The organism is Streptosporangium vulgare (genome assembly GCF_042428775.1).
GTDB classification, from domain to species: domain Bacteria; phylum Actinomycetota; class Actinomycetes; order Streptosporangiales; family Streptosporangiaceae; genus Streptosporangium; species Streptosporangium vulgare.
The window spans coordinates 1-43,695 of sequence record NZ_JBHMBS010000045.1 but is presented as its reverse complement, the minus strand read 5'-3'; the positions used below and the strand labels follow the sequence as shown (position 1 = coordinate 43,695).

Annotated in this window: 39 protein-coding genes and 1 pseudogene; 22 read left to right on the top strand and 18 right to left on the bottom strand. The window is 72.2% G+C overall.

All coding sequences use genetic code 11. From position 1 onward, the window contains the following. Positions 1-313, bottom strand: a pseudogene (locus tag ACFFRH_RS42110) (histidine kinase); the annotation flags it as partial. Positions 314-633: 320 nt separating this feature from the next. Here ACFFRH_RS42110 and trpB point away from each other — a divergent pair. The 4 genes from trpB to ACFFRH_RS42090 all read left to right on the top strand — a co-directional run bounded on the left by trpB (position 634) and on the right by ACFFRH_RS42090 (position 4,291). Beyond that, a complete protein-coding gene (gene trpB, locus ACFFRH_RS42105) occupies positions 634-1,851 on the top strand; it encodes a tryptophan synthase subunit beta (protein WP_386163663.1) in 1,218 nt (405 codons plus the stop codon). Next, positions 1,848-2,633 (top strand): tryptophan synthase subunit alpha, encoded by a 786-nt coding sequence (gene trpA, locus ACFFRH_RS42100; protein ID WP_386163661.1) that lies wholly within the window; start codon positions 1,848-1,850, stop codon positions 2,631-2,633. Before trpB ends, trpA begins: the two co-directional genes overlap by 4 nt. Then, entirely contained in the window at positions 2,630-3,376 is a 747-nt protein-coding gene (locus tag ACFFRH_RS42095; RefSeq protein ID WP_386163659.1) for a GntR family transcriptional regulator, read from the top strand. The genes trpA and ACFFRH_RS42095 overlap by 4 nt, the downstream gene beginning before the upstream one ends. A gap of 147 nt (positions 3,377-3,523) precedes the next feature. Beyond that, positions 3,524-4,291: an ArsR/SmtB family transcription factor gene (locus tag ACFFRH_RS42090; protein WP_386163657.1), complete on the top strand. Its 768-nt coding sequence runs from the start codon at positions 3,524-3,526 to the stop codon at positions 4,289-4,291. A 143-nt stretch (positions 4,292-4,434) separates the two neighbouring features. Here ACFFRH_RS42090 and ACFFRH_RS42085 read toward each other — a convergent pair whose 3' ends face one another. After that, positions 4,435-7,557: an AfsR/SARP family transcriptional regulator gene (locus ACFFRH_RS42085; RefSeq protein ID WP_512701140.1), complete on the bottom strand. Its 3,123-nt coding sequence runs from the start codon at positions 7,555-7,557 to the stop codon at positions 4,435-4,437. A 277-nt stretch (positions 7,558-7,834) separates the two neighbouring features. After that, positions 7,835-8,005, bottom strand: a complete 171-nt coding sequence (locus tag ACFFRH_RS42080; protein WP_386163653.1) for a hypothetical protein — start codon at positions 8,003-8,005, stop codon at positions 7,835-7,837. Positions 8,006-8,102: 97 nt separating this feature from the next. Between ACFFRH_RS42080 and ACFFRH_RS42075 the strand changes: the two genes are divergently transcribed. Next, positions 8,103-9,302 carry a cytochrome P450 gene (locus ACFFRH_RS42075; RefSeq protein WP_386163651.1) on the top strand — a complete coding sequence of 400 codons (1,200 nt, stop codon included), beginning with the start codon at positions 8,103-8,105 and terminating at the stop codon, positions 9,300-9,302. A 146-nt stretch (positions 9,303-9,448) separates the two neighbouring features. Here ACFFRH_RS42075 and ACFFRH_RS42070 read toward each other — a convergent pair whose 3' ends face one another. Next, positions 9,449-9,835 (bottom strand): tautomerase family protein, encoded by a 387-nt coding sequence (locus ACFFRH_RS42070; RefSeq protein WP_386163649.1) that lies wholly within the window; start codon positions 9,833-9,835, stop codon positions 9,449-9,451. A 62-nt stretch (positions 9,836-9,897) separates the two neighbouring features. Here ACFFRH_RS42070 and ACFFRH_RS42065 point away from each other — a divergent pair, with 62 nt between their 5' ends. Further along, positions 9,898-10,365 carry a MarR family winged helix-turn-helix transcriptional regulator gene (locus ACFFRH_RS42065; protein ID WP_386163647.1) on the top strand — a complete coding sequence of 156 codons (468 nt, stop codon included), beginning with the start codon at positions 9,898-9,900 and terminating at the stop codon, positions 10,363-10,365. Between the two features lie 216 nt (positions 10,366-10,581). Here the strand turns inward: ACFFRH_RS42065 and ACFFRH_RS42060 are convergent, their stop codons facing one another. Beyond that, complete coding sequence (locus tag ACFFRH_RS42060) at positions 10,582-11,487, bottom strand: LysR family transcriptional regulator (RefSeq protein ID WP_386163645.1); 906 nt, start codon at positions 11,485-11,487, stop codon at positions 10,582-10,584. Positions 11,488-11,555: 68 nt separating this feature from the next. On the opposite strand from ACFFRH_RS42060, the gene ACFFRH_RS42055 reads away from it, so the two are divergent. Continuing rightward, positions 11,556-12,929, top strand: a complete 1,374-nt coding sequence (locus tag ACFFRH_RS42055) for an aspartate aminotransferase family protein (protein ID WP_386163643.1) — start codon at positions 11,556-11,558, stop codon at positions 12,927-12,929. A gap of 45 nt (positions 12,930-12,974) precedes the next feature. On the opposite strand, the gene ACFFRH_RS42050 is transcribed toward ACFFRH_RS42055, so the two are convergent. Continuing rightward, complete coding sequence (locus tag ACFFRH_RS42050; protein WP_386163641.1) at positions 12,975-13,898, bottom strand: LysR family transcriptional regulator; 924 nt, start codon at positions 13,896-13,898, stop codon at positions 12,975-12,977. A 95-nt stretch (positions 13,899-13,993) separates the two neighbouring features. Here ACFFRH_RS42050 and ACFFRH_RS42045 point away from each other — a divergent pair, with 95 nt between their 5' ends. Genes ACFFRH_RS42045 through ACFFRH_RS42035 form a run of 3 tightly spaced genes read left to right on the top strand, consistent with a single transcriptional unit; the run spans position 13,994 to position 16,679 of the window. After that, complete coding sequence (locus tag ACFFRH_RS42045; protein WP_386163639.1) at positions 13,994-14,914, top strand: EamA family transporter; 921 nt, start codon at positions 13,994-13,996, stop codon at positions 14,912-14,914. A 47-nt stretch (positions 14,915-14,961) separates the two neighbouring features. Further along, complete coding sequence (locus ACFFRH_RS42040; RefSeq protein WP_386163637.1) at positions 14,962-15,669, top strand: alpha/beta fold hydrolase; 708 nt, start codon at positions 14,962-14,964, stop codon at positions 15,667-15,669. Between the two features lie 56 nt (positions 15,670-15,725). Further along, entirely contained in the window at positions 15,726-16,679 is a 954-nt protein-coding gene (locus ACFFRH_RS42035) for a class I SAM-dependent methyltransferase (protein WP_386163635.1), read from the top strand. A gap of 169 nt (positions 16,680-16,848) precedes the next feature. Here ACFFRH_RS42035 and ACFFRH_RS42030 read toward each other — a convergent pair whose 3' ends face one another. Genes ACFFRH_RS42030 through ACFFRH_RS42020 form a run of 3 tightly spaced genes read right to left on the bottom strand, consistent with a single transcriptional unit; the run spans position 16,849 to position 17,856 of the window. Next, positions 16,849-17,175, bottom strand: coding sequence for a DUF1048 domain-containing protein (locus ACFFRH_RS42030; RefSeq protein ID WP_386163633.1), 327 nt, complete (start codon positions 17,173-17,175; stop codon positions 16,849-16,851). 1 nt (position 17,176) lies between these two features. Continuing rightward, the gene (locus tag ACFFRH_RS42025; RefSeq protein ID WP_386163631.1) at positions 17,177-17,533 is read right to left on the bottom strand and encodes a DUF1048 domain-containing protein; all 357 of its coding nucleotides are present in this window, start codon (positions 17,531-17,533) and stop codon (positions 17,177-17,179) included. Then, a complete protein-coding gene (locus ACFFRH_RS42020; RefSeq protein ID WP_386163629.1) occupies positions 17,530-17,856 on the bottom strand; it encodes a PadR family transcriptional regulator in 327 nt (108 codons plus the stop codon). The genes ACFFRH_RS42025 and ACFFRH_RS42020 overlap by 4 nt, the downstream gene beginning before the upstream one ends. 407 nt (positions 17,857-18,263) lie before the next feature. On the opposite strand from ACFFRH_RS42020, the gene ACFFRH_RS42015 reads away from it, so the two are divergent. From ACFFRH_RS42015 to helR, 3 genes are all read left to right on the top strand, one after another. Beyond that, positions 18,264-19,301 (top strand): permease, encoded by a 1,038-nt coding sequence (locus ACFFRH_RS42015; protein WP_386163627.1) that lies wholly within the window; start codon positions 18,264-18,266, stop codon positions 19,299-19,301. 58 nt (positions 19,302-19,359) lie between these two features. Continuing rightward, positions 19,360-20,217, top strand: coding sequence for a TIGR03943 family putative permease subunit (locus tag ACFFRH_RS42010; protein ID WP_386163625.1), 858 nt, complete (start codon positions 19,360-19,362; stop codon positions 20,215-20,217). Between the two features lie 550 nt (positions 20,218-20,767). Beyond that, entirely contained in the window at positions 20,768-22,918 is a 2,151-nt protein-coding gene (gene helR, locus ACFFRH_RS42005; RefSeq protein ID WP_386163623.1) for an RNA polymerase recycling motor ATPase HelR, read from the top strand. Positions 22,919-22,987: 69 nt separating this feature from the next. On the opposite strand, the gene ACFFRH_RS42000 is transcribed toward helR, so the two are convergent. After that, positions 22,988-24,172, bottom strand: coding sequence for a hypothetical protein (locus ACFFRH_RS42000; RefSeq protein WP_386163621.1), 1,185 nt, complete (start codon positions 24,170-24,172; stop codon positions 22,988-22,990). A gap of 243 nt (positions 24,173-24,415) precedes the next feature. Beyond that, positions 24,416-25,012 carry a DivIVA domain-containing protein gene (locus tag ACFFRH_RS41995; RefSeq protein ID WP_386163619.1) on the bottom strand — a complete coding sequence of 199 codons (597 nt, stop codon included), beginning with the start codon at positions 25,010-25,012 and terminating at the stop codon, positions 24,416-24,418. Positions 25,013-25,577: 565 nt separating this feature from the next. Between ACFFRH_RS41995 and ACFFRH_RS41990 the strand changes: the two genes are divergently transcribed. Next, entirely contained in the window at positions 25,578-26,021 is a 444-nt protein-coding gene (locus ACFFRH_RS41990) for an ArsR/SmtB family transcription factor (RefSeq protein ID WP_386163617.1), read from the top strand. A gap of 4 nt (positions 26,022-26,025) precedes the next feature. Next, complete coding sequence (locus ACFFRH_RS41985; RefSeq protein ID WP_386163615.1) at positions 26,026-27,063, top strand: cation diffusion facilitator family transporter; 1,038 nt, start codon at positions 26,026-26,028, stop codon at positions 27,061-27,063. A gap of 253 nt (positions 27,064-27,316) precedes the next feature. Here the strand turns inward: ACFFRH_RS41985 and ACFFRH_RS41980 are convergent, their stop codons facing one another. The 4 genes from ACFFRH_RS41980 to ACFFRH_RS41965 are packed head-to-tail and all read right to left on the bottom strand — an operon-like array spanning position 27,317 to position 31,250. Beyond that, on the bottom strand, positions 27,317-28,090 hold the full coding sequence (locus ACFFRH_RS41980; protein WP_386163613.1) for an ABC transporter ATP-binding protein: 774 nt from the start codon (positions 28,088-28,090) through the stop codon (positions 27,317-27,319). Next, positions 28,087-29,163 (bottom strand): FecCD family ABC transporter permease, encoded by a 1,077-nt coding sequence (locus ACFFRH_RS41975; RefSeq protein ID WP_386163611.1) that lies wholly within the window; start codon positions 29,161-29,163, stop codon positions 28,087-28,089. The genes ACFFRH_RS41980 and ACFFRH_RS41975 overlap by 4 nt, the downstream gene beginning before the upstream one ends. 5 nt (positions 29,164-29,168) lie before the next feature. Then, positions 29,169-30,209 (bottom strand): FecCD family ABC transporter permease, encoded by a 1,041-nt coding sequence (locus ACFFRH_RS41970; RefSeq protein WP_386163609.1) that lies wholly within the window; start codon positions 30,207-30,209, stop codon positions 29,169-29,171. A gap of 9 nt (positions 30,210-30,218) precedes the next feature. Further along, on the bottom strand, positions 30,219-31,250 hold the full coding sequence (locus tag ACFFRH_RS41965; protein WP_386163607.1) for an ABC transporter substrate-binding protein: 1,032 nt from the start codon (positions 31,248-31,250) through the stop codon (positions 30,219-30,221). A gap of 891 nt (positions 31,251-32,141) precedes the next feature. Between ACFFRH_RS41965 and ACFFRH_RS41960 the strand changes: the two genes are divergently transcribed. Continuing rightward, entirely contained in the window at positions 32,142-32,990 is an 849-nt protein-coding gene (locus tag ACFFRH_RS41960; RefSeq protein ID WP_386163605.1) for an SGNH/GDSL hydrolase family protein, read from the top strand. Positions 32,991-33,036: 46 nt separating this feature from the next. On the opposite strand, the gene ACFFRH_RS41955 is transcribed toward ACFFRH_RS41960, so the two are convergent. Then, positions 33,037-35,829 carry an AfsR/SARP family transcriptional regulator gene (locus ACFFRH_RS41955; protein ID WP_386163603.1) on the bottom strand — a complete coding sequence of 931 codons (2,793 nt, stop codon included), beginning with the start codon at positions 35,827-35,829 and terminating at the stop codon, positions 33,037-33,039. Positions 35,830-35,925: 96 nt separating this feature from the next. Here ACFFRH_RS41955 and ACFFRH_RS41950 point away from each other — a divergent pair, with 96 nt between their 5' ends. The 5 genes from ACFFRH_RS41950 (at position 35,926) to ACFFRH_RS41930 (ending at position 40,619) form a co-directional block, all read left to right on the top strand. Continuing rightward, on the top strand, positions 35,926-36,378 hold the full coding sequence (locus ACFFRH_RS41950; RefSeq protein WP_386163601.1) for a carboxymuconolactone decarboxylase family protein: 453 nt from the start codon (positions 35,926-35,928) through the stop codon (positions 36,376-36,378). Positions 36,379-36,421: 43 nt separating this feature from the next. Then, on the top strand, positions 36,422-36,712 hold the full coding sequence (locus ACFFRH_RS41945; RefSeq protein WP_344748444.1) for a hypothetical protein: 291 nt from the start codon (positions 36,422-36,424) through the stop codon (positions 36,710-36,712). A gap of 201 nt (positions 36,713-36,913) precedes the next feature. Further along, positions 36,914-37,438: a PadR family transcriptional regulator gene (locus tag ACFFRH_RS41940; RefSeq protein ID WP_344748445.1), complete on the top strand. Its 525-nt coding sequence runs from the start codon at positions 36,914-36,916 to the stop codon at positions 37,436-37,438. Then, positions 37,435-38,127 (top strand): ABC transporter ATP-binding protein, encoded by a 693-nt coding sequence (locus ACFFRH_RS41935; protein WP_344748446.1) that lies wholly within the window; start codon positions 37,435-37,437, stop codon positions 38,125-38,127. The genes ACFFRH_RS41940 and ACFFRH_RS41935 overlap by 4 nt, the downstream gene beginning before the upstream one ends. After that, complete coding sequence (locus ACFFRH_RS41930) at positions 38,124-40,619, top strand: FtsX-like permease family protein (protein ID WP_386163598.1); 2,496 nt, start codon at positions 38,124-38,126, stop codon at positions 40,617-40,619. The genes ACFFRH_RS41935 and ACFFRH_RS41930 overlap by 4 nt, the downstream gene beginning before the upstream one ends. Positions 40,620-40,624: 5 nt before the next feature. On the opposite strand, the gene ACFFRH_RS41925 is transcribed toward ACFFRH_RS41930, so the two are convergent. Next, entirely contained in the window at positions 40,625-41,365 is a 741-nt protein-coding gene (locus ACFFRH_RS41925) for an NPP1 family protein (RefSeq protein ID WP_344748448.1), read from the bottom strand. A gap of 514 nt (positions 41,366-41,879) precedes the next feature. Here ACFFRH_RS41925 and ACFFRH_RS41920 point away from each other — a divergent pair. Then, positions 41,880-42,527, top strand: coding sequence for an MOSC domain-containing protein (locus tag ACFFRH_RS41920; protein WP_344748449.1), 648 nt, complete (start codon positions 41,880-41,882; stop codon positions 42,525-42,527). Between the two features lie 193 nt (positions 42,528-42,720). Here the strand turns inward: ACFFRH_RS41920 and ACFFRH_RS41915 are convergent, their stop codons facing one another. Next, entirely contained in the window at positions 42,721-43,524 is an 804-nt protein-coding gene (locus ACFFRH_RS41915; RefSeq protein ID WP_344748450.1) for a dihydrofolate reductase family protein, read from the bottom strand. Positions 43,525-43,695 lie beyond the last annotated feature (171 nt).

Sequence of the window (43,695 nt, the reverse complement as noted above, 5' to 3'; positions counted from 1 at the left end):
CGTGCGGCCAGTGCTCGATCCGCGCGATCTCCTCCTCACTCAACCCCACCGGGACGAACTGGACGAGCGTGCTGTGCTCCCCGGCCACGCCCAGCGCACCGTAGGTGGCGTCGACCAGCCGGGTCGCGGTCTCCACGATCCTGCGCAGCACGGTCTCCAGGTCCAGGTCGCTGCCCACCGCGACCACCGCCTCCAGCAGCGCGTGCACCCGGTCGCGGGTGGCCAGCACCGCCTCCAGACGCCCCTGCAGCTCTGACAGCAGCTCGTCCAGCCGCATGTTCGGGATCAGGGAACGCGGCTCCTTTTCCGTCATAGGGCGAAGTCTCGCATCCGGTGGCCCCGGCGCCCACCCCGCATCCGAGCTCGGTCCACCTCCGCCGCGCCGCTCGCCACCCACGTACGCACCGCGCCCGCCGCGCCCGTGCGGGCCGTTCACCGGACCTGCGGGCACGCCATCGCGACCACCGAGGGCGACCCGTGCGCCGCGAGGAGGAGGCCCGGGACGGCCCCGGCGGTCGTCCGGGCAGCTCAGGCGGAGAGGCGGAAATCGGCCGGGCCCCCCGGGGATCCGGGGTTTGCCTGTCGGCGGCTCTGGGCTACTGTTCTAGAACAGTCGAGAGAGAGAAGTCGATCATGGGCGAGATGTCCTGGTCCGGCCGGCGGGGCGTCACGATGCCCGCCGCCGCCCGCGCGATGAGCGATCCCGGCGCCACCGGCCGGTTCGGAGCCTACGGCGGGCGGTACGTGCCGGAGTCGCTGATCCCGGCCTGCCACGAGATCGAGGCGGCGTTCCGCGAGGCCTGGGGCGACCCCGGGTTCCGCGGCGGGCTCGACACCCTGCTCACGGTCTACGCCGGCCGTCCCACTCCACTGACCCCCGCCCGGCGGCTCTCCCGCGAGCTCGGCATCGCCCTGTTCCTCAAGCGCGAGGATCTCACGCACACCGGCTCACACAAGATCAACAATGTGATCGGCCAGGCGTTGCTCGCTCACCGGATGGGCAGGCAGCGGCTGCTGGCCGAGACCGGCGCGGGCCAGCACGGCGTCGCCACGGCCACCGCCGCGGCGCTCCTGGGCCTCAGGGCGACCGTGTTCATGGGCGAGCGCGACATCGAGCGGCAGGAGCTCAACGTTCTGCGGATGAACGCGCTGGGCGCGGAGGTCGTACCGGTCACGACCGGGAGCCGTACCCTCAAGGACGCCTGCAACGAGGCGATGCGGCACTGGGTGTCGTCGGTGGACGACTCCTACTACTGCGTCGGGTCGGTGATGGGCCCGCACCCCTATCCGTGGATGGTGCGCGAGTTCCAGCGGGTGATCGGCGAGGAGGCCCGCGCCCAGTGCGCCGCCGAACTCCCCGTCGGCGTGCCCGACTACGTCGTCGCCTGCATCGGTGGCGGCTCCAACGCCGCGGGCACGTTCGCCGGCTTCGCCGACACCACCGCCCGGCTCGTCGGGGTCGAGGCCGAGGGCGGCGCGGCGGCGACCTTCGGCAGGGCCGGGGTGCTGCACGGCTTCCGCTCGCTGGTCCTCCAGGACGAGGACGGCCAGGTGAGGGAGGCCCACTCGGTCGCGGCGGGCCTCGACTATCCGGGGATCGGCCCCGAGCACGCCCATCTACGCGACGGCGGGCGCGCCCGCTACGAGACCGTGAACGACGAGGAGGTCGTCCAGGCGCTGCTCCGCCTGGCCCGTACCGAGGGGATCCTGGCCGCGCTGGAGTCCTCGCACGCCGTGGCCTGGGTGATCCGGGCCGCCACCTCCGGCGAGATCGCGCCGGGATCGACCGTGATGCTGACTCTCTCCGGCAGGGGAGACAAGGACATCGCCTCCATCAAGGAGCTGCTGTGACCGGATCCCTGGAAGAGTTCCTGGTCGCGCGCCGCGGCGCGGGACGTCCCCTGCTGGTGCCCTACGTCACCGCCGGGGTCACCCCCGGGTGGACGGACGTCGTGCGCGCCTACGCCGACGCCGGAGCCGACGCCGTCGAGCTGGGCCTCCCCTTCTCCGACCCCATGCTGGACGGCGTCACGATCCAGGAGACCTCCGACCGGGCGATCGCGGCCGGGACCACGGTCGGGGGGATCCTCCGGGAGGTCGCGGCACTCGACGTCGGCGTACCGCTCATCGCGATGACCTACAGCAACCTGGTGGTGCAGCGAAGCGCCGCGGAGTTCTGTGCGGCGCTCACCGCGAGCGGGCTGCGCGGGCTGATCGTGCCCGACTCGCCCCTGGAGGAGGCCGGGGAGCTGGCGGACGCCGCGGCGGCCGAGGGCCTGGACCTCGTGCTGCTCGCCGCTCCGTCCTCCTCCCGGGCCAGGCTGCGCGAGATCACCGAGCGCAGCCGGGGCTTCGTCTACGCCCTGACCCGCATGGGCACCACCGGCGAGCGCGGCGAGATTCCCGAGCGGGCCGCCCGGCTCGGCCGCGAGCTCAAGGAACTCACCGACCGGCCGGTCCTGTTCGGTTTCGGGGTCTCCAACCCGGCGCAGGCCGCCGAGCTGGCGGGTCACGCCGACGGCGTCGTGGTGGCCTCGGCGCTGATGCGCGCGCTCCTCGACGGCGCCCGGCCGCACGAACTGGGAGAATACGTGGCGAGCATTCGACGCGCACTCGACCAGGGAGCCAGATGAGCAGTACGCCCCGCTACCGCGCCATCGCCGACGACCTGACCCACAAGATCAGGTCGGGCCACTACCGCGCGGGCGAGGCGTTGCCCGCGCAGCGTGAGCTCAGCGCCTCCTACGGCGTGACGATGATGACGCTGCGGCAGGCGTTGCAGGTCCTCAGCGGCGAGGGCCTGATCGTCCAGCGGGCCGGTCGCGGCACCTATGTGACGCCGGCCAGTGCGGAGTACCCCCTCGACACACTGCGCAGCCTTGGTGACGACCTGCGCAGGCAGGGGTACCCCCTGCGGACCGAGGTGCTGTCGGCCGCGATCCGGCGGGCCCCGCGCTCGCTCACCCGGCTGCTGGGCGACGCGCCGTCCGACCGCCGGGCCCTCCGGCTGGCACGCGTACGGCACCTGCTGGGCCGGCCCGCCGTCCACCAGGTCTCCTGGGTCGTCGAGCCGCACGCCTCGGCGATCAGGGGGGCCGACTTCACCGAGACCCCGCTGTACACCGCGCTCACCGACGCCGGCGCGCGGGTGCACCGGGCGACCGAACGGATCAGGCCGGCCCTGCTCACCGCCCCGGTCGCGGCGCTGCTACGGCACCCGGCGGGCGCCCCGGTCTTCGTCAGCGAACGGGCGACCTATGACGACCAGGGCGCCCTGGTCGTCATGGACCACGCCACGATCCTCGGCGAGTGGATGGAGATCAGGGCCGAGCGCAAGGCCACGGACCTGTCGCTGCACTGGGTCTCCCAGCACTGACCGTTCACGGTCCGGGGGAAGGCTCCGGACGGCGGCCCGCGCCCCCTCCCCCTCGGGGAGGCGCCCGGCCCTCGCGGGGGCATACCCCGACGCCAACTACGAAACGTTTCGACGGCCGTCGAACGGAGGCGGGGTTAACCTGGCCGCATGGGACATCCGGAACCCGCGCCACGGGCAGGTGGGGACGCCGACATCGCGGTGATCGGCGCGCTGGTCGCCGACCCCGGGCGGTGCCGGATCCTGCTCGCCCTCGACGACGGCCGGGCCCTGCCCGCCACCCGCCTGGCCGCCGAAGCCGGGGTGAGCCCCGCCACCGCCAGCAGCCATCTGGGCAAGCTGACGGAAGGAGGGCTGCTCGCAGTCGAGGCCCGTGGGCGCCACCGCTACTACCGGCTCGCCGGGCCCGCCGTCGCACGCCTCATCGAAGCCCTGCAACAGCTCGCGCCCGCCATGCCGATCAGCTCGCTACGCCAGCACACCCGCGCCCACGCGCTGCGCGAGGCCCGCACCTGCTACGACCACCTCGCCGGGCGGCTGGGCGTCGAACTCATGTCCGCGATGATCGGAAACGGTCACCTGACCGGGGGCGACGGCACCTTCGACCTCGCGCGCGCCCGGCAGGACCGGCCCACCGGCTACGGCCACGACGTCGACTACACCCTCACCGCGTCCGGTGAGGAACTCCTGGCCGGCCTCGGCCTGCGCCTGCCGGCGCGGCGGCGGCCCGTCCGCTACTGCGTCGACTGGAGCGAGCAACGCCACCACCTCGCCGGGGCCCTCGGCCGGGGCCTGCTCGACCGGTTCACGCAGGCCGGCTGGATACGGCGCACCGGCACCACCCGCGCCGTCAGCGTCACCGACGCCGGCCGCCGGGGCCTGCGCGACGTCCTCGGCATCGACCTCACGCCACCGTGAGCGGGTCCGCCCCGCGCGATCGAGGAACCACGGCGAAGACACCGCGGATCGCGCCGACCGGCCGGGCCGGCCCGGCCGGTCGGCGCGATCACCTGGCGGGCGGGGGCTCACGCCGATCGGCTCCCCTCAGGCACGCGTGACGTTCACGAGGCGAGCGTGATCTCGGCCAGCTCACGCCAGTCCTGCCGCCGCCCGGCACGGGTCTCCTCGGCGAACGCGGCCTCCCCGAGGCGACTCCGCGTTTCCGCGGCGATCCTGGAAGCGTCCGGCTGCGAACGATCCGGCGTGCCGCGCACCTCGTCGCTCGCCCCGAGCAGTCGCGCGGCCTGTTCGTACTGTCCCCGGCGCAGCGCGAGATCCGCGAGCCCGATCAGCACCTCGGCGATCAGCGGCGGATAGGTGTACTTCACGGCCGTGCGGAACGCCTCGGTCCGATACGAGCGGGCCTGGTCGAGATCCTCGGCGAGGTAGCCGTACAGGTCCAGGGCCTTGGCGCGGACGGAGTCGCCCAGTTCCGCCCGCGCCGTGGCCAGGTGCCGGTGTGCCTCGTCCGGCTCGCCGCGCCAGCGCGCCAGCTGCGCCTTCGAGAGCGCCAGCTCGGCGAGCGCGTCCGGCCAGGTGACCCCGCTCGCGCACCGCCGCGCTTCGGCCATGGCGTACGTGCTGGACCGCTCGTCGCCGAGCAGCCAGTACAGCTGGGCCTGCCGCGCCCGCAGGCCGACCACGTCCTCGTCCGTGCCCACCTCGGTCAGCGCCGTGACCGCCTCCCCGTAGTGCTCGCACGCGCGCGCGAACTCTCCGCGCATGGCGAGCCGGTCGGCCAGGAAGGTCAGCGCCATCGAGATCCCCCACCGGTCACCCAGCGCGCGGAACTCGGCGAGGGCGATCTCGACGTCGGCGTCCACGTCGGTCTCGTCGCCGCCGAGCGTGAGCCGCAACCGTCCGCGGGTGAGCCTGGCCTGCGCTCGCACCCACGGGTCGCCGTCGGCGATGAGCGGCTCGAACGCGGGCAGGAAGTCGGCCACGTCCCGCACCATCCGCTCCAGCGGCTCGACGAACCCGAGCAGCGGGTTGCGATACCCGCCGCGCCGGGTGAGCCGGTGCGCCTCGTGGATCCACTCCCGCGCCTGGTACTGGTCGCCGACCCCGGAGGTCACGAAAATCGCCACGATGGTGTACGCCATCGCCCGCACCTCGTCGGACACCTCACCGTCCAGCGAGGCCGCCGCGATGCTCAGCTTGGTGCCCTCGGTCCTGTACCCGGTGAGGAACCAGTACCAGCCTACGGCCGCGACCAGCCGCATCGCCTCCTGCGCCCATCCCTCGGCGATCGCCCCGCGCAGGCCGACGTTGATGTTGTCCTTCTCGGCGTCGAGCGTGGACAGCCACTCCAGCTGCCCGGCCCGGCGCAGGTGCGGGTCGGCCGTCTCGGCCAGCTCGGTGAAGTAGGCGAGGTGTGCCCGGCGCGCCTGCTCGCTCTCCCCGGCCTCGGCGAGCCGGTGCGCCGCGTACTCCCTGATGGTGTTGAGCATCCGGTAGCGAGGCGTGCCCTCGCCGTCGGCGAGCAGCAGCGACTTCTCGATCAACGCGGTCAGCACGTCGAGTGTCTGCTCCCCGGACGCCTCGTCCCCGCACACCCGTTCGGCCGCCTCCAGGCTCGCCCCGCCGGAGAACACCGAGAGCCGCCGCAGCACGCCGCGTTCGGCCTCGGTCAGCAGGTCCCAGCTCCAGTCCACGACCGCGCGCAGCGTCTTGTGCCGGGGAAGCGCCGTACGGCTGCCGCCGGTCAGCAGGCGGAACCGGTCGTCGAGCCGTCGTGCCAGCTGATCGACGGACATGGTGCGCAGCCGTGCCGCGGCCAGCTCGATCGCCAGCGGCATCCCGTCGAGCGCCCGGCAGATCCGCGCCATGGCCGACAGGGTGTGCGGGTCGGAGCCGATGTCGTGGCGTACCAGATCCGCGCGGTCCCGCAGCAGCCGCACCGCGGGCGAGGATCCGGCCTCGGAGGGGGCCGCTCCCGGTGCGGGCAGCGCGAGGGGCTCGACCTGCCACAGCACCTCCCCGGTGATACCGAGCGGCTCCCTGCTCGTGGCCAGGATCCGCAGCATCCGGCACTCCCCCAGCAGCCGGTCCGCGAAAGCCGCGGCCTCCTCGATCACGTGCTCGCAGTTGTCCAGGATCAGCAGGATCGTGCGCCCCCGGACCGCGGCGATGAGCCGATCCATCGGCTCCCCGGCCCGCGCGCCACCGAGCAGTGCCTGGTCACGCAGGCCGATCGCGGTGAGGGCGGCCTGCGCCGGCTCACCGCCCGCCCGCACCGAGGCCAGCTCGACCAGCCACGCCCCGTCCGGCAGCCCGGCGAGCATCGTGCGGGCGGTCTCCGTGGCCAGCCTCGTCTTGCCGGAGCCGCCCGCCCCCGTCAAGGTGACCAGCCGGTGCCCGACGGCCAGGGCGGCGACCGCGGAGACGTCGTCGTCCTTGCCGACGAAACTCGTCAGCTCGGCGCGCAGGTTCGTCCTGCGACTCTCCGCCCGCTCGCCCAGCTCGCCCCGCAGCAACGCGGTGTGCAGCGCGGAGAGCTCGGCCGACGGATCGGCGCCCAGCTCCTCGGCGAGCCGCTCGCGCGTGCGCTGGTAAACGGTCAACGCCTCGTTGCCGCGCCCGGCCTCGGCGAGCGCCCGCATCAGGGCCGCCACGAACCCCTCCCGCAGCGGATGGGCGGCGACCAGCTCGGTCAGCTCGGAGACCAGCTCCGCGCCACGGCCGAGGCGGACGTCGGCGTCCACCCGATCCCCCAGCGCGGCGACGTGGAGTTCGTCCAGGCGGGCGACCGCGGTGTCGAACGCGTCGCTGTCTCGCAGCGCGATGTCCGCCATGGCCGTACCGCGCCACAGGGCCAGGGCCGAGCGCAGCAGATCCGCCCGCGCCGCGGGCTCGGCGGCACGGGCCTGCCCGATCAGGTGCTCGAACCGGTGCGCGTCCACGGCGTCGGGAGGCACGGCCAGCCGGTACCCGCCGGAATCGGCCTCGATCACACCGTCCGGCAGCACCCTGCGCAGCCTGGACACCAGCGCCTGCAGGGCGTTCACCTCGTCGGCGGGCGGCCGTCGCCCCCAGATCCAGTCCACCAGCCTCCCGCGCGAGACGCTCCGGCCGGGTTCGAGGGCGAGTGCGGCCAGCAGCGCGCGCAGCCGGATCCCGGGAACCTCCACCACGGCCCCGTCGCGGTCCCGGACCTCGAACGGACCAAGCAGTTCAACTCGCACATCAGTCATTGTGCCGAACCGTGGCGACGTCCCGAGCCGGTCGCCGGACCGGCCGGCCCCGGCTTCGGCACGTGCTTCGGCGCGGCTTCGGTGCGGTCTCGGCACGGTCTCGGCACGGTCGAGCCCTCCCCGGCGATCACGAGGCCGATCGTGGGGGTCGGCGGCGCCGGGGCGGACGGCGCTGACGCGCAGGTCACGCGGGGCGTGTTCGAGGACGGCGCCGCGGGTCAGGACGATCGGCCTCGTGCTCGGACGCGGTGTCGTGTCAGCGGCCGCGTCAGCACGGCGACAGCCCCGTGTCAGGGCGGTCGGCGATGGTGAACGCCATGAACGGTTCGAGCGGGTGCGGCCCCATCGCCCCGACCCCGCCCGATGTCGGGCGATGCCGAGCGAGATCGAGCGAGATCGCCAGACGCCGGGCGAGGTCGCTTTGATCCGTGCTGACCACCTGCCCGCGAGCACCTCCTGCGGCTGACACGAATTCCGAACGCGACGCGGCTTTCGAGCCACGCCGGACACGTACTATCGCGAAATGGGGAACGACCATGGAACACACCGTCACCACGCTGCCGGCCGCGCGTGAGCCCGGCTGCCCCTTCGACCCGCCCAGGGAGCTGATCCAGGCCCGCGAGCACGGCCCGATCAGCCGCTACCCCTTCCCCGACGGGCATCAGGGCTGGCTGGTCACCGGCTACGACCTGGTCCGGTCGGTCCTGGCCGACTCGCGCTTCAGCTCCCGCAAGGAGCTCATGCGCCACCACCCGACCATCGACATGGGCGACATCGAGGTCCCACCCGCGGCGCCCGGCGAGTTCCTTCTCATGGACGAGCCGCAGCACGGCCGCTACCGGAAACCGCTGGTGGGCAGGTTCACCGTCCGGCGGATGCGGCTGCTCACCGAGCGCGTCGAGCAGATCACCGCCGAGCATCTGGACGCCATGGAGGAGGCCGGGCCGCCAACCGACCTGGTGACCGCGTTCGCCAAGCCCATTCCCTCCATCGTGATCTGCGAGCTGCTGGGGGTGCCGTACCGGGACCGGGGCTCCTTCCAGGAGAACATCGACAAGTTCCTCGGCGGGGAGGTCGGCGACGAGGAGCTGATCGCGGCCTACACCGCGACCCAGCACTATCTCGCCGAGCTGGTGGCCGCCAAGCGCGCGAACCCCACCGACGACGTGCTCAGTGACCTGCTCGACAGCGACCTGACCGACGAGGAGCTGAGGGGCATCGCCCTGATCCTGCTGGCGGCCGGGTTCGACACCACCGCGAACATGCTGGCGCTGGGCACCTTCGCCCTGCTGAGCAACCCCGCGCAACTCACCGCGCTGCGCGCCGACCCCACCCTCACCGACAAGGCCGTCGAAGAGCTGCTGCGGTATCTCAGCGTCGCCAAGACCTTCATGAGAACGACCCTGGAGGACGTCGAACTGGGCGGCCACACCATCAAGGCCGGCACCACGGTCATCCTGTCCTACAACACCGCCAACCGCGACCCCGACCGCTTCACCGACCCCCACACCCTCGACCTCGCCAGACAGGACGGCGGGCACCTGGCCTTCGGCCACGGCATCCACCAGTGCCTGGGCCAGCAACTGGCCCGCGTCGAGATGCGAGTCGCCCTCCCCGCCCTGCTCAACCGCCTCCCCACCCTGCGCCTGGCCGTACCCGCCGAGGAGGTCGGCCTGCGCCCGGAGACCGCGGACATCTACGGGGTGAAGAGCCTTCCGGTCACCTGGGACGTATGACCGCGAGCCGGTGACGGGAGGCGGCTGTTCCGGAACCGGCCCGGCGTGCCGGTGGCGAGCGAGCGGGTAGACGGGTGGGTGGAGATGCCGGCGAAGCCCGGTGGCGGCTTTCGATGACGCCGGGCACCTCGACGCGCGAGAACGGGCTAGCCGTCGACGATCACACCTCCGATCGCGGTGCGGCCGGCCGGGGTCGCGACGAGCTCGACCGTGACGGTGTCGCGCAGGTGCGCCCCGAGGACCCCGGCGGCGGCGTCGGTGACGGTTCGCACGAGCCTGGCGATGATCTCGCCGCTGTCGGGGCGGGCGAACGCCGCTTCGCGGATACCGAACACGATCACGGGTGGGGCCTCGTCGACCGGCTTGCCGCGCAGGCCCCACCGTCCTGCGGGTACGCCCTCCAGGTGGATGACCGCGACGTCGCGCGCCCACTCGCCGTACACGTCGACCACCGCGTCGGTCAGGGCGGCGATGAGGGCCGGTTCGTTGCCTTCGAGCTGCGGCTCCAGGACCCGGACAGTCAGATGTGGCATCGTGGGCCTCCCGTTTGTTCCCAAATTAGCTTTAAGTTCAAAGGTAATTGGTGAGGTGCCAGATGGTCAACGACGCGGACGGTATGACGGCCCAGCAGGCGGTGCGGTCGATGCTGCTGCTGATGCCCAGACTCGTCGGGCGAGCCAAGCGGCTGCCCGTTCCGGAGCCGCTGCGGACGCTCGACCTCGCGCCCCGCCACCTGTCGCTGCTCTCCTACCTGCAGTACGACGGTCCTCTCACGGTGAGCGGGCTGGCGGAGCGGCTGGAGGTCGCTCCGACGACCGTCAGCCTCATGGTGGGCGACCTGTCCCGCCGCGGCGTCCTGACGCGGAAGGAGGACGACGCCGACCGGCGACGGCGGGTCGTCGCGATCGCGCCGCGGTACGCCGAGCCGATCCGCGAGTGGCTGTCGGGCAGCGCGCTGGCGTGGACCGAGGTCCTGACCGACCTCACCCCGGCCGAACGCGCCACGATCGTGCGGACGATGCGCGCCTTCGAGACCGCCCTGGGCAGGCGGATGCCCACCTGAGGCGAGGTGCAGGTTCCGAAGGCCCTGGAGGCCCTGGAGACCCCGGAAGCCCTGCCCGCCCCGGCATGGTGTCCTCGCGGGCGACGCGGCGCGCGTGGCGACGATCGCCGGCCTCACCGCGACGGCCCGCGGGACGCGAGGCGCCGCCCGACACCACGGGCGCTCTCGGATCGGCCCCCGAATCACCGGCGGAACGCGGAACACGGGGCGCCCTGGCTACGCGGGTTCTCCCTCGCGGGCGCCGGCGCGAAGCTGTGTCACCGCGCGGGCGATGAGGTCGCCACGGCGCCGGTCCTGGCGGGCGTGCACGACGATGCGCCGCAGGACGGTGGGGCGGACCACGGGCCTGGCGACGACTCCGCCGGGAAGCTCCGCGACGGCCAGGCGCGGCAGCACGGTGACGCCGATTCCCGTCTCCACCAGCCGCAGCGCCGCCCGGTGGTCGTCCAGGCGGGCGGCGTAGCGCGGCGTGAAGCCGGCGGCCCGGCAGGCGGTCACGATGATCTGCCCGATCGGGCTGTCGTAGATGTCGTGGTCGATCCAGGGTTCCCCTTCGAGGTCCCGGAGGGCGACCTCGTGGGCGTCGGCGAGGGGGTGGGAGGCAGGGAGCACGGCGACGAGCTCCTCGACGGCGAGCTCGTGACGCCGGTAGCCGTCGAGGTGCACCCCGGCTCCGCCCACCGGCTCGGTCCGGATGTCGAGGTCAGGCCGCCGGCGGCCACGCCCGTCGACGGGCTCGTTGAGGCTGATCTCGACGGTGAGGTTCGGCCGGTGCCGGCGAACGGTCCGCACGACCTCCGGGATCCACCGCTCGGCCGCGGAGGCGAAGCAGGCGATCGCCAGATGCTGCGCCTGACCGCCCCGCAGGTCCGCGACGACGCGTTCGAGGCGCCCGAAGTCGGCGAGGAGCGACTGAGCCTGATCCGCCAGGTGCCGCGCGGCGTCGGTGGGGCTGATGCCGCGCCCCTGCTTCTCGAAGAGGACCAGCCCGGTCTCCCTCGCGAGGGTGGTCATGTGCTGGCTGATCGTCGCGGGAGAGTAGCCGAGGTTGCGTGCCGCTTTGTTGATCGACCCGGCCGCCAGGACAGCGCGCAGGATCGCGAGACGTTGCGGGTTGAGCATGGCGTCAAACATAAGGCAGTACCGAACGACGAGGCGTATTTGTTTGCTTGTTCCGAGCGTTGCCGCCGATGGAGGATGGCATCGAGCAGGACATCGGGCGTCCTTCCGGGCGCGGTGAGAGAGGGCTGGCGATGGACACGACGTTCTGGGAGGAGGCGGACCGCCTCCTGATCCGCTACGGGGCCGGCTTCACCCCCCGGGTCATCGAACGCGCCTCCGGCGCCTACGTCTTCGATCGCGAGGGCAGGCCGATCCTCGACTTCACCTCCGGGCAGATGAGTTCCATCCTCGGCCACGCGCACCCGGACATCGTGGCGACGGTCTCGTCCGCGGTCGCGTCGCTGGACCACCTCTTCAGCGGCATGCTCAGCACGCCCGTGCTGGAGCTCGCCCGCAGGCTCACCGCGACCCTGCCCCCGTCGCTCGGCAAGATGCTGCTGCTCACCACGGGGGCCGAGGCGAACGAGGCCGCGATCAAGATGGCCAAGCTCTCCACCGGCCGCTTCGAGATCGTCTCCTTCGACCGCTCCTGGCACGGCATGACCCAGGGGGCCGCGGCCGCGACCTTCTCGGCCGGGCGGCACGGCTACGGTCCCCCGATGCCGGGGAACCTCGCGCTGCCCACACCGAACGCCTATCGTTCGCCGTTCCGCTCCTGCGACGGCTCCCACGACTGGGAGGCCGAGCTCGCCTACGGCTTCGCCCTGGTCGACCGCCAGTCCGCCGGGAGTCTCGCCGCCTGCCTCGTCGAGCCCATCCTGTCCTCGGGCGGGATCATCGACCTGCCGCCCGGGTATCTGCGCCGCCTCAGGGAGATGTGCGACGAGCGCGGGATGCTGCTCATCCTGGACGAGGCGCAGACCGGTCTCGGCCGCACCGGGACGATGTACGCGTTCGAGCGCGACGGGGTCGCGCCCGACATCCTGACGCTGTCGAAGACCTTGGGAGCCGGGCTGCCCGTGGCGGCCGTCGTCACGACCGCCGAGATCGAGCGACTCTGCCACGAACGGGGCTTCCTCTTCTACACCACCCACGTCTCCGACCCCCTGGCGGCCGCCGTCGCGCTGACGGTCCTCGACGTCATCGACCGCGAGAACCTCACGGAACGCGCCGCGAGGCTGGGCGGCCGGCTCACCGAACGGCTGCTCGCGCTTCGCGACACCTACGAGGTCGTCGGTGACGTCCGCGGCCGTGGCCTGCTGCAGGGCATCGAGCTCGTCAAGGACAAGAGAAGCAAGGTGCCCGCCGACGCGCTGGGCAACGCGATCACCTCGGCCTGTCTCGAACGCGGCCTGCACGTGAACATCGTCCAGCTGCCCGGGATGGGCGGCATCTTCCGCCTCGCCCCGCCTCTCACGATCGGCGACGACGAACTGCACGCCGGAGTGGACATCCTCGAATCGTCCCTCAAGGCCGTGCTCGACGCCACCGCCGCCAGGTGAGGTGGGAGCCGGCCTTCACCCCCACCGCCCGCGCGTCACCCCCGCCTACGCGTTCGGGCCGGAGTACTCCAGGGCCGGTCCGCCGGCCAGGCCGGACGCGACTTCGACGGCGATCTCGATCGCCCGGGCCGCCAGGGGGGAGTGGGTACGGCCGGCCCGCCAGTGCAGGCAGACCTCGCGCGGGGGAATGGCCGGCCGCAGCTCGTGGACGCGGAGCCGGTCGTCGGAGTCGGCCTCGGCGGCGTGGACGGCGAGCCACGGCAGCACCGCGGACCCCATCCCGGCCCGCACCATCGACAGCAGCGTGTCGTTGCCCGCCGTGCGAAAGACGATCTTCGGGGTCACGCCGGCGCGGGCGAACGCCTCCTCCACCCTGGGCTGGTCGCAGGTCGAGGGCCAGGCCACCAGCGGCGCGCCGTCGAGCCGGTCCAGCGGGACGGAACGCCCGGAGAAGGTGCCGCGCCCGGCCACCAGCAGGTACGGGTCGTCGAGCAGCTTGACGTGCTCGACGTCGCCGTCGAGGGGGCCGTCGTAGAACAGCAGGTCGAGGTCGCCGATCCGGGGCGACTCCGGCTCCCCCTCGAACAGCCGGATGTCGCAGCCGGGGTGCTCGTCGCGCAGCCGCCGGACGACGACCGGCAAGATCACCGTGGAGACGCTCTGGAGGGTGCCGATGTCGATCCGGCCCTCGCCGGCCCGGAACCGGTCCACGGCCTCGGCCAGGGCCGCCGCCTTCGCCAGCAGCTCGCGTCCGTGTCCGAGGACGACGGCGCCGAGCGGTGTGATCCGCACAGGCTTGGGCCCACCCGGCCGGTCGAACACCGGGCCGCCGACGGACCTCTCCAACGCGGCGATCTGCTGGCTCACGGTCGACTGGGTGTAGCCGAGGCGGGTCGCCGCCCGGCCGAACGAGCCCTCCTCGGCGACGGCGGCCATCGCGGCCAGGTGCCTCAGTTCGAGATCGGTCACGGGTCCCAGCGTACTCACATTCATCGCTTCTAGCGATTGACTCAATCGGAAACAATCGCTTTTCACGATGGCTCTCGGCTCCTAGCGTGACCGGTATGACAGCAGCCACCGTTGTGCCGGCGAAAGCCCGAAGCCCTCTCCTGCTCGTCGGGGCCGCCCTGGCGATCGTCTACGTCGTCTGGGGCTCGACCTACCTCGCGATCCGGATCATGGTCGAGGAGATGCCGCCCCTCGTGAGCGCCGGTGTCCGCTTCCTGGCGGCCGGCCTGCTTCTGGGCGGGGCGCTGGCGGCGCGTGGCGGTCCGGGCCGACTGGCCGTGACCCGCCGGCAGCTGCTGGGATGCGCGCGGATCGGGCTCTTGCTGCTCGTACTCGGCCAGGGCCTGGTGACCCTCGCCGAGTACGGCGGGGCTCCGTCGGGGATCACGGCGTTGCTGGTCGCGGCAGTGCCGCTGTGGGTGATCTGCTATCGGGTACTGTCGGGCGAGCGACCCGCCGGCCGGACGGTGGCGGGCGTGGCGACGGGCTTCTGCGGCATGGTCGTGGTGGTCACCGCGAACGGTCTCGGTGGCACCTTTCCGGTCTGGACCATGGCGGTCGTCCTCGTCGCCGGCCTGTCGTGGGCGTTCGGCTCGTGGTACCAGCCGCGGATCGAGCTGCCGCGTGACCCGTTCGCGGTCGCGGTCTACGAGATGCTCGTCGGTGGTGGGGCGCTGACGATCATCGGGCTGGCCGCCGGCGAGCGCTTCGACCCGGTCGCCTACTCGGCCCGGTCCTGGGCGGCGTGGGCCTACCTGGTCCTGTTCGGATCCGTCCTGGCGTTCTCGGCCTACATCTGGCTGCTGCAGTCGACCGCGACCTCTTTGGCGGCCACGTACGCGTACGTCAATCCGCTGGTGGCCCTGTGCCTGGGATGGCTGCTCCTCGCCGAACCGGTCACGGTGCCGACCCTCGCCGGCGGCGTGATCGTGGTGCTCGCGGTCGCCGTCGTCGTGCGCTCCGAGTTCCGCCGCTGAATCCGGGTTCCACCGAATCCGGGATCCACCGACCAAGGGAGAGTCCGATGAGCACATTCGTATTGATCCACGGCGGAGGGGACGCCGGATGGTCCTGGCACCTGGTGGCGGCCGGGCTGCGAGCACGCGGGCACGACGCGCTGGCTCCCGACCTTCCGGGTGATGACGCGTCGAAGACCCTGGCGGACTACGCCGACGCCGTGGTCGAGGCCGTCGGCGACAAGCGGGACCTGGTCGTCGTGGGCCACTCGTTCGGCGCGTTCACCGCCTCGCTGGTCGCCGATCGGCTGCCCGTCGACGTGCTGGTCCTGCTGGCCGGCATGATCCCGTCGCCGGGTGAGTCCCCGGACGAGTGGTGGGCCAACACCGGCTACCGCGACGCGGTGGAGGAGCAGGCCGAGCGCGACGGCGGCTTGACCGGCAACGCGGATCCGTTCGTGAGCTTCTACCACGACGTACCCCGGGAACTGGCCGCGGAGGCGATGGGCAGGGAGCGCGACCATCCGTCCAGGGCCGCGTCGGCCGCTCCGTGGCCGCTGGAGGCGTGGCCGGACGTGCCGACGAGGTTCGTGCTGTGCGGTGAGGACCGCTTCTTCCCGCCCGGCTTCTTTCGCCGGCTGGTGCCCGAGCGCCTGGGCATCGTCCCCGACGAGATCGCGGGCGGCCACTGCGTCGCCCTCAGCCGCCCCGAAGAGGTGGCGGACATCCTGGCGGGCTACGCGGCCACCGCGTCCGCCACGAGGGCCGAGCGGTGAACCGTCCCTCGGCGGCCGGCCCGCCCAGCCTTCCGGAAACGGCGTCGCCGGACCGGATGCGAGGCGCACCCGGCGAAGGACCCGGCGAAGCCCTGACGCGTCGGCATCCGCCCGGCCGGCACGCCGACGGGCAGCCGATCGACGACCGGCGAGACACCCGGGCGCGGCCGGACCCCGAACCGACCGCGGGCGAGCACGGGACCAGGCAGACCGGCCTGTTCGACTACGACGCGGAGTTGCGTCCGCACAACGAACTCTTCCGTGCCGCCGCCCGCGTCGGCTCGCGCGACCGTGTGCTCGACATCGGCTGCGGCACGGGGCAGTCCACCCGCGAGGCCGCCCGCGCCGCCGCCGCCGGAAGCGTGACAGGGGTCGACCTCTCCGCGCCGATGCTCGAACGGGCCCGCCGGCTCAGCGACGAGCAGGGACTGCCCAACATCACCTACCAGTGCGCGGACGCCCAGGTTCACCCCTTCCCGTCGACGCACTTCGACCTTTGCATCAGCAGGTTCGGAACGATGTTCTTCGCCGACCCGGTCGCCGCGTTCACCAACATCCGGCGCGCCTTGCGCCCCGGAGCGCGTCTCGTGCTGCTGGTCTGGCAAGATCGCGACCGCAATGAGTGGGCCTCCGCGATCCGCCGGAGCCTCACCGCCGCGACGGCCGCGCCCGCCCCTCTCTCCGGCGGCCCGGGCCCGTTCTCACTCGCCGACCCGGCCATCGCACGAGGCGTCCTGACGGCGGCGGGCTTCACCCAGGTCGGCTTCACCGACGTGCACGAGCCCGTCTACTACGGCCCGGACACCGCCGCCGCCTTCGACAACGTGATGCGCCTACGGGAGTACGAAGACCTGCTCGCCGACCTCGACGCCGCGGCAGCCGAGCAGGCGCGCACGCGGCTGCGCGCCACCCTCGCCGCCCACGACACCGGCGGCGTCTACTTCGACTCGCGTGCCTGGATCATCACCGCCCGCCGTCGCCGGCCACCCGGCGCCACCCGGACGGCGTAAGCGATCGGGCCGTTGCGCGTACGGCGTTCGTGAACTCGTCTCCGGCCATGGCCGGCCGCGCCCTGCGCGTCACGCAAGATGCCAAGGTCCGCCGCGCCCTCCAGTCCGCGGGGGGGCGTTCACCACCGGCACCGATCGGGCGGTGGATACAGGGCCGGGTCGACGGGGGTCACTTCTCGGCCGTGCCGGGTCTCCCCCCGATGGACTCCTGATAGACGTCCGCGTAGGTGCGCGAGTCCTTGACCAGGTCGTCGCAGAAGGCGGCGACGTCGTCGCCGATGAGTTCCAGGACTCCCTTGCCGGCTGCGACGCCCTCCTCGAAGAAATCGACGATCCCCGAGAGCAGGGACCCGTCGGGCAGGTCGACCGGCCCGACCTTGAAGAGGTACCTCTGAATCTCCTTGTAGACGATCTGGTAGTCCGGCGGGAGCGCCTTGACCCGCGCCACGTGCGCCCGCCACTGCCTCTTGCCCTCGATGATGTCCTGGATGCCCACGTCAGCCTCCCAGCCGGTTCAATTTCCTCGCGACGTTCCTGTTCAGCTGCTCGCGCCACCGGTCGCGATAGCTCCGGGCCCCTTCTCCGCCGGCCAGCGCCGCGCAGAAGCCCTTGACGTCGTCACCCACCACCTCGTGAATGTCCTGCCCGTCGGCCGCCGTCTCTTCGAGCAGCCCCAGGGCGCCGTCGAGAATCGGCATCAGGTTCCGGCCCGTGAAGTCCGCGTAGGGAGAGAGGTGCCCCTTGATCTCCTCCCACGCCGCCCGGTGGCCGGCCGGCAACGCCTCGGCCCGGGCATCGAACGCCTTCCACTCCCTGGTGAGGTCGCTGCCCGTGATGGTCTCCCAGAAGTTCATCTCCCGCCCTCCTTGAGCTTGTCGATCCGCGATGTGACGTACTCCCATTTCGCCCAGAACGTCGCGAGCTCCTCGCGCCCCGCGTCGTTGAGCGCGTAGAACTTGCGTGGCGGGCCGAGCCCGGACGGTCGTTTCGTCACCCGGACGAGCCCGTTCCTCTCCAGCCGCAGCAGGATGGTGTACACCGTCCCCTCGACGACGTCGGCGAAGCCGAGCTCGTTCAGCCGGCGCGTGATGGCGTACCCGTAGGTCTCCTCGCCGCCGATGATCTCGAGCACGCAGCCCTCAAGCGTGCCCTTCAGCATCTCCGTCAGGTCGTCCATCGTGGGTCCTCTTCGGTCTCCTGGTACTCGGTGGCACCGAGTACCAGTACACGGTACCACCGAGTAGTGGGCGATGCCAGCGGGCGGCGAGCACGGAGCACGGACCGTGGAAGCGATTCGAACCATCGGCGCCGCGCCCGGCGCGCGGCCGATGGGAGGGGACCGCAGGAGGCCCGTCGGCGGGAGCGGGCCGGCGTGGGCCGGCGAAAGCTCCGGCCCACGCCGTGATCCACATCTGATCACCCGCCTGGACCGGGCCGGCGCTTCCGCCGAGAGGCGGGCGCCCGGCCACGTCGAGCCGTTTTTCCGGGTTATGGCTGATCTTGGAAAGAGTCTCGCGCCTTCACGACGCGGCTTCCCGGAGAGACCGTCCCGACCCCCCTGGACGGTCTGCCACGATAGGGCGCATGCCCGAGCTTCGATCCGGCCCGCGCGACGTGGACGTGTGGGCCGCCGACGAGAGCCCGTTCCCCCCTGACTCCTGGGGGCGTGAGGGTTCCGCCAGACACGCTTTGCCGTGGGGGTTCGCGTTCGTCGTCGTCCTGCTGGTGGTGGGCCGTCTCACTCTGGCGCCGCACCTGACGGCACCCGCGCTGCGGACGTGGGCCACGATCTTCGTCGCGATCTGCGTGCAGGCGTTGCCGTTCCTGGTCTTCGGGGTGGCGCTGTCGGCGGCGATCACGGCGTTCGTCCCGGCGTCGTTCTGGACCAGGGCGCTGCCCAGGCACCCGGCCGCCGCCGTCCCCGTCGCCGGGGTGGCCGGGGCCGTGCTGCCGGGGTGTGAGTGCGCGTCCGTCCCGGTCGCCTCGGGCCTGATGGCCAGGGGGGTGGCCCCGGCCGCCGCGCTGGCGTTCCTGCTCGCCTCCCCCGCGATCAACCCGATCGTGCTGGTCGCGACCGCCGTCGCCTTCCCCGGCCAGCCGCTGATGGTGCTGGCCCGCTTCGGCGCGTCCCTGACCGTGGCGGTGCTGGTCGGCTGGCTGTGGCTGAGGTTCGGCCGTGCCGGCTGGCTGCGGATCCCCTCCCGGCCACACGGCGACGGCCGTAAATGGGCGCGGTTCGGCGAGGCGATGCGGCACGACCTGTTGCACGCGGGCGGGTTCCTCATCGTCGGCGGCCTGGCCGCGGCCACGCTGAACGTCACGGTCCCCCGCGAGTGGCTCACCGCGATCGCCGAGGTGCCCTGGCTCGCCGTCCTGGTCATGGCGCTGCTGGCGGTGCTGCTGTCGATCTGCTCGGAGGCCGACGCGTTCGTGGCCGCCTCGATGACCGCCTTCTCCCCCACCGCCAAACTCGCCTTCCTGGTGGTCGGCCCGATGGTCGACCTGAAGCTGATCGCGCTGCAGGCCGGCACGTTCGGCAGGGCCTTCACGGTGAGGTTCGTCCCGCTGACCTTCGCCCTCGCCGTCCTGGTGAGCATCCTGTTCGGCCGGTTACTGCTGTGACGCCCCCGTCCCCCTCCCCCTCGCGCCCCGTTGCGGCGGAAGGAACCCGCGCTTCCCGATGAACCGTGTGACCCAGAACCTCGTCCTCACCCTGCTGGGCTGCGCCGTGCTGCGCATCTCGGCGTTCTCCACGACCTACCTCAACTACGTCAAACCCGGCTTCCGGCCGTTCCTGATCGGCGCCGGGGTGGTGCTGGTGGCCCTCGGGCTCATCGGGCTGTTCCAGGCGGTCCGGGCCGGGAAGACCGCGGCGGAGGAGGGCGTACGGGACGGCACGCGCGAGCACCCGCATAATCACTCCGGCGCGTACGAACACCCGCATGATCATGACCGGTCCGGTGCGGGCGGGCACGGGCACGGGCCCGCAGACGGTGCCGGAAACAGTGGCGGTGACGGTGGCGGGCACGACCACGCGCACGGCGGCCCCCGGGTCGCGTGGCTGCTGTGCCTGCCGGTGTTCGCGATCTTCCTGATCGCGCCGCCCGCGCTGGGCTCCTTCGCCGCCTCCCGCGACGACACCCCGCCGCCCCGCGACCAGAGCCTGGGCTCCTTCACCCCGCTCACCGGCACCGGCCCCGTGGAGATGACCATCGGCGACTTCATCGGCCGCGCCTGGGACGACGACAAGAAATCCCTCACCGGCCGCGAGGTCAGGCTGACCGGCTTCGTCTCCCCCGCCAAGAAGAAGGGCCAGTGGTACGTCACCCGCATGCAGATCGCCTGCTGCGCCGCCGACGCGTTCCCCCTGAAGGTCGCGGTCAGGGGGCTGCAGGCACCGCCCGCCGACACCTGGGTCGAGGTCACCGGCACCTGGATCCCGCAGACCTTCGGCAAGATGACCACCGGCGTCATCTACCCCCAGCTCACCGGTAAGAGCCTCACCAGGGTCGAGGCCCCCGACGAGCAGTACGAGTGACACCGAAGGACGCCTGCGGGCTCGGATTCACCGGCGCGTTCTCTCCGCGGGCCCGTGGGTGACCCTCCCGGGCCGAGGGCGCCGGCGGGCGCGGCGCGTCTCCCGAGGAGGTGGCCCGTCCATGGCGGGCGATGGGAAAGGGGAGTTATCCACTCCTTTCCACTTTTAACGTATAGCGCACCGGGGGGCTTGCCGCAAGACCCGGGTCGTACCGCATAATCGTCCGCCGGGGCCGGAACCTGCGGAAACGGGGGATACGAAATGCGTGTGCCGTTGTCGACACCGCTCGACGCGATCAGCAGGGAAAGGCCGCCCCTGTCCTCCGCGTGACCCCCACGGGACCGACGACCCGGAACCCGGAACCGGCGAACCCGCGAGTCCGCCAACTCGCGAACTCGCGAACTCGCGAATCCTGACGCCCCGGAGCGGCGGCGGCCACGGGAACCGTGCCCGGCGAAGCGCCGCCCGGCACGGCCGCCGGTCGTCACGCCGGTCCGGACGCCCTGCCACGCGCGACGGTCGCAAACGACCTCAGATCGGAGCCGATGACGTGAACCCGCTGACCACCAGCGCGTTTGACCTTCCCGACCACCTCTCCCCCAAGGCCGACCCGGCGCTGATCGCCGACGACGAGCGGCACTTCGCGGCCATCGCGCGGAGCCTCGAACAGTCGATCACCGACCTGTCCGACCGCCTCGCCGCCGAACGCAGGGCACCCGGCGGCAAGGGCCGGCAGGTGCTGGACCGGGACCTGGAGATCCACCGGCTCACCGCTCGCCTGCGCACCCTGCGCCGCTTCGGCCTGGACCTGTGCCTCGGGCACATGGTCGGCGCGGACGACCCCGAACCCGTGTACGTCGGACGGCTCGGCCTCACCGACAGCACGGGCCGCCGGCTGCTGCTCGACTGGCGATCCCCCGCGGCCGAGCCGTTCTTCGGAGCCACCCACGCCAACCCGATGGGCCTGGCGAGCCGCCGCAGGTACCGCTGGACCCGCGGCCGGATCAGCGACTACTGGGACGAGGTGTTCACCCAGGACGGATTCGAGGGACACGCCGCGCTCGACGACCAGTCCGCCTTCATCGCCAGCCTGGGCGCCGACCGGTCGCCCCGGATGCGAGACGTGCTCGGCACCATCCAGGCCGACCAGGACGCCATCATCCGAGCGGGATCCCGCGGCGCCCTCGTCGTCGACGGCGGCCCCGGAACGGGCAAGACCGTCGTCGCCCTGCACCGCTCCGCCTACCTCCTCTACTCCGACCCCCGCCTCGGCCACAGCCGGGGCGGCGTGCTGTTCGTCGGCCCGCACCAGCCCTACCTGGCCTACGTCGCCGACGTCCTGCCCAGCCTCGGGGAGGACGGCGTACGGACCTGCACCCTGCGAGACCTCGTCGCCGAGGGAGCGGCGGCGACGACCGAGGCCGACCCGGAGGTGGCCCGCCTGAAGTCGTCCGCGGACCTGGTACGGGCGATCGAGCCGGCCGTCAGGTTCTACGAGAACCCGCCCACCCAGGCGATGACGGTCACGACCGACTGGGCCGACATCCGGCTGAGCGCCGACGACTGGGCCGAGGCGTTCGAGGCGGCGGAACCCGGTACGCCGCACAACGAGGCGCGCGACCGGATCTGGGAGGAACTGCTCACGATCCTGACGGACAAGCACGACGACGAGGAGGCCCCGGCCCACCTGCTGCGCAAGTCGCTGCTGCGCAACAGGGAGCTGCTCACGGTCTTCAACCGCGCGTGGCCGCTGATCGAGGCGGCCGACCTCGTCGCAGACCTGTGGTCGGTGCCCGCCTACCTGCGGATGTGCGCCCCCTGGCTCGGCTCCGACGACATCCGGCGGCTGCGGCGCGAGAACGCCCAGGCCTGGACGGTGTCCGACCTGCCGCTCCTGGACGCGGCGCGACAGCGGCTCGGCGACCCGGAGGCGTCACGGCGCAGGCGCCGCCAGGAGGCCGCCGTCGCCGCCGAACGCGAGCGCATGGCCACCGTCGTCGACGCCCTGCTCGAAGCCGACGACGACGGCGAGGGGGCGGTGACGATGCTGCACGGACAGGACATGAAGGACGCCCTGGTCGACGAGACCGTACTGCCCGGCGCCGAACCGGACCCGCTCGCCGGCCCGTTCGCGCACATCGTCGTGGACGAGGCCCAGGAACTGACCGACGCGGAGTGGCAGATGCTGCTGCTGCGCTGCCCGTCCCGGAGCTTCACCATCGTCGGGGACCGCGCCCAGGCCAGGCACGGGTTCACGGAGTCGTGGCGGGAACGGCTGGAGCGGATCGGGATCGACCGGATCGAGCTGGCCTCCCTGAGCGTCAACTACCGGACCCCGGAAGAGATCATGGCGGAGGCCGAACCGGTCATCCGGGCCGTACTCCCGGACGCCAACGTGCCGACGTCCATCCGCAGCGGCGACGTCCCCGTCGTACGCGGGTCCGTCTCCGAGCTGCGCTCGATCCTCGACACCTGGCTCGCCGCGCACGCCGAGGGGATCGCCTGCGTCATCGGCGACCCCGCGTTCCCGGCGACGTCCCGCGTCCGGTCGCTCACCCCGGAGCTGGCGAAGGGGCTCGAGTTCGACCTGGTCGTCCTCGTCGACCCGGAGGCGTTCGGCGAGGGCGTCGCGGGAGCGGTCGACCGCTACGTCGCCATGACCCGGGCGACCCAGCGGCTCGTCATCCTCACGAGCCCCTGACGCCGGGCGAGCGCCCGCTCCCCGCCTGACCGGAGCGCGTCCGGGGCCGGGGCCGGGCGGAGGGCGCGGTCACTCGGCGACGGCGTCGAGCAGGTAGCGGCGTTGTCCCTCGGTCAGGTCACCGACGTGGCGGCTGGCCTCGATCCCGCCTGCCGTCAGGAGCCTGGTGATCTCGGCGGGGCTGTGGCCGGGCAGGATCGACAGGAGCCATCCGACCCAGGCGTTCTTGACGACCTCGTCGGTGCGGGTCAGCACCTCGCTCAGGGGCATCCGCCCGGTGGTCACCGCTTCGCGCAGCTGGGCCTGGGTCAGGGGGGCCGTCGCCCGCGGGGTCGGCGGCCGGGCGGCGGGCGTGGGGGCGGGTGAGACCGGTGCCGCACGGCCGGCGACGTGGGACCCGTGCCCGGCCGGCGGGTGGTCCTCACCCAGTACGCCGTGCGTGGCGACCAGGAGGACGCCCCCGGTGACGGCGACGCCCGCGGCGATGGCCAGATGGCGCCCCGACAGCCGCCCGCCCTCCTGGCCGGCGGCGGCGAGCCTGAGCCCGACGACCGCGGTGCGCAGCAGCACACCGGTGACCATGCCGAGCAGGAGCGGCACCGTCTGGCCGGGCAGCGGGGCGACGGCGGCGATCAGGATGCCGGCGGCCGGGCTGAGGCAGGAGACGACCAGCCACGGGGCCAGGCGCTGCCGGGCCATGTCCAGCAGGGCGGCCAGCGCCAGGCCCTCGCCGGCCGAGTGGACCATGAGGGCGATGACGACCACGGCGGAGGCGGTCAGTGCCAGCGTCGCGCCTTCGATCGCCCGGTGCAGGGTGAGGGCGGCCGCGGTGCCCATGCCGCCGAACAGGGCGGCGTCGACGGCTTCCTTGACGCGGCGGTGCAGGCCGGGCGCGTGCCTGCCGCCGACCGGCCTGGATCCCTCGTGCCCGTGCCTGTGCCCGCAGCCTTTGCGGGTGAAGTAGGTGATCACCAGGAAGCCGAACACGATGGCCAGCCCGACCGCCCACAGGGGCACTCCCGTTTCCGTGGCGTCTCGCCAGGCGTCGGGCAGCAGGTCGGCCAGGGCGGTGATCAGCATCATCGCCGAGGCGATCGCGAGCCACACCGTCACCTTCGCGGAGTTACGCCGGGCCAGCCACGCCCCGGCGAGCGTGGACAGCGACACCAGCAGCACCGCCGCCCACGCGCCGGCACCGGGAGAGGCTCCCTCCAGCGCCGGTCCCAGCGCCGATGTCCCTTCGGCCGTCAACATGTCTCACCACCTCTTGTCGGCATTGGATCGCGGAAGGGTCTCGAACCGGCCGACGGGCCGTTCGGCGCTCTTTGACGGCGACGCCCGTGGGCCTGTCCGTGGGCGTGTCCGCCGGTGCGTCGGCCAGTGTGTCCGTGGGCGTGTCGGCCGGTGCGTCGGCCAGTGTGTCCGTGGGCGTGTCGGCCGGTGCGTCGCCCGACGGCGGCCGCCGTCGAGGCGGCCGGTGTCGTCACCGGCCGCCGGTCATCGGCGAGGGGGCGGTGCCGGCCCCGGCTCGCCGGAGTCGGCGAGTTCACCGAGCAGGCTCCGCAGTTGGTCGACCTGCGCCTGCAGGCTGCGCCTGAGCCGGTTGCCGTAGTCGGCGGCGAAGGCGTTGAACTCCTCGGTCCGGCGTTCCAGTTCCTGCCCGCAGGAGGCGTGCACCTCCTGCCGCAGAACGGCGGCGCGGTCGCGGGCCTGCGCCACGATCACCTCGGCCTGCCGCTCGGCGGCGGCCAGCATCCGGTCGGCGCTGTCCTGGGCCATCGCCATGATCCGCGTCACGCGCTCCTCCGCCGGTCCGGCCTGCCTGGCGGCGCGCTCGGCGGCGGTCGCGCGGGCGTACAGCTCCGCGTTCTCCTGTACGAGCATGGTGAAGGTGGCTTCGATCTGGCCGAGGAAGGTGTCCACCTCGGCCAGGTCGTAGCCTTCGCGCAGCCGGACCACGGTGAACACCTGGTTGCGCACGGCGGCAGGGCTCAACCGGCTCACGCCGGCGGAAAGGCCCGTGCCGAGCGGGGAGGTAGGGGCGTGATCGATCTCGTCGAGGGAGGCGGGTGCGTGGCCTGGCTCGTCGTGCATGGCCTTTCACGTGACCTTTCACCATGGTTTTCGAAACGTGACCGGGACCGGTGAGCTCGGGAATCGGTGTCGTCCGACCGTCGTGGTTCCGGGTTCTGCGGAGTTCTGCGGAGTTTTGCGGAAGGCACCTGGCGGTGTGGCACGCACCAGGCCGGCTCATCGTGCCCTGACCTGGCCGCGTGACGTCGGATGAGGGCGGGCGGCCTCACGACCGGCGTGTTCCTCGGGTCCAGGTGCCGACGGCCGGATGACGGCGCTCCGGTCGGATGACGGCGGCCCGGTCGGCGAGGACGCGGGCGGCGCCGTGGCCGGTCAGGCGCCGTCAGGTGTCACGAGGGTGGTCAGGGTAACGGTGGTTCGCTTCGTGGTCATCGCCGTGTTTCCCTTCGATCGGCATCTGTCCACCGGCGCGGAGTCGGCGGCCCGGCCAGGCGGAGGGCACTTGACCTGCGATGCTCACGAAGCGTAATTTCCTCATTACCTAACGCTTAAACATGTGAGCAACCGAGCACACATGCATTGCGACCAGCAGCCCTCGCCCCGACGAGGAAAAGAGGTGGGCGCCGTGCCCCCCCGAATCACGGTCCGCGCCCCCGCGGACCCGAGCGGCCACTCCCCCGCGACGGTGACCGTGCGTCCCGACACCCCCTCCGGCTCGGCGGTGGACGCCGAGCGGGTGCAGAGCGTCCGGCGGGCGCTGCCGCCCGAACCGGTGGTGCAGGAGCTCGCGCAGGTCTTCGCACTACTGGCCGACCCCGGAAGACTGCGGCTGACGGCCGCCCTGCTGCACGCCGGGGAGATGTGCGTACGCGATCTGGCGGCGGTCACCGGCCAGAGCATGTCGGCCACCTCGTGCGCGCTGCGACTGCTGCGCGCCCACCACGTGGTGCAGGTCCGCCGCGCCGGGCGGCTGGCGCACTACCGGCTGGCCGACTCTCACATGCGGATGCTGTTCGCCCAGGCGATCACCCACATCGGGCACGAAACAGGCACCCACCACGGGGAGTGAAGCGATGGCCGAGCACGGACACGCGGACGGACACAGCGACGGGCACCGGCACGGGCACGCGGACGGACACAACGCCGGGCACCGGCACCGGCACGGACACGGGGTGAGCGCGGAGGCCGATCGCCGCTATCTGACCGGAGCGCTGGCGCTGATCGCCGGATTCATGGCGGTCGAGGTCGTCGCCGGCCTCATCGCCCGTTCCCTGGCCCTGATCTCCGACGCCGGGCACATGCTCACCGACGCCATCGCCGTCGTCTTCGCGCTGATCGCCATGCGGATCGCCGCCCGGCCGCCCCAGGGCGGCTTCACCTACGGGCTCAAACGCGCCGAGATCATCTCCGCGCAGGTCAACGGCATCACCCTGCTGCTGCTGGCAGCCTGCTTCGTCTTCGAGGGCGTCCGCCGCCTGGTCGCCCCTCCCGACGTCGAGGGCCTGTACGTGGTGGTGACCGGCCTGGCCGGGATCGCCGTCAACCTGGCCGCCACCTGGCTGCTGTCTCGGGCCGACCGCTCCAGCCTCAACGTCGAGGGCGCCTACCAGCACATCCTCAACGACCTGTTCGCCTTCGTCGCCACCACGGTCGCCGGAGCCGCCATCTGGTTCACCGGCTGGACCCGGGCCGACGCGATCGCCGCCCTCGTCACCGCCTCCCTGATGTTCAAAGCGGGCTGGGGCCTGGTCCGCGACGCGGGCCGGGTCTTCATGGAAGCCGCCCCCGTGGGCATGAGTCCCGCCGAGATCGGCGCCAGGACCGCCACCCTGGAACACGTCGTCGAGGTGCACGACCTGCACATCTGGGAGGTCACCTCCGGCTACGCCGCGCTGTCGGCGCACATCCTGGTCGCTCACGGCGCCGACTGCCACACCGTGCGCCAGGCCGCCGAGCGGATGTTCCGCGACACCTACGGTATCGAGCACATCACCTTGCAGGTCGACCACGTCCCACCGGGGCTGCTGACCATCGGCGACGCCGCCCCCCACTGCGCCGCACCGCACGGCCCCGCCCACCGCAGCCCGCCACGGCCCGAGCCGCGGCACTGACCCTCGGTGCCGTCACCGGACCGGCGCGCCCGCCGGGGGCGGCGGCCGCGTAGCGCCCTCGTACCCGGCCCCTCGCGCTTTTGGAGCTCGCCGGAAGGCGTCCTCCGAGGATCAGGGCGAACGGCCGGTCTCCGGGCGCTACCGCGCGCCGCCCGCTCACCGGTATCCGCAGAACACGATGTGCCAGACCTCCCGGATACACCCCCGCGGCCGGGGGCCGGACCGGGAGCCCGGCCTCGCCACGGGCGGGCCGCTAGGCGGGCACCACGATGGGGGTTCCGGCGACCGGGTCGGGGACGACCACGCAGGAGAGGCCGAAGACCTTCTCGACCAGCTCGGCGGTGATCACCGCGCCCGGGGGCCCCTCGGCGACGACGGCGCCGCCTGCCATGGCGATGATGTGGTCGCAGAAGCGGGAGGCGAGGTTGAGGTCGTGCAGCACGGCGACGATGGTCTTGCCGGACTCGGCGTTGAGCCTGCGCAGCAGCCGCAGCAGCTCCACCTGGTGGTTGATGTCCAGGAACGTGGTGGGCTCGTCGAGCAGCAGCAGGTCGGTGTCCTGGGCCAGCGCCATCGCGACCCAGACCCGCTGCCGCTGCCCGCCGGACAGGGCGCGCAGCGGGCGGTCGATCAGGTCGGCCGTGTCGGTCGCGGCCAGCGCCCGGGTCACCGCCTCGTGGTCGCGGTCGGTCCACCGGCGAAACCAGCCCTGGTGCGGGTAGCGGCCGCGGGAGACCAGGTCGGCGACCGTGATGCCGTCGGGCGCCACGGGGGTCTGCGGCAGCAGGCCGAGCACCTTGGCCACGTCGAGGGTGCTCAGCTCGTTGAGCGTCCTGTCGTCGAGGTACACGGCTCCCCGGCGTGGTTTGAGGAGCCGGGCCAGGCCGCGCAGCAGCGTCGACTTGCCACAGGCGTTGGCGCCGACGATCGCGGTGATCTTTCCGTCGAGTACGGAGACGTCGAGGTCGGTGATGACGGCCCGATCGTCGTAGCCCAGGGACAGGCCCTCGGCGCGGAGGCGGCTCATCCGCCCGCTCCTTGTCTGTTCGTGGTGGCGAGCAGCCACAGCAGGTACGGTGCGCCGACCGCGCCGGTGACCACGCCGGTGGGCAGTGCCGTCGGCAGCAGGTGAACGGCGACCAGGTCGGAGGTGAGCAGGACCGCCGCGCCCACCAGGGCGGCGGCGGCGATGCCGCCGGTGGCCGGGCCCAGCAGCCGGTTGGCGATCGGTCCTGCGACGAGCGCGACGAAGACGAGGGGCCCGGCCGCCGCGACGGCCAGCGCGACCAGGATCACGGCGGTGGCCAGCAGGCCGGCACGGGCGAGCTCGGTGGGAACGCCCAGTCCTCGCGCGGCGTCGTCACCGAGTTCGAGCACCCGCAGCTGCCGTTGCAGCAGCATGGCCAGGGGCAGCAGGACGGCCAGCGCGCCGAGCAGGAGCCGCAGCTCGGTGTCGTCGGCCTGCCCGACCGAGCCGGTCAGCCAGTGCATCGCCTGGCGCGCCTCGAACAGCTGGGCGCGGGTCAGCACGAACCCGGTGAGGCCCTCGAAGAAGGCCGCCACGCCGATGCCGATCAGGATGAAGCGGTAGCCGCTCACGCCGTCGCGCCAGGCGAGCACGTACATCAGCAGCGCGGCCACGAGCGCCCCGCCCAGCGCGAGCCCGGCGACGGCGATCCCGCTGACGTGCAGGAACACCAGCCCGGTGACCGCGGCCAGGCTTGCCCCCGAGGAGATGCCGACGAAGTCGGGGGAGGCGAGGGGATTGCGGAGCAGCTGCTGGAAGATCGTCCCGGACGCGCCGAGGGCGAGCCCGACCGCGAGCGCGGTCGCGGCGGTGGGGAGCCGCAGGCCCAGGACGACGAAGTCGAGGCTCGGGTCGTCGATCGTGCCCAGCAGCGACCCGATCACCTCGGTGGCGGAGAGACGGAAGCTGCCCACCATCATCGTCACCACGAACAGGGTGGCGACGACCGCGGCGAGCGCGGAGGTCACCACCACGATCCGGGCCGTACGGCCGCGCCGGGTGGCGCGGACCGCGCCTGAGACGGCCGTGAGGGCATCGTGGGGCTCGTGGGTCTCGTGGATCGTCGCCGCCATCGTCGTCACACCTCCGACAGCCGGCCGTAGCGCACGATCACCACGAAGACCGGCGCGCCGAGCACCCCGAGGACCACCCCGACCTGCAGCTCCCCCGGGGCGCCCGCGACCCGGCCGAGCACGTCGGCCAGCAGCAGCACGATCGGCGCCAGCAGCATCGAGTACGGCAGGATCCACCGGTGGTCCGGACCGCAGAGCGTCCGCGCGAGGTGCGGCACCACCAGCCCGACGAAGACGATCGGCCCGCAGGCCGCCGTGGCCGCGCCCGCGAGGATCGCGACGACCCCGAAGGCGACGGCCCTGGTGAGGCCGACCCGCTGGCCGAGCCCCCGCGCGACGTCCTCGCCGAGGGCGAGCCCGTTGAGCGCCCTGCCCAGGCACAGTGCCGCGACCAGGCCCGCGAGCAGGAACGGCGCGACCCCGGTCAGGGTCGGCGCGTACCGGCCGGCGAGCGATCCGACCTGCCAGAAACGCAGCTCGTTCAGCGCGTCGACGTTGGTCATGACGATGCCCGAGGTGACCGAGCCGAGGCCGGCGGTGACCGCCGCGCCGGCGAGGGCCAGCTTGACGGGGGTGGCGCCCTCGCGGCCCAGCGACGCGATCGCGTACCCCAGCAGGGTCGCGACGATCGCGCCCGCGAAGGCGAACCAGATGTAGACGTTCACGCCCCGGATGCCCAGGACCGTGAACGCGAAGACCACGAGGACGGCCGCGCCGGAGTTGATCCCCATGATCCCGGCGTCGGCCAGCGGGTTGCGCGTGACGCCCTGCAGGATCGCGCCCGCCAGGCCCAGGGCGGCGCCCACCAGGACGCCCAGGAGCGTGCGCGGCACGCGCAGCTCCAGGGTCACCGTGCTGGTGATCGACTCCTCGGCCCCGAAGCCGCCCAGCGCCCGCAGGACGTCGGGCAGCCCGATGTCACGTGAGCCGAAGGTCACGCTGAGGAAGGCCACCGCGGCGAGCAGGGCGCAGAGCACGACGAGCCCGAGCCCGAGGACCGGGGCCCGTCGTGGTGAGAACGCACTGTTCGAAAGCGTGCTGGACATCGAAGGGGATCAGTCGCCGAGGTTCTCGTCAGCGACCTTGATCGCTTCGGTGAGCTTGTCCACCTCGGTGGCGAAGTCGCCGAACGTGTGCAGCCAGTACGCGGGCCAGGCCGCCACCGCACCGGCCTTGGCGGCCTTGATCTTGAACCAGGTGGGCTGCTTCTTGCCCCACTCGGCGTTGGCCGTGGGTGTGAAGGACCTGCCGTCCCACAGGATGAGGTCGGGCTGGTACTTGTCGGCGTTCTCCCAGCTGAGGTTCTCCCAGTACGGGAAGCCCGGGTCCGGCTTGGCCGGGTTGATCACCTTCAGTCCCCAGCGCTGGAAGTCCAGCAGCTCGGGCGCGTACTCGGGGTTGGCGGCGTACAGCTTGTCGTCGGCGGGCGACATGCCCAGGGCCGTCAGGCCGGGCTTGCGCGCGACCGCCGCCTTGAACTTCTCGACCGACTCCTCGAAACGCTTCTTGTTCGCGGCGATCTCGGGAGCGTCCACCTTGGCGCCCAGGCTCTGGGCGAGGCTCTCGTATCCCTCGGCGAGGTCCTCGATGGACTTGCCCTGGGAGACGCCCACCACCGGGGCCAGCTCGGCGAGCTTCTTGCTCTTCTCGTCGACCCCCTCCTCCAGGCCGCTGTGCGCCTTCTCCGCCGGCCACCAGTCCGCGACGATCAGATCGGGCCGCAACGCGGCCGCCTTCTCCACGTCGATCTTCCCCCACTCCTGGCCGAGCAGCTCGATCCCGGAAAGGTCGAGGTCCTTCAGGTTGGGGTCGGTCTTGACCGGCTCGTCGGCGTAGATGCCGACCGGCTTGATGCCGAACGACATCAGCGCGGCCGCCTCACCGGCGTGCGCGATGATCCGGGTGGGGGTCTTGTCGGCCTTGACCGTCTCGCCGGAGCCGTCGGTGAACGACCACGGGCCGGGCGACGAGGGCTGGGCGCCCGAGGACGGCTGTGTGCCTGATGTGGCCGGGGGATTCTGTGCACCGCAACCGGTGAGCGCAAGGCCCAACGCCGCCACGGCGAGAACCCGACGCGACGTGCGCATGCGGTGTTCCTATCTCGCAAGGGGAAACTTCGCCACAAAGTTAGGTTAGCCTATCCAAAATTACAACCCGGGGACGGCGTGACCAATCTCGCACCTCCCGTCACACGCCTTCCATCCGTACCACCCCTCCCACCCCACCCCACCCCGCTCGGCTCGGCGCGGTACGGCGTTCGTGCGAGGCGGCCCGATCGACGGCCGGGACGGGCATCGGCCGCACGCCACCGCCGCAAGCGCCCCGACGAACCGGCCGTCGCCGCCCGCGCCCGGCGGAACGTCCCCGGCACCGCCCCACCGGCAGGCGAGCGCGGTCGGCCCCGGCCGGAGTTCGCGACCGCGGACGCCTCCCCCGCGCCCGGAAAAGGACCGGCACGACTTCCCATGATTCGGCACTCCCATTCGGGGGCTGTTCACGCAAGTGACACCGGGCGGCGGGGAATGCCGTCGATACGCCCATCCCGGTCGGCGGTCGGATCGATAAGAAAAGAGAGCGTGGCGTCATGTGCACCAGCACGGGCCGCAGTGGCGTATCAATTCACGGTTAATCCGCTCATAGAACCAGGCCAGAACACGAAAGGCCCTGTTTCGGCGGATGCCCTCGGCCGTGACCGGCCGATCGGCCCGGCACGTAAGGGCTTCTCGCTGTCGCCTCCGCCCGCCGCCGGGCGCGGCGCGGCCTCCGGCGCCTTTCTCCGAACCTCCGAACCTCACCCTCGCCCGGCCGGCGGCCACGTTATGGGGACGCCAATCCGGCCCCCCGAGAAAGCCCGATCACCCCTATCTCTGACTGCTCACTTGACCGGGGCGTAAGTTTTCTGTTTTCCCTATGTACGGCCGCCCCTCGGCGATGCACGATCAGCATCCGGCACACCCCCCTTGATAGAGGTAGGTCCCTTGTTCAAACGCCATGCCCTTCGCATCGCCCTCGTCCTGGCCGCGGCCCTCGGCTGCTCCGTGCTCCCCGCCGGGACGGCGACCTCGGACTCCGTCGCGCCGCCCGGCTCCATGGCCGGGCTGGGCGACTCCATCACCCGCGGGTTCAACGCCTGCGGCTGGTTCGCCGACTGCACCAGCCGGTCGTGGTCGACGGGCTCGAGCACCTCGGTCGACAGTCACCGCAACCGGATCAGGACGCAGAACCCCGATCTCACCGCCCACAACGACGCCCGGTCGGGCGCGAAGATCGCCGACCTCGCCGGGCAGGCGAGGGCCGCGGTCTCCCAGGGGGTCGACTACGTGACGATCCTGATGGGCGCCAACGACGCGTGCGCCTCCTCGGAGTCGTCGATGACCTCGGTCGCCGACTTCGAGAGCCGCTTCCGGGCGGCGATGCAGGAACTGGCGGCCGGGATCCCGCAGGCGTCGGTGTTCGTCGCCAGCATCCCCGACCTCAAGCGCCTGTGGTCGGTCGGCAAGGACAGCTCCTCGGCGCGCACGGCCTGGGCCGCCTTCGGCATCTGCCAGTCGATGCTGGCCGCTCCCCGCTCGACCTCCGCCGAGGACGAGGCACGCCGCGACCGGGTCAGGCAGCGGGTCACCGACTTCAACGGCGTGCTCGCCCGGGTCTGCGCGGAGTACGGCACCTGCAGGTATGACGGCGGCGCCGTCTTCGCCTACCCCTTCACGCTGGGGCAGCTCAGCACCTGGGACTACTTCCATCCCAACACCAGCGGGCAGCGGGCCCTCGCCGAGGTGACCTACCAGGTCCTCCAGTCCAGCTCACCGGCGGTGGCGGACGTGTAGTCGCCAGGAGGACGCGGCCCGGTGACGAACCGCGGCGGGACACCCCTCACGGGCGGGGACGGTCCCGTTCCGCGGGCTCCCCGGCCTGTTCCAGGAGGGCGCGGACCTCCTCGGCCTCGGGGACACCGAGCTCCCGGTAGAGGCCCAGAGCCAGCCGCCCGTGCTCACCGGCCCGTTCCGGACTCCCGAGCGCGAGGTGGGCGCGTGCCAGCCCGTCGTGGGCACGCGCCTGCTCGGGCCGGTTGCGCGTCAGGCCGGCGAGCGCGAGCGCGGCCGTGTGCTCGGCGACCGCGCGGGCCGGGTCGCCCGCCGCCTCTGCCAGCCCGTTGAGCGCGGCCGCCTCGTCGGTGGTGTTGCCGAGCTCACGGTAGAGGGCCGCGGCCCGCTCGTGGCGGGTGCGTGCCCGGGCGAGCTCGCCCTGACGCCGCAGGACGACGCCGAGGTGGTCGAGGGTCATCGCCTCCCCGGCCGGGTTGCCGACCTTGCGGTGCAGCGCCAGGGCCAGGTCCAGATGGCGCCGGGCCTCCTGCGCGCGGCCCGCGCGGTCGAGGACGAGCGCGAGGATGCCGAGCACGTGGGCCTCGCCCCAGGTGTCGGCGCCGATCCGGGTGAGGTCGAGCGCCCGCTTGAGGTATCGCTCGGCCCGCGCGTCCCGCCGCCGCAGGGCCACGTTGCCCAGCGTGAGCAGCGCCCTGGCCCGTTCGCCGACCTCCTCGCACGTGTCGAGGGCCTGGTGGGCGTGCTCCTCGGCTCGCTCGTAGTCGCCGAGCCGCCAGTGGGTCCACGCCAGGTCGGTGAGGGCTCGCGCCTGGACCGCGCGGTCGCCGAGCTCGCGGCTGCGCTGCAGCGCCAGGGTGTGCAGGGTGAGCGCGTCGTCGTGGTGGGCCCGCCGGTCGAGGAAGGGGCGCATCGTCAGGGCCAGGAAGCCGAGACAGATCTCGGGGCCGTGGACGGCGGTCGCGATGATGTTGGAGCGCTCGGCGTCGAGCCAGGCGTTCGCCTCGGCGGCGTCGCGGATGGGCGCGACCGGGGCGGCCGGCTGGGGGATGCCCTCCCGATGGCCGACGCTGTCGGGAAAGAGCCGGTCCATCGCCGCGCGGGAGCGGTGCAGGTAGTAGGCGAGCAGCCGCATGACGGCACCGTCGTCCTCGGCGATCGAGCGGGCGTGCTCGCGCAGCAGGTCGTGGAAGGTGTAACGGCCGGGTTCGAGCTGCAGGAGCATGTGGGCGTCGAGGAGTCCTTCGAGGAGCTCCTCCGCCTCCTCCTGCGAGATCCCCGCCAGCGCGGCCGCGCCGCAGGGGTCGATGTCGCGGCCGGGCACCAGCCCGAGCAGCCGGAACATGCGCCGCTCGTCCTCGCGAAGGTGCTCGTAGGAGAGGGTGAAGGCCGCCGACACCCCGTCCAGGAGCCGGCGATGGTCTCGCAGCCGGCCCGCGAGGTAGGACACGCTCCAGCGCGGGCGGTGCTGGAGGCGGGCGGCCGAGATCCGGATGGCGAGCGGGAGGTGCCCGCACAGCCGCAGCACCTCGCGTACGGCGTCCGGCTCGCGGTGGGCGCGCTCGCCCACGATCCGCCCGAACAGCCCGGCGGCGTCCTCCTGCCCCAGCGAGTCGACCGAGAGGACGTGCGCGCCGTCCAGGTCGACGAGCCGCCGCCTGCTGGTGACCAGGACGAGGGTCTCGGAGTGCCCCGGCAGCAGGGGCCGCACGTGCTCGGCGTCGAGGGCGTTGTCCAGCACGGCGAGCACGCGGCGGCCGGCCAGCTCGGCGCGCCACAGGGCGCCGCGCTCGGCCGGGGCGGCCGGGATGCGCTCGGCGGGCACCCCGAGCTGGCGCAGGAGGGTCTCCAGCGCGGCCGCGGCCTCGACCGGCTCCCGGCCCGCGGTGTGGGCCCGCAGGTCGATGAAGAGCCGTCCGTCCGGATAGCGGGCGGCGAGCCGGTGGGCCGCGTGGACGGCGAGCGCGGTCTTGCCGACCCCGGCCATGCCGTCGATCGTGACGACCGCCGGCCCGTGGTACCCGCCCGCGAGCCACTCCAGCTCAGCGGTCCGTCCAGAGAAGTCGGGAATGTCGTAGGGCAGGAAGGTGGAGCGACGCGGCGGGCCGGGAACCACCGGCGCCGCGGCGGCCGGGCGCAGGGCCGGATCGTCCGCCAGGACCGCCCGTTCCAGCTCGGTGAAGGCGCGCCCGGGGTCGAGGCCCTGCTCGTCCGCGAGAGCCGTGCGGTGGGAGCGCGCCGCGGCCAGGGCGTCGGCCTGCCGTCCGGCCCGGTGCAGGGCCAGGACGAGGTGGCCGGCGAGCCTTTCGCGCAGCGGGTTGGCGCTCACCTGGGCGGCGAGCTCGTCGAGCAGCTCACCGTGCCGCCCGGCGGCGAGCTCGGCCTCCACCAGGCGCTCGTACGCCGACAGCCGCCGGTCCTTCCACAGCTCCCGGACGCCGTCGGCGTAGTGCGCGTGCACGTCCTGCAGCGCCTCGCCGCTCCACAGCTCCAGGGCTTCGCGCAGCTCACCGGCGGCCACCAGCTCGGTGAACTCCTGCGTGTCGAGCTGCCCCGGCTCGGGCCGCGCGACGTAGCCACCGGCACGCGTCTCCAGCAGCCGCGCGGCTCCGGCGCCACGCAGCACCCTGCGGACCGCGGTGAGCGAGGCGTGGATCTGCGACCGGGCGGTGTCGGGCCGGTCGTGGCCCCACATCGCGTCGATCAGCCGATCGATGCTGACCACCCGGCCGGCGTTGAGCAGGAGGTAGGCCAGGACGGCCCGGTGGCGCGGGGCGACCCCCGTCAGGGGCGCGCCGTCGACGACCAGCTGGACGGGACCCAGAAGGGTGAGGCGCAGCATCGTCCCTCCAACACCGTCGCATCGCGCGCGCATAGCGAATCTATCAATCCGGGCGGCCACTCTGGATCTCACACGAACCGAGACGAAGGAAACACGATGCAAGCCCGGATGAAGAACCCCGCCACGCTCGTTCCCGCCGCGATCCAGCCGATCCAGGAGCTGATGAAGGCGGCCCAGTCACAAGGGCTCCCCCAGGAGCTCATGGAGATGATCCACCTGAGGGTCAGCCAGATCAACCGGTGCAGCTTCTGCGTCGACGCCGGCCTGAAGAACCTGCGCAAGCTCGGCGAGAGCGACGAGCGCATCGGCCTGGTCACCGCCTGGCGCGAGGCCCCGTACTACACCGACGCCGAGCGGGCCGCGCTGGAGCTGGCGGAGGCCGCGACCCGGCTGGCCGACCGCGACGACGCCGTCCCCGACGAGGTCTGGGACAACGCCGCCGGCCACTTCGACGAGCGCCAGCTCGCCTCGATCCTGCTGATGACCGCCGTCACCAACCTCTTCAACCGCCTGAACGCCCCGATCCGCCAGGTCGCCGGCAGCTGGTGAGCACCGCCCCCCACGCACCCCTCATATTCAAGGAGGCATCGACATGCCCGTCGTCCGCTCGCACCGCTACTCCGTCGCCGACGCCGGCCTGGAGGAGTTCCTGGCCCGCCGGAGCTCGCTGATCGCGACCGTCCGGGAGGGACACCCCGGGCTCAGCCGCGCCGTGCTGATCCGGCTCGACGACGGCACCTACACCGACACCTGGTACTGGGAGAGCGCCGGGCAGCTGGACGCCGCGCTCGCCGCCCTGCCCACGTTCCCCGAGGCGCCGCTGACCATGGCCCTCACCAGGGACGACACCGCCCTGAACGGCCGGGTCGTCGACGAGCGCTGAGATCCGGCGACCGCCCCTCGGCCGACCGTCTCCGGTGCCGCCGCCCGGCCCGCTCCCGGAGCCACGGCCCCTCGCCTCCCGGCCCGTCGCCGCTTTCCACCGGGTGTCCCCCGCGTCGCGGGGGGCACCCCGCCCCGTTGCCATGCGGAATACGGCGGAATTCCTTGATAACTGCATACTGAATATGCATACTTAGTATCCATGTCGATCAGGCACGGGCTGCTCGCCCTCCTCAGCAGGGGGCCCCGGCACGGCTACCAGCTACGGGTGGAGTTCGAGGGGTCGACCGGGGCGACCTGGCCGCTCAACATCGGCCAGGTCTACACGACACTGTCCCGCCTGGAGCGCGACGGCCTGGTCGAGCCGGGCGAGTCCGACGAGCAGGGCCGGGTCGTCTACACGATCACCGCGGCCGGCCTGACGGAGATGACGCGATGGTTCGACACCCCGGTCGTCCAGTCCGACCGGCCACGCGACGAGCTGGTCATCAAGCTCGCCATGGCCGTCGCCGCCAGGCAGGTCGACGTCGCCGAGGTCATCCGCAGGCAGCGGACCGCGACCATGCGCACCCTCCAGCAGCTGACCAGGGCCAAGCGATCCGCGACGGAGCGAACCGCCACCGAAGGCGCGGCCCAGCGGCTCGTGCTCGACTCCATGATCTTCCAGGCCGAGGCCGAGCAACGGTGGCTGGACCACTGCGAAGCCGTTCTCAAGGAGGAAAGATGACGGTCCTACGGCTGGCCGAGGTGGCCAGGGTCCACGGCGAGGGGGCGACCGCCGTCCACGCCCTGAGAGGCGTGAGCCTCGAAGTCGGCGCGGGAGAACTGGTCGCGGTCATGGGCCCGTCCGGATCGGGCAAGTCCACCCTGCTCAACCTCGCGGGCGGGCTCGACCGGCCCACGTCGGGAACGGTACACCTCGGCGAACAGGACCTGTCCACCGTACGCGACCTGGCGTCACTGCGGCGCCGCGGCGTCGGCTACGTCTTCCAGGACCTCAACCTGATCACCTCGCTGACGGCGGCGGAGAACGTGATGCTGCCACGCGAACTCGACGGCGTACGCTCACGCCTCGCCAGGCAGGAGGCCATGACCGTACTCACACAGATCGACGCGGCACACCTGGCCGACCGCTTCCCCGACGAGCTGTCCGGCGGCCAGCGCCAGCGGGTCGCGATCGCCCGCGCCCTGGTGGGCGAACGGCGCCTGCTGCTGGCCGACGAACCGACCGGCGCACTCGACACACGCGCCGGCGACGAGATCCTGCAAACACTGCGCGCCCGCTGCGACGCGGGCGCGGCGGTCCTGCTCGTCACCCACGAGCCGCGCTACGCCGCCTGGGCCGATCGGGTCGTGTTCCTCCGCGACGGAATGATCACCGACTCCACGGACGTGTCACTGGCGAGCGCCCGGTGAGCGCCGTTCGCGTCGCGCTGCGCCTCGCCCGCCGCGGCGCGTGGCGCGCCCGGGGACGAAGCGCGCTCATCATGGTGATGATCGGCCTGCCCGTCCTGGTGATCACGGCGCTTCTCACCCTCACCGAGACGATGAACATCACACCGCGAGAAGGACTGACGGCCGAACTCGGCGCGGCCGACGCCCACATCTCACAGGCACCCGAGGGAACGGTGCTCAGTCAGCAGGGCGGCGGAGCGAACTGGAGCACCGGCCGCGACGAAGCGGCCGCGCCCAGGCTCGCCGCCACCGAGGTGGCCGCACTGCTCGGACCCGGCACCCGGCTGATCCCCTTCAACGAAGGCGTCCTCCAACTGGGCACCAAGCGGGTCGACGCACTGGAGACCGACCTGCGCGACCCCCTCACCAAGGGAACGCTGACGCTGAGCGAGGGCAGGCTCCCCTCCGCCCGCGAGGTCGCGGTGACACCCGCGCTCGGCCTGCGGCCCGGCGATCTCCTGCGACCGGCCGGCGCGGAGCCACTGACGGTGGTGGGCGTGGTCCAACACCCCCACCGGCCGTCACTGCGCAAGGTCGTGGGCCCCGACCTCCCCCTGCTGCGGAACGAGTTCTGGTCTCCACGCGGGTACGGCACCGGATGGCTCGCCGACACCACGAAGCCCGTGACCTGGACCGACGTGCCCGCGCTGAACAGAGCCGGCCTGTACGTCACCTCCCGCACCATGATCACAGACTCGCCACCCTCCCCGGTCCGCGCCCCGGCCCTCACCCTCCGGTACACGGTCGGAATCGCCACCATGGTGATCATGGTGGCACTGGTGACCGTACTGCTGGCCGGACCCGCCTTCGCGGTCGGACTCCGCAGACGGCGCAGGGAACTGGCCGAGATCGCCGCACAGGGCGGCTCGGCCGGGCAACTGCGGACCATCGTGCTGGCCGACGGCCTCATCCTCGGCGGCGCGGCCACCCTCGTCGCGACGGTGCTCGGCATCGGAGCCGGAACACTGGGCGCCCCGGTCACGGCGCGCTGGGGCGGGCAGACCGGCCCACCCCAGGTGCCATGGCCACCGGTTCTGGCCGTCGCCGCACTGGGCCTGCTCACCGGGCTCGTGGCGGCACTGGTACCCGCCCTGCAGGCGGCCCGGCAGAACACCGCGACCGTGCTGGCCGACCGCACCCCCGCGGCGGCCGACCGGCGCGGCTGGCCCCTGGCGGGGGCCGCGCTGATACTGGCCGGACTGGGGGCGACCGTGATCGCGCGACGCCAGCCGGACTCGGTGTGGGTGCTCGCCTCCGCGGTACCGGTCCTGCTCGGACTGGTGGCACTGACACCATGGCTGGTCCGCCAGACAGGACGACCGGCCGCGCGACTGTGGCTCCCGCTGCGCATATCCGTCCGCGACGCCGTCCGCCACCGATCCCGGACGGCGAGCGCCGTGGCGGCCGTCATGGCGGTCACCGCCACCGCCGTGGCGGTGGGCATCGGCACCCACAGCGAGTACATGGACCGGCGCAACGCCTACACCTCGGCACGCCCGGCCGGCATGCTCGCGATCTGGGCCGGCACCATCGACGACGCCACCTGGAGAAGACTTCACGCCGAGGCGACCCGCCTGCTGCCCGGCGTACCGCTGGCCACCGGCTACCAGGCGAGAAACGCCGAGAACCGCCGCTACGCGCTGCGCTACACCGTCCGCTGGAACGGGATACGGACACGTCGCACGGCGGCCATCGGAGACCAGGCCCTGCTCGAACTCCTGCAGGGACGCCACGACCCCCAGGCGGCCGCGGCACTGGCGAACGGCAAGGCCGTGGTGTTCGACGCCACCGCGCTACGAAACGGCAAACTGACGCTGCGGGCCGGCTCCACCTCCGGCCCCCCGCGCACGATCGAGGTCCCCGCCGTGCCGGCCACCCCCGCCGACGAACACCAGGGCGGCGCCCTGCTACCACGCGCCCTGGTCGAACAGGCCGGTTTCTCGACGAAGGAGAGCCAGCTCTACGCGATGCACCGGCCACCGGCCGACTCGACACTCTGGCGCGACCTCGCCAAGGTGACCCCCCGCGTCACCGTCGCCTCCGAGGAGGGCTACCAAAACACCCCCGACCCCGGACTGTGGGGCTGGCTCGTCGGCGCCCTCGTCCTCGTCGTGGGCGGCACCCTGGCCGCCACCCGCCTGGCAGCCGCCGACATGCGCCCCGAGCGAGCGACGATGGCCGCCATCGGCGCCCCGCCCAGGACGCTACGAACGGTCGTCGCCGGCCAGGCCCTCTACATCTCCGGACTCGGCGCGCTGGTGGGACTGGCCGCCGGAGCGGTGACGGGCGTGGCGCTGAGCCGGCCGATGACGACACACGGCGCCGGCGACCCCGCCACGATCGCCGTACCGTGGCCGTTCGTGATCGCCGTGGTGGTGGGACTCCCCCTCCTGGCGACCGCGGCGGCACTGATCACCCGGACCCGGCTCCCCCTCGCCCGCCGTCTCCTGTGACCTCCTCAGGCCCAGGGATCGAAGGGAATACCCCCCGGCTTGGAACGCGAGAGAAGGTCCCCGAACCTGCCGTCATTGATCTTGATGGTCGCGGAACCGAAGTTCGCGTTCATCAACCTGTCACGCAGCGAGGTACTGGGCCAGCCGTTCCAGTCCACCAGCGGAGGATAACGCCAGTTGTGGTAATGGTTCTCCGGCGGCTCGTCGTTGCCGTTGGCGAGCCGGATGAAGTGCGTGGACGCCCCGTCCTTGTGGTAGACGACCTTGGGATGCGACCCGTCGAAACGCACCTGCGAACGCGGATAGGTCACAACGCTGCTGTGCTGCGTGGTCGAGACGTACTCCACCTGGTTGGACGCCTGATTCACCCAGGAGACGACATGCTCCCAGTCGTGACGATGACCGCCGAGACTGATGCCGGGCAACGCCTGGTCCTTCTCGAAGTAGCTCGCGTACACGATGGCGCACCAGCCGTTGTTGCACTTGGCGCGGGCGTAGGTCTGCGAGTTGTCCAGGTCCGACTGGTCACGGCAGTTGCCGTTGACCGCACCGGTCGGGTTCAGCCCCGGAGCGAGGGTCCCGTCCGGCCCGATGGCGGGAGTGGCATAGCAGCCGTCACCGTCGTAGTCATAGGCCGGCGAGAACGACGACTCATACCCTCCGGCCGACTGAGGCAGATTTTGGGGCGGATCGGCGTAGGCCGCCGACGCGGGGATCACAACCCCCAGAACGGCGACACCGAACACGATCCCGAACCGGGAACGCCTACGTGTGAGAGATGCGGGAAAAGATGTCCTCCTCTCCGACCCGGTCGCTGACCTCGGTGCCCTCGCGGTGGACGTGAACGACGACAGCTTTCGCATTCTTCCGCTTTCTCGAAGGACTGCTCCATGACCTGACAGCGCATCGGCGTGGTGCTCACACCGGCGCGTTCTCCACACCGGTATGAGCGTGCCTCGCACTTGCACGGCACCACGGAACCGGCGCTTGATCAAGGTCTCCGCGGCAAATGACGCCGACATGTATCGGCGACGGTCAGCGGGTGAACCACGAGCGAAAGATCACGAATCACCGGCCCCACAGCCTCACCACCACCGCCCGCACCACCACCCGACCGGCCCGCCCAGGCACCCCGGCATGAGACGTCCCGGCTCCGCCCGGAGACCCCTGTGCCCCGGACCGTCACCGGCACGAAAGCCCGCGAGCCACCACGCGGAAAAGATGTCGCCCGAGCGGACGACGGAACGTAACGTCACCGTTATGAAGCTGCTCTCGGTCAACATCGGCCGACCCCGCCCCAACCCATGGAAGGGGCTGAGCCTGACGGGCATCGACAAACGACCCGTCGACGGCCCGGTCACCGTCACCGCCCCCGGCCCCAAAGGCACCGGCGCGGTCGGCCTCACCGGCGACCGCGTCCACGACGTCAAACACCACGGCGGCTCCGACCAGGCCGTCTACGCATACGCCCGCGAGGACCTCGACAGATGGGAGACCGAACTGGGCAGGCCACTCCCCAACGGAGTCTTCGGGGAGAACCTCACGACCCTGGGCCTGGACGTCAACGACGCCCTGATCGGTGAGCGCTGGCGCATCGGGGCGGACGTCGTCCTGGAGGTCTCATGCCCGCGCCTCCCATGCGCGACGTTCCAGGGCTGGCTGGAACGCGAGGGCTGGATCAAACAGTTCACCCGGGCCGCACAACCGGGCGCGTACCTACGGGTGATCGAACCCGGCGACATCCGCGCCACCGACCCGATCGAGATCGCGCACCGGCCCGACCACCAGGTGACCGTCGCGCTCGTCTTCCGGGCGATGACATCGCAACCAAGCCTGCTGCCACAACTGCCCGCCGCCGACGCGCTACCGGAGGAGATCAAGGAACGGGCCCGCCGCCGCACCACGTAGACACCGGCCTCAGCACATCACCCGCGCCGCACCACCAAGCTCACCCGAACGAGCCGGACCCGCACGCCGAACCACTTCAAGACCCGGCCCGTAGCACTCGGCGAACCGACGACCGACCGCACACCGCGAGCGGCTGACCGAAACGCCCCCGCCCGGCCCCGGCACACGGCGGAAGACCACGGGCCGGTGCGGGTCAGACCGGCTCCCGCTCGCCGGGCGTGCGGGTGTAGGTAAGAAAAAGCGTGCCACTGTCCAGGACGGTGTGGTCGGCCAGCTCCCAGACACGCGAATCGAAGGCCGCGCCGCGGCCGAACAGCGGGATGCCGACGCCGACGGTCACCGGCGCCAACTTAAGAACAAGCCGGTCGATCTCGGGATAAAGAGCGCCGGCCAGCTCGCCACCACCGACCACCCAGATGTCCTTGCCGTCCTGCCGCTTCAACTCCCGGACCCTGACGACCGGATCACCCGACACGATCTCCACAGCCGGGTCCGGGCTCCGCGACAAAGTACGGGAGAACACCAGGTGACGCAGATGGGGGTAGGCGTCGGTGATGCCGGCCCGCAACCCGATCTCGTAGGAGCGCCGCCCCTCCAGGACGGTGTCAAAATGAGTTCCCTCGGCCGTGACACCGAGAGCCTGCCGGGCCAGGGCGGGCAGGGTCTCCGGATACCGAGCGGCCAGATGACGCACGTAGTCCTCCGACATCGGCCAGAAACCGCCAGGACCGGTAGGGTCGGCACCGTCCGGCCCCGCGACGAACCCGTCCAGGGTCGAGGCGACGTAATACACGAGCTTGCGCATGAACAACTCCCCTTCAAACATGCCCAACATCGGAAACCGGCGGCGAGCCGCACACCACCGGGCAAGAGCACGGAAGTACCCCGTCAGGTGACAACGATTCAGGCCCCGCATGAAACGGACGACTCCCAATCCAAGAGCGACCGGCCGATGAAACCCGGCGACGGCGCCTGCGACGTGACCGACAGTGCCCACGCCGGGCTCGTTCTGGTACGGGCCGCCCACCCAGGGCAGATCGGCGGCGACGAAGAGGACTTTCGCCCCTAACATTCTCGTGGAACGCGAGGGCAGCCTGAAGGGCATGAAGCTCGACTCGGCAGGTCTGCAGATCCTCTCGCGCCAGGAGTGCCTCGCGCTCCTGGCGTC

Coding starts and splice junctions, on each gene's coding strand:
- ACFFRH_RS42040 (WP_386163637.1), top strand. CDS start 14,962: ATGAGCACATTCGTATTGATCCACGGCGGAGGGGACGCCGGATGGTCC.
- ACFFRH_RS41970 (WP_386163609.1), bottom strand. CDS start 30,209: ATGTCCAGCACGCTTTCGAACAGTGCGTTCTCACCACGACGGGCCCCG.
- ACFFRH_RS41980 (WP_386163613.1), bottom strand. CDS start 28,090: ATGAGCCGCCTCCGCGCCGAGGGCCTGTCCCTGGGCTACGACGATCGG.
- ACFFRH_RS42025 (WP_386163631.1), bottom strand. CDS start 17,533: ATGAACTTCTGGGAGACCATCACGGGCAGCGACCTCACCAGGGAGTGG.
- ACFFRH_RS41920 (WP_344748449.1), top strand. CDS start 41,880: ATGAAGCTGCTCTCGGTCAACATCGGCCGACCCCGCCCCAACCCATGG.
- ACFFRH_RS41945 (WP_344748444.1), top strand. CDS start 36,422: ATGCCCGTCGTCCGCTCGCACCGCTACTCCGTCGCCGACGCCGGCCTG.
- ACFFRH_RS41975 (WP_386163611.1), bottom strand. CDS start 29,163: ATGGCGGCGACGATCCACGAGACCCACGAGCCCCACGATGCCCTCACG.
- ACFFRH_RS42015 (WP_386163627.1), top strand. CDS start 18,264: ATGCCCGAGCTTCGATCCGGCCCGCGCGACGTGGACGTGTGGGCCGCC.
- ACFFRH_RS41995 (WP_386163619.1), bottom strand. CDS start 25,012: ATGCACGACGAGCCAGGCCACGCACCCGCCTCCCTCGACGAGATCGAT.
- ACFFRH_RS42060 (WP_386163645.1), bottom strand. CDS start 11,487: ATGCTCAACCCGCAACGTCTCGCGATCCTGCGCGCTGTCCTGGCGGCC.
- ACFFRH_RS42075 (WP_386163651.1), top strand. CDS start 8,103: ATGGAACACACCGTCACCACGCTGCCGGCCGCGCGTGAGCCCGGCTGC.
- ACFFRH_RS42070 (WP_386163649.1), bottom strand. CDS start 9,835: ATGCCACATCTGACTGTCCGGGTCCTGGAGCCGCAGCTCGAAGGCAAC.
- ACFFRH_RS41940 (WP_344748445.1), top strand. CDS start 36,914: ATGTCGATCAGGCACGGGCTGCTCGCCCTCCTCAGCAGGGGGCCCCGG.
- trpB (WP_386163663.1), top strand. CDS start 634: ATGGGCGAGATGTCCTGGTCCGGCCGGCGGGGCGTCACGATGCCCGCC.
- ACFFRH_RS42065 (WP_386163647.1), top strand. CDS start 9,898: ATGGTCAACGACGCGGACGGTATGACGGCCCAGCAGGCGGTGCGGTCG.
- ACFFRH_RS41965 (WP_386163607.1), bottom strand. CDS start 31,250: ATGCGCACGTCGCGTCGGGTTCTCGCCGTGGCGGCGTTGGGCCTTGCG.
- ACFFRH_RS42000 (WP_386163621.1), bottom strand. CDS start 24,172: ATGTTGACGGCCGAAGGGACATCGGCGCTGGGACCGGCGCTGGAGGGA.
- ACFFRH_RS41985 (WP_386163615.1), top strand. CDS start 26,026: ATGGCCGAGCACGGACACGCGGACGGACACAGCGACGGGCACCGGCAC.
- ACFFRH_RS41935 (WP_344748446.1), top strand. CDS start 37,435: ATGACGGTCCTACGGCTGGCCGAGGTGGCCAGGGTCCACGGCGAGGGG.
- ACFFRH_RS42095 (WP_386163659.1), top strand. CDS start 2,630: ATGAGCAGTACGCCCCGCTACCGCGCCATCGCCGACGACCTGACCCAC.
- ACFFRH_RS42020 (WP_386163629.1), bottom strand. CDS start 17,856: ATGGACGACCTGACGGAGATGCTGAAGGGCACGCTTGAGGGCTGCGTG.
- ACFFRH_RS42010 (WP_386163625.1), top strand. CDS start 19,360: ATGAACCGTGTGACCCAGAACCTCGTCCTCACCCTGCTGGGCTGCGCC.
- ACFFRH_RS42055 (WP_386163643.1), top strand. CDS start 11,556: ATGGAGGATGGCATCGAGCAGGACATCGGGCGTCCTTCCGGGCGCGGT.
- ACFFRH_RS42090 (WP_386163657.1), top strand. CDS start 3,524: ATGGGACATCCGGAACCCGCGCCACGGGCAGGTGGGGACGCCGACATC.
- ACFFRH_RS41950 (WP_386163601.1), top strand. CDS start 35,926: ATGCAAGCCCGGATGAAGAACCCCGCCACGCTCGTTCCCGCCGCGATC.
- ACFFRH_RS42045 (WP_386163639.1), top strand. CDS start 13,994: ATGACAGCAGCCACCGTTGTGCCGGCGAAAGCCCGAAGCCCTCTCCTG.
- ACFFRH_RS41955 (WP_386163603.1), bottom strand. CDS start 35,829: ATGCTGCGCCTCACCCTTCTGGGTCCCGTCCAGCTGGTCGTCGACGGC.
- ACFFRH_RS42035 (WP_386163635.1), top strand. CDS start 15,726: ATGCGAGGCGCACCCGGCGAAGGACCCGGCGAAGCCCTGACGCGTCGG.